Origin of the sequence: Streptomyces morookaense (assembly GCF_013030945.1) — a bacterium.
GTDB lineage: Bacteria > Actinomycetota > Actinomycetes > Streptomycetales > Streptomycetaceae > Streptomyces > Streptomyces morookaensis.
Genome location: NZ_JABBXF010000047.1, coordinates 1 through 55,573 on the forward strand (window position 1 = coordinate 1; position 55,573 = coordinate 55,573).

The following is a 55,573-nucleotide window of genomic DNA, read 5'->3' on the forward strand; positions in this document are numbered from 1 at the left end:
GCAGTGAGTGCAGCCAAGAGGCTTGAGGTGCCGCCCCGGCTTCCTCACGGACGCCGTGGCAACTCGGAGAACTCTACACGAGGTTCAGGGGTGCTTGCGCCGCCCCTTCCGCTTGCGGCGGTCATGGCGGGCACAGGCCTCCTCGTACTCCCTGCGGTGCAGTTGCTCCCCCGGTGCCTCGATCAGGCAGCGGACGGCGTAGGCGAGCAGCGTGCCCACGAAACCGATCAGCAGGAGGTTCTGCATCGACCGCTCGGCCCCTTCGTCCGCCGCGGGTTCCCGGCGGCGGACGAAGCCGTCCCAGGTGCGGCGGAAGGCGAGCGCGGTGCAGATCGCGAAGCCGGCCACGACCAGTACGTTGACCACGCTGCCGACCTTCGCGATCGTCAGCCCTTCGTAGCCGAAGCGCAGGACGAACGCGCCCGCCGCCGCTGCGAGCAGGGCTCCGAGGCCCACGCCCGCGCGCCGCAGTGCGTAGCCGCCGTCGTGGTGCAGCCAGGTCGTGCCGAAGAACCGGATCGGCTCGGGACGGGGGCCGTCCGCTGCCGTGTGCTCGCCGCTCATGGCTCGATTATTACGGTCCGTCCCGTTCCCGACCCGGTCTCAGCCCGAGCAGCGGTCCGCCACGAAGCCGCTGCTGCCCGTCTTCACATACGCGTCGGCGACGTACTGGCCGGGGCCGATGTTGTCCCAGATGTTCGAGGTGCCGCAGGGGCCGGAGACGGTCTCGCCGTAGGTCTGGCAGCGGATCGGGATCCGGGAGTCCTGCGGGAGGACCTTCACGAGTTCGCTGTCGGTGCTCGGACCGCGACGGACGTTGACCTGGTAGCCGGGTGCGATCGGGTAGGTGTCGGACATCGCGGCTCTCCCCCGTGACGAGTGCCCGGCGCTCCGGTGACGCACAGGATGCTCCCGGGACGCCTGAGGCACGTGAGACGTATGTAGACGTATGTAAATGCAACCGCAGGCTACAACCCGCCGCACGCGCTCCCGGGTCTGACGGGTGTCATCGATTAGGCTCGCGCCGCCGTATACGGCCGAACAACACGGGGGTGGGGACCATGCGCCCGGAAGCGGACGATCCCGAGTACGCGGGTCGGTACCGCCTGGAGAGCCGGCTCGGCTCAGGGGGCATGGGAGTGGTGCACCTGGCCCGTTCCGCTTCGGGGCGACGCCTCGCGGTGAAGGTGGTGCATGCCGAGTACGCGGTGGACCCCGAGTTCAGGGCGCGGTTCCGGCAGGAGGTCGCGGCGGCGCGGCGGGTGAGCGGTGCGTTCACGGCGTCGGTGGTGGATGCGGATCCGGACAGCGAGCGGCCCTGGATGGCCACGGTTTTCATCCCCGGTCCCACGCTGGCTCACCAGGTGAAGCGGAACGGTCCGCTCGAACCCGGCGAACTGCGGCGCCTGGCGGCCGGTCTGGCGGAGGCGCTGCGGGACATTCACCGTGCGGGGGTGGTCCACCGCGATCTGAAGCCGAGCAATGTGCTGCTCGCGGACGACGGGCCGAAGGTCATCGACTTCGGCATTTCCCGTCCGTACGACAGCGAACTGCGCACGGAGACGGGGAAGCTGATCGGTACGCCGCCCTTCATGGCGCCCGAGCAGTTCCAGCGGCCTCGCGAAGTCGGGCCTGCGGCGGATGTGTTCGCGCTGGCGTCGCTGCTGGTGTTCGCGGCGACGGGGCGGGGGCCTTTCGAGTCGGACAGTCCGTACATCGTCGCGTACCAGGTCGTGCACGACGATCCCGATCTGACCGGTGTGCCCGACGATCTCGTACCGCTGATCCGCGACTGTCTGGCCAAGGAGCCGGCGGAGCGGCCGACGCCGGACGTTCTGATGGCCCGGCTGTCCCGTCCGGTGCCGGCCGGGGAAGCAGCAACTACGCCTGCTCCTGCGCCTGTGCGTGTTCCGATGACGGCGCAGCCCGTGCCCGAGCCGTCCTCGACGTCCCGCCGGGGGCTTCGCAAACAGTGGATCGCAGCCGCTGTCGTGGCCATCGTCGCGCTCACTGCCAGCGGCACGTGGCTGCTGAGCGAAGAGATAGACAAATTTGACGAGTCCGACCGTTCACAGCAGTCGCAGCCGCATGCGGCCGGCTCGTCGTGGCAGCCCTGGGAGACGGTCGTCCCGGACGGCGGCGCTGCGCAGGCCGGTGAGGTGCGTGCGGGGTTCTGCACGTATGGGGACGGTGCGCTGTACTGCGCGGCGCGCGGTGTGCATGCCGCGCGGGTGGAGGTCACGGGCGGCAAGGTGGCATGGCGGCGGGCGGCCGTCACTTCGTTGCCGGGCCGGGGTGCGCCGAGTGCGCCGCATGTGTCCGGCGGGCTGGTGCATGCGCTGTCGCCGGACAAGCGCGAGCTGTCCGCGCTGGATCCGCGGACCGGTGAGCCGCGGTGGACGCGTGACGTGTCGGCGTACGGGGGCCGGATCTTCTACGCGGGCGACACGGTGCTGCTGGTCGGGGCGGGCGGTACGGTCACGGCTGTCGACGGTGCGACGAACAAGGAGCGGTGGAGCCACGGGCTGCCGGACGGCATCAAGCCGGTCTTCTCCTTCTACGGGAACGGGCCCGCGTATGCGGTGGCTCCGGCACCGGACGGGCGGCGCACGCGGGTCGTGGCCGTCGACCCGGTGACCGGCCGGACGCTGTGGGACTGGTCGGGCATGGGCAATCTGTCGACCGTGGGCACGGGTCCGGAGGACGCGGTGTTCTTCACCGAGTACGACGCCGAGCAGCGCGCCACGTCCGTCGTGCGCTACGAGCCGGGCGGTGCGCGGGAGGTGCGGGTGCCGCTGCCGACGCGGCTGCAGGTGACGAGTTCCGTGTCACAGGGCGATCAGGTGTATCTGCTGTCGGCTGACGGCGGGTTGACGGCCGTGGGGACGGAGCAGGGCGGCGGGAGCAGGCAGTGGGGCCGGCTGTGGCGGCTGGAGACGTCCGTCTCCAATGCGTCGCAGTTGGTGGCTGCGGACAACAACCGGCTGTATTTCTCGGCCGCGGACGGGCGGCTGCTGGCCGTGGACAGCGGTGAGGGCTCGCTGCTGGGTCAGACGGGGCCGCGCCCGGGGCGGGCGGCCGGAGGTCTGGTGGACATGGTGCCGTCGCCGGTGGTGGCGGAGGGGAAGGTGTTCGGGACGGCGCCGGACGGGACCGTGTTCGCGGTGGACGGGCTCGATCCGGCGGGCTGGCGGTGACTGAGCCCGTCACCGCCGGCCCGTTCGCCGGTTTCAGCCGCCGAGCAGTGTGATGTCCCGGACCGCGCCCTTGTCTGCGCTGGTGGCCATCGCCGCGTAGGCGCGCAGGGCCTGCGAGACCTTGCGGTCGCGGGCCTTCGGCGCGTACCGGCCGCCGAGTGCTTCCCGGCGGGCCGCCAGTTCCTCGTCGCTCACGAGGAGTTCGATCGAGCGGGCGGGGATGTCGATGCGGATCCGGTCGCCGTCCTCGACGAGGGCGATCGTGCCGCCGGAGGCCGCCTCGGGCGAGGCGTGGCCGATCGAGAGGCCCGATGTGCCGCCGGAGAAGCGGCCGTCGGTGATCAGGGCGCACTTGGCGCCCAGGCCGCGGCCCTTGAGGAAGGAGGTGGGGTAGAGCATCTCCTGCATGCCGGGGCCGCCCTTGGGGCCCTCGTAGCGGACGACGACCACGTCGCCTTCCTTGACGCGCTTGGTGAGGATGGCGTCGACCGCCTCCTCCTGGGACTCGACGACGACGGCCGGGCCCTCGAACGTCCAGATCGACTCGTCGACACCGGCCGTCTTCACCACGCAGCCGTCGGCGGCGAGGTTGCCGTACAGGACGGCCAGGCCGCCGTCGGCGGAGTAGGCATGGGCGGTGTCGCGGATGCAGCCGCCGGCGGCGTCGAGGTCGAGGGACTGCCAGCGCTCGGACTGGGAGAAGGCCTCGGAAGAGCGGACGCAGCCGGGTGCGGCGTGGAAGAGCTCGACGGCCTCCGCGCTCGGGGAACCGCCGCGCACGTCCCAGCGCTTGAGCCACTCGGCGAGCGAATCGGCGTGGACGCTGTGGACCTCCTCGTGGAGGTGTCCGGCGCGCTGGAGTTCGCCGAGAATCGCGGGGATGCCGCCGGCCCGGTGGACGTCCTCCATGTGGTACGAGCCGTTGGGCGCGACCTTGCAGACGCAGGGGACGCGGCGCGAGACGGCGTCGATGTGCTGCATGCCGAAGTCGAGCCCGGCCTCCTGGGCGGCGGCCAGCAGGTGCAGGACGGTGTTGGTGGAGCCGCCCATGGCCACGTCGAGGGCCATGGCGTTCTCGAAGGCGGCCCGGGAGGCGACGGAGCGCGGGAGGACGGTGGCATCGTCCTGCTCGTACCAGCGCTTGGTGATCTCGACGACGGTGCGGCCGGCGGCCTCGTAGAGGTCCTTGCGGGCGGTGTGGGTGGCGAGCGTCGAGCCGTTGCCCGGCAGGGCCAGGCCGAGGGCCTCGACGAGACAGTTCATGGAGTTGGCGGTGAACATGCCGGAACAGGAGCCGCAGGTCGGGCAGGCGGCCTCCTCGATACGGGCCAGGTCCTCGTCGGAGACGCTCTCGGAGACGGCCTCGGACATGGCGCTGATCAGGTCGAGGTTGGTGCGGACGGTGCCGTCGACCAGGGTCGTCTTGCCGGCCTCCATGGGTCCGCCGGAGACGAAGACGGTGGGGATGTTCAGCCGCAGGGCGGCCATCAGCATGCCGGGCGTGATCTTGTCGCAGTTGGAGATGCAGATCAGCGCGTCGGCGCAGTGGGCCTCGGCCATGTACTCGACGGAGTCGGCGATGAGGTCGCGGGAGGGCAGCGAGTAGAGCATGCCGCCGTGGCCCATGGCGATGCCGTCGTCGACGGCGATGGTGTTGAACTCGCGGGGCACGCCGCCCGCCGCCTTGATCGCGTCGGAGACGATCCGGCCGACGGGCTGGAGGTGGGTGTGGCCGGGGACGAACTCGGTGAAGCTGTTCGCCACCGCGACGATCGGCTTGCCGAAGTCCTCGCGCGCTACGCCCGCTGCCCGCAGAAGGGCTCGGGCGCCCGCCATGTTGCGGCCGTGGGTGACGGTTCGGGACCTCAGCTCGGGCATAGTGCCTGCTCCACTCGTCGTCGCAGTCCTGCTCTCCCGAGCCTACGCCCGCGATCCGGGATCCGGACAGGATCGCCGGAATGTGAGACGGACGGGTGGACCGGCGGGCGCGCTCACTCTCCCGTGAGGTGCCGCTGCACGGCCGGCGCGAGCATGGCGACGACCTGTTCGACGTCCGCCGAGGCCAGCGGTTCGATCCTGATGACGTAGCGCAGCAGCGCCGCCCCGACCAGCTGGGACGCGGCCAGTTCCGCCCGCAGCCGGGCGTCCGGGATGTCCAGGCCGTCCGCGATCCGGGCCATCAGCCGGGTGCTGAGCAGATCGCGGAAGATGGCGGCGGCGGTCTCGTTGGCGATGGCCGAGCGGACGACGGCGAGCAGCGGTGCGCGGCTGACGGGGTTGTCCCACACGCCGAGGAAGAAGCGCGTCAGCCGCTCCCCGACCTCGTCCCGGCCGCCCGCCAGGACGATGTCCGGGGCTTCGAGCACGGGCGCGGCGACCACTTCCACGGCGGCCGCGAAGACCTGTTCCTTGGGGCCGAAGTAGTGGTGGACGAGGGCGGGGTCGACGCCCGCGCCGCGGGCGATGCCGCGGATGGACGCCTTGTCGTAGCCGTGTTCGGCGAACTCGGCGCGGGCCGCGGCCACGATGCGCTCGCGGGCGCCGGGACCGCCGTCCGCGGCCGCGCGGGCGGGACGGCCGCGTCTGCGCGGGGCCGGGGTGCCGGGGGTCTCGGTCACGGCCGGGGCACGCCCGTCGGGGAGGCGAGGTGGAGGCGGGTGTAGGCGAGGGCCTCGGCGAGGTCGGCCTCGCGCTCGGCCGCGGACATGGCGCGGCGGGTGTTGACCTCGATGACGATGTGGCCGTCGAAGCCGCTGACGGCCAGCCGCTCCAGGAGTTCGGCGCAGGGCTGCTTGCCGCGGCCGGGGACGAGGTGCTCGTCCTTGGCGGAGCCGTTGCCGTCGGCGAGGTGGATGTGGGCCAGGCGGTCGCCCATGCGGTCGATCATCTGGAGGGCGTCGGTCCGGGCGGTCGAGGTGTGGGAGAGGTCGACGGTGAAGTGCCGGTAGTCGTCCTTGGTGACGTCCCAGTCGGGCGCGTAGGCGAGCATCTCGCGGTCGCGGTAGCGCCAGGGGTACATGTTCTCCACGGCGAACCGGACGTCGGTCTCGTCCGCCATGCGCCAGATGCCGCGCACGAAGTCGCGTGCGTAGGACCGCTGCCAGCGGAACGGCGGGTGGACGACGACCGTGCTGGCGCCCAGCTTCTCGGCGGCCGTGCGGGCGCGCTGCAGCTTGACCCACGGGTCGGTCGACCACACGCGCTGGGTGATCAGCAGGCAGGGGGCGTGCACGGCCAGGATGGGCACCTGGTGGTAGTCCGACAGCCGGCGCAGGGCGTCGATGTCCTGGCTGACGGGGTCGGTCCACACCATGACCTCGACGCCGTCGTAGCCGAGGCGGGCGGCGATCTCGAAGGCCGTCGCCGTCGACTCCGGGTAGACCGAAGCCGTGGACAGCGCGACCTTCGCATCCGGAATGCGCACCACTGGCTCTGTCACGAGGGACAGCGTATGCCCGCCCCTCCCGCCGGGGGCAGGTGGTCCGGACGTGCGGCACGTCACCCGGCGGGCAGGGGACGGGACGGGGTCATCCGGTGGGCAGGTGGTCCAGACGGCGCAGGATGACGCCCTCGCGCAGGGCCCAGGGGCAGATGTCCAGTTCGTCCACGCCGTAGAGGTCCATGGCGGCTTCCGCGACGAGGGCCCCGGCGAGCAGCTGGGACGCCCGGCCCTCGGAGACGCCGGGCAGGGCGGCGCGTTGGGCGGCGGTCATCTCGGCGAGCCGGGGCACCCAGTCCTCCAGGGCTTTCCGGCTGAGGGTGCGCTGGGTGTAGAGGCCCTCGGCGGAGCGGGCGGCGCCGGCGATGCGGGCGAGCTGTTTGAAGGTCTTGGACGTGGCGACGGTGCGGTCCGGTTCGCCGTGCCGGGCGAAGTCGCCGACGGTGCGGGCGATCTCGGTACGGACGTGCCGGCGCAGCGCCCGGACGTCCGCGGGGTCGGAGGGGTCGCCGGGGAGCCAGGCGGCGGTGAGCCGGCCTGCGCCGAGCGGGACGGACGAGGCGACGACCGGGTCCTCGTCCATGCCGTAGGCGACTTCCAGGGAGCCGCCGCCGATGTCAAGGACAAGGAGCTTTCCGGACGACCAGCCGAACCAGCGGCGGGCGGCCAGGAAGGTGAGCCGGGCCTCCTCGTCGCCGGTGAGGACGGGGAGGGTGACGCCGGTCTCCTGCCGGACGCGGGCCAGCACGTCGTCGGCGTTGGGGGCCTCGCGGACGGCGGAGGTGGCGAAGGGGAGGACCTCCTCGACGCCCTTGTCCTCGGCCGCCTCCAGCGCGTCCTTGATCACGGCGACGAGCCGTTCGACCCCGGCATCGCTTATGGCGCCCTCGTCGTCGATCAGCTCCGCCAGGCGCAGTTCGGCCTTGTGGGAGTGGGCGGGCAGGGGGCGCGCACCCGGGTGCGCGTCCACCACCAGCAGGTGGACGGTATTGGAACCCACGTCGAGGACACCGAGTCTCATGGCCTGAACGCTACTGCGGGGCCGCGGGCCGCATAGGCTTGAGGGGTGGCAAAGACGAAGAAGGCCGACCCGGACAAAGCGCGGGCCAAGGCCGCCAAGAAGCAGGCGAAGCTCGCCGAGAAGGCCGCCGGCGAGGCGCTGAGGGCCTCGGACGAGGTCGGGCTCGACTTTGCCCGGGCCTGGGTGGAATTCCCCGATCCGGCCGATGAGGAACAGCTCTTCCGCTGCGACCTGACGTGGCTCACGTCGCGCTGGACGTGCATCTTCGGCAGCGGCTGCCACGGCATCAAGGCCGGGCGCGCCGACGACGGCTGCTGCACGCTGGGCGCGCACTTCTCGGACGAGGACGACGAGGCGCGCGTCGCCGGGCACGTGGCCCGGCTGACGCCGGACATCTGGCAGTTCCACGAGGTGGGCACCGACTCCGGCTGGACGCAGACGGACGACGACGGCGAGCGGCAGACGCGGCGCTGGAAGGGCTCGTGCATCTTCCAGAACCGTCCCGGCTTCGCCGGCGGCGCGGGCTGCTCCCTGCACATCCTGGCTCTGAAGGAGGGCCGCGAGCCGCTGGAGACCAAGCCGGACGTGTGCTGGCAGCTGCCGGTGCGTCGGACGTTCGACTGGATCGACCGGCCGGACGACACGCAGGTGCTCCGCATCTCCATCGGCGAGTACGACCGACGCGGCTGGGGCCCCGGCGGCCACGATCTGCACTGGTGGTGCACGTCGGCGAAGTCCGCGCACGGTGCGGGGGAGCCGGTGTATGTGACGTACCGGGCGGAGCTTGTGGAGTTGATGGGCAAGGAGGGGTACGGGCGGCTGGTGGAGCTGTGCGAGGAGCGGATGGCATCGGCGCTGCCGATGGCTCCGCATCCGGCGGATCCGGTGTCCTAGAGCGCCCCTTACGAGGCACCGCCCCCCTCGATCGTCACCGTCGACCTTCCCGGGGCGATGGCCACCCTCGCCCGCCAATGCCCGGAGGGCTCCCTCGTGTGGTCCACCGTCACCGTGACCGTGATCGACTGTCCCGGGCGGAGGACGCCGCCGGGCTGGCTCAGGCGGAGCCAGGGGGCGCTCGCCGACATGGACCAGCTCACCGGTTCGCCGCCGCTCGCGGTGAGGGTGATGAGCGTGGCCCCGCCGCTCGGCTGTGCCTCGACGGTCAGCCGGCCGGGGCCGCGGGCGGTCGTGCGGCTGTCCGGCCCGCTCACCGCGACCGAGAGGTCGGAGATCCGGTGGCCGACCGTGTCCCGTGAGGACGCGTCCTCGTACGGCTCCTGCTCCTGTTCGTAGGGGTGTCCGCCCAGGCTGTCGGTCTCGGTGGCCGACACGGAGGCCGTGCCCTGCTCCTCGCCCCGGCACGCGGCCCACAGGGCCAGCACGGGGGCGGCGACGACGGTCGCGACGACGGTCGTCGTGACCGCCCCGCTCCGCAGCCGGCTGCGCCGCGCGGCGCGGTCCTTGGGGGCGAGGGGGAAGCCGCCGCGGTCGAAGCGCGGTGTGACCCGCTGGCGCTGCAGGCGCGGGCCGAGGGCGTGCAGCATCGCGTCGTGCGCCGCCGTACGCGGCGCCTCCAGCACGGGCAGCGTGGCCGAGGAGGCCGCGGTGCCGGGCCACGGTTCCCCGGCGGTGGCGCGCTCGGCGGTGCGGCGGCAGTCGGCGCATTCGTCGACGTGGCGCACGAGTTCGCGCCGCAGGGGCGCGCCGAGCAGGACCTGGGCGCTCTCGGCGAAGCGGGACACGACCGGGCAGCGGCCGGATTCGACGACGGCGAGCGCGGTGCGGGTGCGCTCGACCTCGCAGGCGGCGGTGGAGAGCAGGGTCCGGGCGGCGTCGGGGTCCAGCCGCAGCACGACGGCGACCTCGTGCGGGGAGAGCCGGTGGCGGACGGCGAGTTCGAGCGCCTCGCGCTGTTCGGCCGTGGTGCCGGCGGCCTCCGGCCAGGCGAGCAGGGCGAGTTCGGCCCGGCGCCGGGGGTCGGCGGTGCCGTCGGGGCCGCGGCCCGGGCCCGGCCCGGCGAGCCGGCGCAGGCACTCCCAGCGGGCCAGGGCGTAGAGCCAGGCGCGCTGCAGCTCCTCGTCGGCGGGGGCGCGGTCGGCGCGGCGCTCGGCGAGCGCGAGGACCTCTCCGAGGGCGGCGGTGGCGGCGTCGTGGTCGCACAGGACGGACAGGCAGTAGGTGAACAGGCCGTCCAGGTACGGCTCGTGGCGCGCCGGCGGTTCCCCGGGGGCGGTCCGCCGGCCGTCGCCGGGCAGTGACCGGCGGGGCAGGCCGTCCGGCTCGGCGGCACGGTCCGGGGCGGCGACGACCGTGGGCTGGGCCGCGCGCGGCGCACGGCGGGAGGCGCGGAGCGCGCCGGTGGCATGCGTGGGGGGCTCGGGCCTGCTCGTCATCCCGGCGACGGTAGGGCGGCCCCGCGGCCTCGTCCGCCTGGCTCACTGAGGATTACGCCGTTCAGGTGAATCGCTCCCTCGAAAGGGGACAGGAACTGTTCATTCCGTCCCGAGTTGCGTAGGTGGCGCACTCGGCGGGAGGACTCCGGCGCGCGGGGCGCGAACCACGGCACAGGCACCGCCGCGTGCCCGGCCGGCACACTCCGCGCCCGCTTCCCGGGCGCCCGCGGCACCGCGTTGTCGGTGGCCCCCGCTACGGTGGCTCGCATGGCTGCCCGTACCTCCCGCTCGTCCGCCAAGGACCGGCCCTCCTACCGCTGCACCGAGTGCGGCTGGACCACCGCCAAGTGGCTCGGCCGCTGCCCGGAGTGCCAGGCGTGGGGCACGGTCGAGGAGACCGGCGTGTCCGCCGTGCGCACGACGGCGCCCGGCCGGGTCACCTCGGCGGCGCTCCCCATCGCCCAGGTCGACGGCAGGCAGGCCACCGCCCGCGGCACGGGTGTGCCCGAGCTGGACCGGGTGCTGGGCGGCGGGCTCGTCCCCGGTGCCGTGGTGCTGCTCGCGGGCGAGCCCGGCGTCGGCAAGTCGACGCTCCTGCTGGACGTGGCCGCCCGGGCGGCCTCCGAGGAGCACCGCACGCTCTATGTGACGGGCGAGGAGTCGGCGAGCCAGGTGCGGCTGCGCGCCGACCGCATCGGCGCCCTCTCGGACCACCTGTACCTGGCGGCCGAGACGGACCTGTCGGCGGTCCTCGGGCACCTCGACTCGGTCAAGCCCTCGCTGCTGGTCCTGGACTCGGTGCAGACGGTCGCCTCCCCGGAGATCGACGGCGCCCCGGGCGGCATGGCCCAGGTGCGCGAGGTGGCGGGCGCCCTGATCCGGGCCTCCAAGGAGCGCGGCATGGCGACGCTCCTGGTCGGCCACGTCACCAAGGACGGCGCCATCGCGGGCCCCCGCCTGCTGGAGCACCTGGTCGACGTCGTCCTGCACTTCGAGGGCGACCGGCACGCCCGCCTCCGCCTGGTGCGCGGCGTGAAGAACCGCTACGGGGCGACGGACGAGGTCGGCTGCTTCGAGCTGCACGACGAGGGCATCACGGGCCTGGCCGACCCCTCGGGCCTGTTCCTCACCCGGCGCGCCGAGCCCGTCCCCGGCACCTGCCTCACGGTCACCCTGGAAGGCCGCCGTCCGCTGGTGGCCGAGGTCCAGGCGCTGACGGTGGATTCGCAGATCCCCTCCCCGCGGCGCACCACCTCGGGCCTGGAGACGTCCCGCGTCTCGATGATGCTCGCGGTCCTGGAGCAGCGCGGCCGGATCAGCGCGCTGGGCAAGCGCGACATCTACAGCGCGACGGTCGGCGGCGTGAAGCTCTCCGAGCCCGCGGCCGACCTGGCCGTCGCGCTCGCGCTGGCCAGTGCGGCGAGCGACACCCCGCTGCCGAAGAACCTGGTGGCCATCGGCGAGGTGGGCCTGGCGGGCGAGGTCCGCCGGGTCACGGGCGTCCAGCGGCGGCTGGCGGAGGCGGCCCGGCTGGGATTCACGCACGCCCTGGTGCCGAGCGATCCCGGCAAGATCCCGCCGGGGATGCGGGTGCTGGAGGTGGCGGACATAGGCGATGCGCTCCGGGTGCTGCCGGGGCGCCCGCGCCGGGAGAGCCGCCGGGCGGAGAAGGCGGAGGCGGGGGCGCAGGCCCGACCGGACGAGAGCCCCCTTTAATAGGCTGGGCGCCAGTAGACTTTGCCCTGGTCCCGCCCGTACGTACACGGCATCGTTCCGACAGCGGTCCCGTCACGTACGCGACAGCAGGGCGGCCTGCGGCACCGTTGACCTTGCGACCGGAGGAGTGCAGTGGCAGCCAACGACCGGGCATCGGGCCCCGGCAGGGCCGGGGGTGGCTCCGGTTCCGACGGTCTGATGCGCGCCTCGCTGAGCGCCGTCGCGCCCGGCACGGCCTTGCGCGACGGCCTGGAGCGCGTCCTTCGCGGCAACACCGGCGGGCTCATCGTCCTCGGCATGGACAAGACCGTCGAGTCGATGTGCACCGGCGGATTCGTCCTCGATGTGGAGTTCACCGCCACCCGCCTGCGCGAGCTGTGCAAGCTGGACGGTGCGCTGATCATCGACAAGGACGTCACCAAGATCGTGCGGGCCGGCGTCCAGCTCTACCCGGACGCCTCGATCCCCACCGAGGAGACCGGCACCCGGCACCGCACCGCGCAGCGGGTGTCCATCCAGTCCGGTTTCCCGGTGGTCTCGGTGAGCCAGTCGATGCGGCTGATCGCGCTGTACGTGGGCGGTGAGCGGCGCGTGCTGGAGGAGTCCGGCGCCATCCTCTCCCGCGCCAACCAGGCGCTGGCGACCCTGGAGCGGTACAAGCTCCGCCTCGACGAGGTCGCGGGCACCCTCTCCGCCCTGGAGATCGAGGACCTGGTGACCGTCCGCGACGTCACCGCCGTCTCGCAGCGCCTGGAGATGGTGCGCCGCATCGCCACCGAGATCGCGGAGTACGTGGTCGAGCTGGGCACCGACGGCCGGCTGCTGTCGCTCCAGTTGGACGAGCTGATCGCCGGCGTCGAGCCGGAGCGCGAGCTGGTCGTGCGGGACTATGTGCCGGAGCCGACGGCGAAGCGCACCCGCACGGTCCCCGAGGCGCTCTCCGAGCTGGACTCCCTCACCCACGCCGAGCTGCTCGAACTGCCCATCGTGGCCCGGGCCCTGGGCTACAGCGGCTCGCCCGAGACGCTCGACTCCGCCGTCTCCCCGCGGGGTTACCGGCTGCTGGCGAAGGTTCCGCGGCTGCCCGGGGCCATCATCGAGCGGCTGGTGGACCATTTCGGCGGGCTGCAGAAGCTGCTGGCCGCGAGTGTGGACGACCTGCAGACGGTCGACGGCGTCGGCGAGGCCCGTGCCCGCTCGGTCCGCGAGGGTCTCTCACGCCTGGCGGAGTCCTCGATCCTGGAGCGCTACGTGTAACGCACAGGCAGCGGCCGTACGTAGAGGGCATACGCAGATACGCGTACGTGAAAGGGGCGCCGTCCGGCGCCCCTTTCGTCATTGCTCCAGCTTGAATTCCACCTTCTCGGTGACACCCGCAACCTTGACCTCCACCCGGTAGGTGCCGGGCCCGGCGGTCTGGCTGCCGGAGGGGGTCGCGCACTGCGGGGCGCTGCGCTTGCGGTCCCACTCCAGCGTGCGCTTGGTCTCGCCCGAGCCCGGGAGCTCGACGAACAGGGAGGAGGTGCCGCGCGGGCAGTCGTCGGAGGCCCAGATGTGGTCGTCGCCACCGGTGCTGGTGATCTTCAGCTGGGCGGCAGCCGCCCCGAAGTCCACCTTGCAGGCGCTGCCGCCGGTGTTCTGCACCACGACCTCGAACTTCGGCTTCTCGCCCGGCCCGTAGGAGTCCTTGACGCTGCGCACGACCAGCTTGACCGAACCGGAGGCGCAGTCCGGCAGTTTCGAGGCGGACTGCACAGCCCTGCCGTCCCCGGTCACCGCCACGCCCGGACCGCCGCCGAAGCCAGTCGCAATGCCACCGCCACCGCCGCCGCCGCGGCCCGCGGCACCGCCGCTGCCGCCCCCGGTGGCACCGCCGTCGCCGGAGTCACCGCGCCCGCCCGGCCGTTCGCTGAAGTGCGGCCCCGACGGGGTGGGCCCGGGGGTGATGGTGGTCTCGGCGGGTCCGCCCTTGCCGTCGGAGGAACCATCGGCGGAGTCCTTGGACCCCCCGCCGCCCCCGAGGGACATCAGCCAGAACACCAGCAGGACGATGAGGGCGAGCACGCCCAGCGCAGCTGCCCTCCGCCGCCAGTAGATGGAGGAGGGAAGCGGCCCGATCGGATTGCGCAGTGATCCCACGCGAAAACTCTACGAGAGATCGGGCCGGGCACCAGCCAGTACCCGCCGTAGGAGTGCCTGCTTTTCTCATCATCTGCCCGGTAACAGAGGGCTGTTGACCATGACCGTCAGTGATGAACCGTCATATTCCACTCGGTCTTGTGGCCGAAGCGCTTCCCGTTGTCGATCAATCGCAGCCAGTCCGGCCGCAGTTCCCAGAGATCGGTGCGCTCCATCGCCTGCCGCAGCCGCTCCGTCTGCTCGACATAGGGATAGCGGGCGCGGTACGCGTCCCACGCGGCGGTGCGCTGCTCGCCCGCCAGGCGGCGGCAGCCGCCCCGCCCCTGAAGGCCGGTCAGGGCGGACCACTCCTGTCCGTCGCGCTGGGCGGTGAAGGCCACACGGCCGTCCCCGCCGAGCAGGGCACGGCCGTGCCGGGTGGTGACGGAGGTGACGAAGACGAGGGCCGGGCCGGCGGGGCCGTCCGCGACGGCGTAGAGGACGGCGCAGGCCTGGGGCCCGTCCTCGTCGGCGTACGCCAGGGTCATGGTCGTGTGCGCGTCCAGGGCGGCCCGGATGTCGGGCGGCAGCGGCGGACCGGAGGGATGCGGCGTCATGATCCCATTCCATCACCACGGCCTCCCGCGGTCCGGCCGCGTCCGGATCGGCTGCGGTGACATCGGCTGGGTGACATCAGCTGCGGTGGCAGAGGAACTTCCGGGCGCCTCCGGCCGATCCGGCCTCCACGATCGAGCTCGGGCAGCCCTCGGGGCAGACGGGCGGTGCGGCCGCGGAGTTCAGGAACCGCTCCGGCGGATGCCGGCACGTCGAGCAGTACCAGCCCGGGGCGAGCCCGGGGACGGGTGTGACGTCCCACCACAGCGGGTTCGCGCACACCCTGCAGCAGACCACGGGCGGGGCGTCACGGCCGGTTTCCATGCCGTCATCGTCGCGGAACACACTTTCCGCGCGCACGGGTTGACGAGCACGGTCACCCGAACGGGAAGGCCCGCCGCACCCGCGCGTTTCGCCCCCGCACCCGCCCGTGCCAGGATCGGGAGCGTCATGACTGCCATGCCCGAAACCCCCGCCGCCGTCCCGTCCCTGCTGCACGCGCCCGTCATCGACTGGTTCGACGAGCACGCCCGCGATCTGCCGTGGCGCCGCCCGGAAGCCGGTGCGTGGGGCGTGATGGTCAGCGAGTTCATGCTCCAGCAGACGCCGGTGAACCGGGTGCTGCCGGTCTACGAGGAGTGGCTGGCCCGCTGGCCGCGGCCCGCGGCGCTGGCCGCCGAGCCGCCCGGCGAGGCGGTGCGCGCCTGGGGCCGCCTCGGTTATCCGCGGCGTGCGCTGCGGCTGCACGCCGCCGCCTCGGCCATAGCGGAGCAGCACGGCGGCGAGGTCCCGAGCGACCACGCGCAGCTGCTGGCACTGCCGGGCGTCGGCGAGTACACGGCCGCGGCGGTGGCCTCGTTCGCGTACGGGCAGCGGCACGCGGTGCTGGACACCAACGTCCGCCGGGTCTTCGCGCGGGCCGTGAGCGGCGCCCAGTACCCGCCGAACGCCACGACGGCCGCCGAGCGCAGGCTGGCCCGGGCCCTGCTGCCGGACGAGGAGCCGGTGGCCGCCCGCTGGGCCGCGGCGACCATGGAACTGGGCGCCCTGGTGTGCACGGCGCGCACGCCCGCGTGCGGGCGCTGCCCGATCGCGGACCGCTGCGTGTGGCGGGCGGCCGGCTCCCCGGCCCACGACGGTCCGCCGCGCCGTGGCCAGACGTACGCCGGTACGGACCGGCAGGTGCGCGGCAAGCTCCTGGCCGTGCTGCGGGAGGCGGTCGCGCCCGTGCCGCAGCAGGCGCTGGACGCGGTGTGGGACGAGCCGGTGCAGCGCGCCCGGGCGCTGGACGGGCTGGTGTCCGACGGCCTGGTGGAGCCGCTTCCGGACGGCACGTACCGGCTGCCGCTGACCTGACGGGAATCCCGCGGGCGGTACGCCGGGACCGTTACGGAAGGCCGCCCGGGAACACAGCACGGAACCGGACAGAGCCGCTGTTTCCGCGTTCTTTCCCACCCCACGGGTCCCGCTGTTACACAACCTATGGATAGCTGTGCTCCAGCCGACGGGCTCTCGCACATCACGCCGCAACAGCGTCTCCGTAGCGTCCTTCCCGTGCTGGAGGACCACCAGCGAGGCACGGGGACGCAAGCGGAATGGAGGCTGCGAGTATGGCCAGCAGCGGCAAGGTTCTGGACTTCGAAGAGTACGTGCGCAACCGTCAGGACGCTCTCCTGCGCAGCGCCCGCCGCCTCGTCCCGGACCCCATCGACGCGCAGGACCTCCTCCAGACCGCTCTCGTGCGCACCTACGGCCGCTGGGAAGGCATAGCGGACAAGTCGCTGGCCGACGCCTATCTGCGCCGTGTCATGATCAACACTCGGACGGAGTGGTGGCGCGCCCGCAAGATCGACGAGGTGCCCACCGAGCAGCTCCCCGACGCCAGCGTCGAGGACGGCACCGAGCAGCACGCCGACCGCGCCCTGCTGATGGACGTTCTCGGAGTCCTGGCGCCCAAGCAGCGCAGCGTGGTCGTGCTGCGACACTGGGAGCAGATGAGCACCGAGGAGACGGCGGAGGCGCTCGGCATGTCGACCGGCACGGTCAAGAGCACGCTGCACCGGGCCCTGGCCCGGCTGCGCCAGGAGCTGGAGGCCCGGGACCTCGACTTCCACGCCCTGGAGCGCAACGAGCGGGGGCAGGAACGGTGCGCGGCCTGAAAAAGGCGGCTGAGAACAAGTCGGCACTGATCACCGGTGGCGCGGTCGCAGCAATGGCCGCGGCCGCCGGTCTTCTGCTGGCCGGGTGCAGCGGCAGCAGCGAGGGTGTGCGCAAGGAGGGCCCCGCGCAGACCCAGTCCGCCGCCAAGGCGACGCGGATCCCCTCGGCGTCGGCCACTCCTGTCCAGGAGAAGGTCGACGCCGTCAAGCTGATCAAGAACGACCCCAAGGTCAGCGATCAGATCAAGAAGAACCTCAAGCCGTGCACGAAGGACCAGTACCCGGTCGACGTGATCTACGGCAATCTCACCGGCGGCCCCCGGCCCGATGTCGTCGTCAACATCCTGACCTGCGGTGATTCGTTCGGCGTGGGGTCGTATGTGTACCGTGCGAAGGACGAGTCCGGCGACGCCTACGAGAACGTCTTCGCCGCCGAGCAGTCACCCGTCTATGCCGACATAGACCGCAAGGACCTTCAGATCACCAGGCAGGTCTACGCGCCGGGCGACGCGGTGTGCTGTCCTTCGGGGCAGGATGTTCTGACGTACCAGTGGGCGAACGACGACTTCAAGGAAACGGGCCGGACGCACACCGACTACAGCAAGGTGGGCAACACCGGCAAGGTGCCGAGTACGGGAACGGAGGGCTGAGAGCGGCGTGGCCGATACGCATGTGCTCTTCGTCGAGGACGACGACGTCATCCGCGAGGCGACGCAGCTCGCGCTGGAGCGCGACGGCTTCATGGTCACCGCGGTGCCGGACGGGCTGACGGGCCTGGAGCGCTTCCGCGCCCAGCGGCCCGACATCGCCCTGCTCGACGTGATGGTGCCGGGCCTGGACGGGGTCAGCCTGTGCCGCCGGATCCGCGACGAGTCCACCGTGCCCGTGATCATGCTGTCGGCGCGGGCCGACTCCATCGACGTCGTCCTCGGCCTGGAGGCCGGCGCCGACGACTACGTGACCAAGCCCTTCGACGGCGCCGTGCTCGTCGCCCGCATCCGCGCCGTGCTGCGCCGCTTCGGCCATGCCAGCGGCAACGGCAACGGCTCGGGCGCCGCGGACGGCGACTCCGAGGCCGTCGACGGCGGCGTGCTGCGCTTCGGCGACCTCGAGGTCGACACCGACGGCATGGAGGTCCGCAAGGCCGGCGACCCGGTCGCCCTCACCCCCACCGAGATGCGGCTGCTGCTGGAGTTCTCGACCGCCCCCGGCACCGTCCTCTCCCGGGACCGGCTGCTGGAGCGCGTGTGGGACTACGGCTGGGGCGGTGACACCCGGGTGGTGGACGTCCACGTCCAGCGGCTGCGCGGCAAGATCGGCCAGGACCGGATCGAGACGGTCCGCGGCTTCGGTTACAAGCTCAGAGGCTGAGCGTCCGGTGGTCCCGTCGTGAAGCTCGCCCTCCGCAGCGGCCTGCGCTGGAAAGTCAGCCTGGCCATCGCAGCTGTGGGCGCGCTCGTCGCCGTCGCGCTGAGCCTCGTGGTGCACAACGCGGCGCGCGTCTCCATGCTCAACAGCGCGCGCGACGTCATGGACTCCCGGGTGCAGATCGCGCAGCGCTTCTACGAGTCCTCGGGCGGCAAGCTGATGCTCCGCGCCAAGCTGGACGACCCGGCCCTGCCCAAGCCCCTGCGGGAGGCCGCCGACCTGGGCCAGCGCGCCACATACCTGCAGGACAGCGGCAGCGGCGCCCCCGAGGTGTGGGCCTCGGTGCCGCTGCGCAACGGCAAGATCCTCTCCATCCACAACCGCTTCGACGACCGCTTCGACATCCTCGACGACCTCGACCGGGCCCTGATCATCGGCTCGGTCTCCGTCGTGCTCGGCGGCACCGCGCTCGGCATCCTCATCGGCGGCCAGCTCTCGCGCCGGCTCCGCAAGGCCTCCGTCGCCGCCCGCAGGCTCGCCGAGGGCGACCCCGACGTGCGGGTCCGCGACGCCATCGGCGGCCGGGTGCGCGACGAGACGGACGACCTGGCCCGGGCCGTCGACGGCATGGCCGAGGCCCTGCGCAGCCGGCTGGAGGCCGAGCGGCGGGTCACCGCCGACATCGCCCACGAGCTGCGCACCCCGGTCACCGGCCTGCTCACGGCCGCCGAACTGCTGCCGCCGGGCCGTCCCACCGAGCTCGTCCGGGACCGGGCGCAGGCCATGCGCACCCTCGTCGAGGACGTCCTGGAGGTCGCCCGGCTGGACGGCTTCGCCGAGCGGGCCGAGATGCAGGACATCGAGCTGGGCGAGTTCGTGCTGCGCCGGGTGCGGGCGTTCCTGCCGGAGGCCCGGGTGCGGGTGCTGCGCGAGGCGTACGTCTCCACGGACCCGCGCCGGCTGGAGCGGATCCTCGGCAATCTGCTGGCCAATGCCGCCAAATACGGCAAGGCCCCCGTGGAGGTCACGGTCGAGGGCCGGGTCGTCCGGGTCCGCGACCACGGCCCCGGCTTCCCCGAGGAACTGCTGCGGGAGGGCCCGAGCCGCTTCCGCACCGGCAGCGAGGACCGCGCCGGCCAGGGCCACGGCCTGGGCCTCACCATCGCCGCCGGTCAGGCCCGCGTCCTGGGCGCCCGCCTGACCTTCCGCAACGCGGACCCGGCAGGACCGGGCGGCGGCGGCGCGATCGCGGTGCTCTGGCTCCCGGAGTCGTCCCCCACGGACACGGGAACGTTCCCGATCATCCAGGTCCCGGACTGAGTGCCCCGTAAGGGGCGCGGGGAACTGCACGCTCAGCCGAAACGGACCCGCAGCCGACCGACTGCCTAAAGCTCTGTCCCGTGATCCCGCAGAAAGCGATCCGGCTCGACCGCGGAGCCGTAATCCGCAGTCGTACGGATCTCGAAGTGCAGATGCGGCCCGGTCGAGTTCCCGGTGGAACCGGAGAGACCGATCTCCTGACCGGTCCCCACGGTCTGCCCCACGGTCACCGTCACCGTCGACAGGTGCGCGTACTGCGAGTACGTGCCGTCACCGTGCTTGACGACGATGGCGTTGCCGTATGCGGGCCCGTCGCCGCCACCGTTCGGGCCGGCCTTGACGACCGTGCCGCCATGCACCGCCTTGACCGGGGTGCCGGTGGGGACGACGAGATCCTGGCCGCTGTGCTTGTTGGCCCAGTGGCTGCCGTCGATGCCGAAGGGCTGGCCGATCTCGTACCCGTCGACCGGGGCGACCCACGCCTCGATCCGACGGCGCTCCTCCGCGGCACGGCCGGCCCGCTCCGCCTCGGCGGCCCGCTTGGCCTTCTCCGCGGCCTGCAGCTGCGTGGCGGCCTGCGCATGCAGGGCGTCGCCGACGGCGGCCGCGGCCTCGTACGCCGGAATCTCCTGCGGCTGCGGCTCCGGCTTCGGCTCCACCGCCAGCGCGGCGCCCGCCCCGCAGGCCAGCGACGCCCCCAGCCCGGCGGCCACCACGGCGGCGACGCGGGTGCGGACGGACGTGCTGACGTTGCAGAAAACGGTGCGCTTCGGCATACGGACAGAGCCTCCAAGGTTCGCGGACATGAACGAGCCCCGGGCACGGGCCGGGGGCTCTCTCCTTGGTAGCGCGTTTCCGCATACCGGGCCAAGGCGGGCACCTCCTAAGGAGGGCCGTAGCAGCCGGGCCGGGAATTCGGCGTACGCAGCGGCCGTGCGGGGATCCGACCCTGCTATCCGGCCTAGTACGGGGGGAGGGGGCTGTGCGACTTGTCACGAGCCGGAGACGGGGCGCGGACAGCAAATCGGCCCCGGAACCGCTTTTCGCGGTTCCGGGGCCGATCAACCGGTACAGCAGGCGCCTACGGCGCCGTTACGCGTCCTTGGACAGGTTGGGCCCGGCGCCGCCACCCGTCGCCGACTCCACCGGCGGGGTGTCGGGAAGCGCGGACTTCTCCTCGCCACGGAAGGTGAACTTCTTCTCCTCGCCTTCACCCTCGGTGCCGACGACGACGATGTGGCCCGGACGCAGCTCCCCGAAGAGGATCTTCTCGGAGAGGATGTCCTCGATCTCGCGCTGGATGGTGCGGCGCAGCGGCCGGGCACCCAGGATCGGGTCGTAGCCCTTCTTCGCGAGCAGCGTCTTCGCGTCCGCGCTGAGCTCGATGCCCATGTCGCGGTCCTTCAGACGCTCGTCCACCTTGGCGATCATCAGGTCGACGATCTGGATGATGTCTTCCTGGCTGAGCTGGTGGAAGACCACCGTGTCGTCGACACGGTTGAGGAACTCCGGCCGGAAGTGCTGCTTGAGCTCCTCGTTGACCTTCGCCTTCATCCGCTCGTACCCGGTCTTGACGTCGCCCTGGGCGGCGAAGCCCAGATTGAAGCCCTTGGAGATGTCCCGGGTTCCGAGGTTGGTGGTCATGATGATGACCGTGTTCTTGAAATCGACCACGCGGCCCTGGGAGTCGGTCAGACGACCGTCCTCCAGGATCTGCAGCAGCGAATTGAAGATGTCCGGGTGGGCCTTCTCGACCTCGTCGAAGAGGACGACGGAGAACGGCTTGCGGCGCACCTTCTCGGTGAGCTGGCCGCCCTCTTCGTAACCCACGTATCCGGGCGGGGAACCGAAGAGCCGCGAGACGGTGTGCTTCTCGCTGAACTCCGACATGTCGAGGGAGATCAGGGCGTCCTCGTCGCCGAAGAGGAATTCGGCAAGCGTCTTGGACAGCTCCGTCTTACCGACACCCGAGGGGCCGGCGAAGATGAACGATCCGCCGGGACGCTTCGGGTCCTTGAGGCCTGCACGCGTGCGCCGGATGGCCTGGGAGAGCGCCTTGATGGCGTCCTTCTGGCCGATGACGCGCTTGTGCAGCTCGTCCTCCATGCGCAGCAGGCGGGAGGACTCCTCCTCGGTGAGCTTGAAGACCGGGATGCCCGTGGCGGTGGCCAGGACCTCGGCGATCAGCTCGCCGTCGACCTCGGCGACGACGTCCATGTCGCCGGCCTTCCACTCCTTCTCCCGCTTGGCCTTGGCGGCCAGCAGCTGCTTCTCCTTGTCGCGGAGGGAAGCGGCCTTCTCGAAGTCCTGCGAGTCGATCGCGGACTCCTTCTCGCGGCGCACGTCGGCGATCTTCTCGTCGAACTCGCGGAGGTCCGGCGGAGCGGTCATCCGGCGGATGCGCATCCGGGAGCCGGCCTCGTCGATCAGGTCGATCGCCTTGTCCGGCAGGAAGCGGTCCGAGATGTAGCGGTCGGCCAGGGTGGCGGCCTGGACCAGGGCCTCGTCCGTGATGGAGACCCGGTGGTGGGCCTCGTAGCGGTCGCGCAGACCCTTGAGGATCTCGATCGTGTGCGGCAGCGACGGCTCGGCGACCTGGATGGGCTGGAAGCGGCGCTCGAGGGCGGCGTCCTTCTCCAGGTGCTTGCGGTACTCGTCGAGCGTGGTGGCGCCGATGGTCTGCAGCTCGCCCCGCGCCAGCATCGGCTTGAGGATCGAGGCCGCGTCGATCGCGCCCTCGGCGGCGCCCGCACCCACCAGGGTGTGGAGCTCGTCGATGAACAGGATGATGTCGCCGCGGGTGCGGATCTCCTTGAGGACCTTCTTCAGGCGCTCCTCGAAGTCACCGCGGTAGCGGGAGCCCGCGACGAGGGCACCGAGGTCGAGGGTGTAGAGGTGCTTGTCCTTGAGGGTCTCGGGCACCTCGCCCTTGACGATGGCCTGGGCCAGCCCCTCGACGACGGCGGTCTTGCCGACGCCGGGCTCGCCGATGAGGACCGGGTTGTTCTTGGTACGGCGGGACAGCACCTGCATGACCCGCTCGATCTCCTTCTCGCGCCCGATGACCGGGTCGAGCTTGGATTCGCGGGCGGCCTGCGTCAGGTTGCGGCCGAACTGGTCCAGGACGAGCGAGGTCGAGGGCGTGCCCTCGGCCGGGCCGCCGGCCGTGGCGGCCTCCTTGCCCTGGTAACCGGAGAGCAGCTGGATGACCTGCTGCCGCACCCGGTTGAGATCGGCGCCCAGCTTGACCAGGACCTGGGCGGCGACGCCCTCGCCCTCGCGGATCAGGCCGAGCAGGATGTGCTCCGTGCCGATGTAGTTGTGGCCGAGCTGGAGGGCCTCGCGGAGCGACAGCTCCAGGACCTTCTTGGCACGGGGGGTGAAGGGAATGTGGCCGGACGGGGCCTGCTGGCCCTGGCCGATGATCTCCTCCACCTGCTGGCGGACCGCCTCGAGCGAAATCCCGAGGCTCTCCAGGGCCTTAGCGGCGACACCCTCACCCTCGTGGATCAGGCCCAGGAGGATGTGCTCGGTGCCGATGTAGTTGTGGTTGAGCATCCGGGCTTCTTCCTGAGCCAGGACGACAACCCGCCGCGCGCGGTCGGTGAACCTCTCGAACATCGTTAATCGCTCCTCAGAGCGGTCAGGCAGTTAGGGGTCGGTCCCCTCCCTGTCCTTCCGCATGCTAGTCCCGCTGGGCGGGACAGCTCATTCCAACTGCCGACACCCGTCCTTGGCCTCCTGCCCCGAACAGCCGACATCTGCTCCAACCCGATGTTGGGAGACGATGTTCCCGCAGGCCAGGCATATACGCCCACCACCACTACGCCCATGGCGAACGCCCGCTTGGCCCGACACGCCCGCCCCGGGCCCGCACACCGCCCCGGTGATGCGCCGAGCACGCTGCTATACCGCCTCTCCCCACGGGGAATGTCCTACCCGCAGGCGCCGACACTCCATGCGGCGCGGGCACCGTCCCTCCGCTACGGGCGAACACCCCCACGCCACCGGAGGCGCCTGTGCGCCCCGCATTCCTTACACAGAGCGTGCCCAACTCCCCACTCTGCGTAACCTCTTGGGCCTTTCGCAGTTGCACCGTCCATGACGGCGGCCCCTTCGCACCTCCATGGTCCCGCGCCGGTTTCCCGGCGCCGGTGGTACGAGCAGGCTCTCGGCTGGCCGGTTGCGGACGGGCCGCCCGTGCAGCTGCTCACCGGGGTGCGGTTCGACGCCCTGGGGCTGCCCGTGGACGCCGGGCTCGCGGTGGTGCAGCGGCTGCCGCCGGCCGGTCCCGTCGCCTTCGATCCGCAGGCCCGGAGGATCTGGTTCCTGACCGCGGCGGGCAGTGCCGAGGAACTGCCTGGGCTGATCGAATGGCTGGAATGGGGCGGGGTCGCCCTGGATCTGACCGCACAGGGGTTGGACGGCCGGATCACCGCCCCCTCACCGGTGGGCGGGGTTCCCGGGCAGCACGGTCCGGGAGACGGCCCCGGAGCCGCACAGGAGGCCGTCTGGCTGCGGCCTCCCCGGACGGGATGCGAGGTCGAGCCGACGCTGCCGGCGGCCGGCCTCGGGGGCGAAGGTGCCGCCCCCGGTCTCGTACGGCTCGTGAGCGCGGCGGCCACGGAGTGCCACCGGGCCCGGCTGCTGCGCGCCGGCGCGGCACGCAGGCGTCAGCCGTCGGGAGATCGGCCGGATCAGCCGTTGGCCTTCTCGTACGCCTCGCGGATGTCGGCCGGGACGCGGCCGCGGTCGTTGACGTTGTAGCCGTTCTCCTTGGCCCACGCGCGGATCTTCGCGGTGTCCGGGCTGCCGACGGACGCGGCGCGGACCTTCCCGCGAGCACCCGCGGAGCGGCCACCGGTGCGGCGGCCGGCCTTCACGAAGTCCTCGAGTGCACCGCGCAGCTTGTCCGCGTTGGCGGTGTTGAGGTCGATCTCGTAGGTCTTGCCGTCCAGGGCGAACGTCACGGTCTCGTCCGCCTCGCCGCCGTCGAGGTCATCGACAAGAAGGACCTGAACCTTCTGCGCCACGGGGATTCCTTTCATCAGCGGAAAAGGGATTACGGAGGAATAGCAAACCGCCTTTCCCGGAAAAACACAAACCCCCGGGGAAGGTTCAGCCCGCCTTCCCGGTGGGAACGATGCCTTCCGGGCCCGCACGATAGGGGCGCGATTCGGACATAGGGACCGCGCTTCACAGATGCAGAAGCATCCGGCTGTTGCCAAGGGTGTTCGGCTTCACTCGTTCGAGACCCAGGAACTCGGCAACGCCCTCGTCATAGGAACGCAGCAGCTCGCTGTAGACATCACCGTCCACCGGGGTCTCACCGATCTCGACGAAGCCGTGCTTCGCGAAGAAGTCGACTTCGAAGGTGAGGCAGAAAATGCGCCGCACGCCGAGCCAGCGGGCCGTCCGCAACAGCTTGTCCAGTACCTGGTGCCCGACTCCCGCACCCCGCACGCCCGGGTCGACGGCGAGAGTGCGGACCTCGGCGAGGTCTTCCCACATCACATGCAGTGCACCGCACCCGATGACAGTACCGTCCTCGTCGCGCTCGGCGACCCAGAACTCCTGGATGTCCTCGTAAAGCGTCACCGTGGCTTTGTCGAGGAGGATGCGGTCGCGGGCGTAGGTGTTGATGAGCTCGCGCACCGCGGGCACATCGCTGGTCCGGGCCCGACGGACGGTGACGGCATTTGATAGAGCAGCCTTGACAGATGCAGTGGACACAGCCGGACGCTATCGTCCCGGCGTGCCGGGGGGCTCGCCGGGCCCGTCGAGTTGGACGACCCGGATGGCATCGCGCAGGGCCTCGCGTTGTTCGGCCGACATCATGCCGAAGAAGGCGACGAGAGCGGCTGCCGGGTTGTCGCTGACCGACCAGGCTTCGTTCATCAGTGCGGCCGAGTAGGCCGCCCGGTTCGAGACCGCCTCATATCGATAGGCCCGGCCTTCGGCTTCCCGCCGCAGCCAGCCCTTCTGATACAGGTTGTCCATTACGGTCATCACGGTCGTGTAGGCGATGGTCCGTTCCTGCTGAAGGTCCTCGAGGACTTCCCGAACAGTGACCGGCCGGTTCCACTCCCACACGCGCGTCATCACGGCGTCTTCCAGTTCACCCAGGCGTCGAACCACACGCGAATAATAGTGGGAGATGTCTCGAATGCCGGTTTATCAGGGCAGCAAAAAGGGCGCACGATCCGGAAATTCCGTCCCGGACCGTACGCCCTGCGTGAAGCGGCGGCCTGTGCTCGGCCGGAACCCTCAGGCCCCGGAGCCCTCGGCCGGCTGCCGTGCGGCCTCGGCGCGGGCGAACGCGGCGTCGACGGCGGCGTCCTCCTTGGCCTTGTTCGCACCGCCCTGGCTCCTGACGATCGTCACGATCAGCGCGATGAAAGCCACCGCCATCACCACGGGCGGGACCAGCGCGGCGACATAGTCCATGGCCGTCGGCTCCTTCTGGATGGGTCGGAATGCTGCATTGCTGAGCGACCCGTCCAGATTACGCGCCCCGGCGTGACGGTCGCCGCTAGGGCCCGTCGACAGGCCCTGGGTCCCTCAGGCGGGCCGGGCCCTCAGGCCCGTCGGCGGCGGAGCGGGCTTGCGCCGCGGCGGGAAGACCTCGCCGGGTGTCGGAATCGGGCGGTCGGGGCGCGGTGCGGCAGGCGGTGGCGTCGGCTTCTCCACGGGCCTCTCCGGCGCTGCGGGCCGCGGGCCGGGCTTGGGTGCGTCCGCCTCCTGCGGCGCCGTCCGTCCGCCCGGCAGGGCCAGCAGCCGGGTGCGCCGCGCCACCGGGGCGCCGTCCGTGCGCGAGGCCGGCACGGCCGCCTGCGTCAGGCATTCGCAGCGCTGCAGCAGCGCCGCGCGGCGGCCGGCCTCGGCCCTGCCGGATGCGGCCGTGCAGAGCGTGCGCAGCGCGGCGATGTCCTCGGCGCCGGGCCGGCAGCCCGCCGCCAGGGCGTCCTGGAGGCGCTCCAGATAGCCGGAGGCGGCCCCGGGCAGGGCGGAGCGGTGGCGGGCGAGGTCGGCGAGGAGGAAGGCGCGCAGCCTGCCGCCTTCGAGGACCGCCTCGTCCACGGCTTCGGCGAGCCGGAGGCAGTCCCGCACCTCCTCGGCCCGCGCGGGGCCGGGGTGCCGGAGGACGGAGTGGGGCCGGAGTGCGATGGCGAGGGCACGACGCAGTACGCGCAGCTCGTCCGCGCTGAACGCCATGCCGCCGCGGGATCCATATGGCGTGGGCATACGCCGACTTTAAGTGCTAAACGGACAATTTTGGCCTATTCCGCCATTTCGGCGTGGCATGCGCCGGAACCCGGCCGGAGCCGGGTTCCCCGCAAATGCCTCTGCCGCGAATGCCGCCGAATACCCTCGAATGCCGACGCGGCTCCGGGAACCTTCCCGGAGCGTCCCCGGAGCATCACCGGAAGCGCCCTCGGGAGCATCCCCGGAGCGGATTACGTGCGCGAGACGTTGCGCTCGTAGACCAGCCGCAGGCCGATCAGCGTGAGCCACGGCTCGTGCTCGTCGATCACCGACGCCTCGCCCAGCACCATCGGCGCGAGTCCGCCCGTCGCGATGACCGTCACGTCGTCCGGGTCGTCGGCCAGCTCCCGCGCCATCCGGTTCACGACCCCGTCCACCTGGCCCGTGAAGCCGTAGAGGATGCCCGACTGCATCGCCTCGACGGTGTTCTTGCCGATGACGCTGCGCGGCCGGGCCAGCTCGATCTTGCGCAGCTGGGCGCCCCGGACGCCCAGTGCCTCCACCGAGATCTCGATACCCGGGGCGATCACGCCGCCGACGTACTCCCCGCGCGCACTCACCGCGTCGAACGTGGTGGCCGTGCCGAAGTCGACGACCACGCACGGCCCGCCGTACAGCTCGACGGCGGCGACCGCGTTGATGATGCGGTCGGCGCCGACCTCCTTGGGGTTGTCCATCAGGATCGGCACCCCCGTCTTCACGCCCGGCTCGACGAGGATCGCCGGCACGTCGCCGTAGTAGCGGCGGGTCACCTCGCGCAGCTCGTGCAGGACGGACGGCACGGTCGAGCAGATGGCGATGCCCTCGATGCCCTCGCCCAGCTCGTCACCGAGCAGCGGGTGCCTGCCCATCAACCCCTGGATGAGGACGGCCAGTTCGTCGGCCGTGCGGCGGGCGTCGGTGGAGATGCGCCAGTGCTCCACGATGTCCTCGCCGTCGAACAGGCCGAGGACCGTGTGGGTGTTGCCGACATCGATGGTGAGCAGCATCAGACGGCTTCTTCCCGGAGGTCCAGCCCGATGTCGAGGATCGGGGAGGAGTGGGTGAGCGCCCCGACGGCGAGGAAGTCGACGCCCGCCTCGGCGTACGCGCGGGCGTTGGCGAGCGTGAGGCGCCCGGAGGACTCCAGCAGGGCGCGCCCCGCGACGAGTTCGACGGCCTCGCGCGTCTGCTCCACCGTGAAGTTGTCCAGCAGGATCAGGTCCGCGCCCTCGGCGAGGATCGGCGGGATCTGGTCGATCCGGTCCACCTCGACCTCGATCGCGACGTCCGGGAACTGCTCCCGCACGGCCTTGAACGCCTCGGCGACGCCACCCGCGGCGACGACGTGGTTGTCCTTGATGAGCGCGGCGTCCGACAGCGACATGCGGTGGTTGACACCACCGCCGCACCGCACCGCGTACTTCTCCAGAGCACGCAGGCCGACCGTCGTCTTGCGGGTGTCGCGGACGGCCGCCTTGGTGCCCTGCAGGACGTCCGCCCACGCGCGCGTGGCGGTGGCGATGCCCGACAGACGGCACAGGATGTTGAGCGCGCTGCGCTCACCGGTCAGCAGGTCGCGGGTGTGCGTCCGGACGGTCAGAAGCTTCTGGCCGGCCTCCACCTGGTCGCCGTCCTCGACGTGCCGCTCGACCTCGAACTCCTCGGTGCACACGACGGACAGGATCGCCTCGGCGATGCGCAGCCCGGCGACGGTGCCCGCCTCCCGGGCGGTGAAGTCGGCGGTGGCGACGGCGTCGTGGGGGATGGTGGCGAAGGTGGTGATGTCCTTGCCGCCGTCCAGGTCCTCGTCGATGGCGAGGTGGGCGATGTCCTCGATCTGCAGCGGGTCCAGTCCTGCTGCGACCAGGAGCGCGGAGAGGTCGGGGTCGAGGCCGCACTCCATGGCCTCGGCGTCCGTCTCGCCGCAGGCGCAGCCGGCGCCGCAGCCGGACGCCTCCTCGCCGATCTGGTGCAGCGGAAGTTCCTCGGGGGTGCCGGACATGGTGCTCACGTGCTTCTCCTCGGTGGCAGCGGAGGTTACGGGCGGAAAGGCGGCCGTCCCGGTGGTGGAGACCGCGAGAGTGCGGTCGGGGCCGAGCGTCACCAGCAGGTGGCGGCGCCAGGCGGTGTCGTCGCGGTCGGGCCGGTCCTCGCGCCAGTGGCAGCCGCGGGTCTCCTCGCGGCGGAGCGCGGCGGCGACCAGGACGCGGGCCACGAGCAGGAGGTTGGTGGCTTCCCAGCTCTCGGTGCCGGCGGCTTCCGGCGGGGCGGCGCAGTCGGTGTGGAGGGCTTCCAGCTGCTCCGCCGCCACCCGCAGGCTCTCTGCGGAGCGCAGGACGCCCGCGCCGGCGGTCATGATGCGCTGGACGGCCTGACGCGCCTCGGGGGCGACGAGGCACGACGCCCGGGCCGTCTCGTCCGCCGGCTCCCGGCCCGCCGCCGCGTCGGCGGACGTGCCGATGTCGGAGGCGATCCGCTCGGCGAACACCAGGCCTTCCAGCAGGGAGTTGGACGCCAGCCGGTTCGCGCCGTGCACGCCGGTGCACGCCACCTCGCCGCACGCGTACAGCCCGGGAACCGTCGTCCGGCCGTGCAGATCCGTCCGTACGCCGCCGGAGGCGTAGTGCGCGGCCGGTGCGACCGGAATGGGCTCGGTGACCGGGTCGATGCCGTGCGCCCGGCAGGCCGCCAGGATGGTGGGGAAGCGGTGTTCCCACATCTGCGCGCCGAAGTGCCGGGCGTCGAGGAACATGTGCTCCGCGCCGGTCTCCTGCATGCGCCGCATGATGCCCTTGGCGACGATGTCGCGCGGTGCCAGCTCGGCGAGTTCGTGCTGCCCGACCATGAAGCGGTGGCCGTCGGCGTCGACCAGGTGGGCGCCTTCGCCGCGCACCGCCTCGGAGACGAGCGGCTGCTGTCCCTCGGAGCCGGGACCGAGCCACAGGACGGTCGGATGGAACTGGACGAACTCCAGGTCCGAGATCTCCGCACCGGCGCGCAGGGCGAGCGCCACACCGTCGCCCGTGGAGACGGCCGGGTTGGTGGTCGCGGAGAACACCTGACCCATGCCGCCGGTCGCCAGGACGACCGCTCCGGCCCGTACGGCGCCGACGCCGTCGCGCTGCCCCTCGCCCATCACGTGCAGGGAGACGCCCGCGGCGCGGCCGTCCGCGTCCTTGAGGAGGTCGAGGACCAGTGCGTGCTCGATGGTCTCGATGCCCGCGGCCCGCACGGCCTCGACGAGCGCCCGGGAGATCTCCGCACCGGTGGCGTCGCCGCCGGCGTGGGCGATGCGGCGGCGGTGGTGACCGCCCTCGCGGGTCAGCAGGATCTCGCCGGTGACGTCGTCGGTGTCGAACTGCGCACCGGTGGCGATGAGTCTGCGGACCGCGTCCGGGCCTTCGGTGACGAGCGCGCGCACGGCGTCCTCGTCGCACAGGCCCGCACCGGCGACGAGGGTGTCGTCCAGGTGCTGCCCGGGGGTGTCGCCGTCGCCGAGGGCGGCAGCGATGCCGCCCTGCGCCCAGCGCGTCGAACCGTCGTCCAGGAGGGCCTTGGTGACGACCGTGACCTTCCGCCCGGCCGCTGCGCAGCGCAGCGCGACGGTGAGTCCGGCGACGCCGGAGCCCACCACGACGACGTCGGCGTCGACCGACCAGCCGGGGCGGGAGGCGTGCAGGCGTATACCGCTCATCGGTCCTCTCCGAACGCCCCGAAGACAAGAGGCATGTTGTCGATCAGGCGGGTGGTGCCCACCTTGGCGGCGACGGCGAGAACGGCCTCGCCGGTGAAGTCGTCGGGGACCTCGGTGAAGTCCGCCGGGTCGACGAGTGCGAGGTAGTCGAGGTCGACCGGCGGCGTCAGCTGCGCGGCCGCGTGCAGGACGACGTGTGCGGCGTGCCGGACGGCGCCCGGGCCGAGTTCGACGACGTTGTGGGCGGCGAGCAGGGCGCGCGACAGCTCCAGTGCGGAGGCCCGGTCGGCGTCGGAGAGGTAGCGGTTGCGGCTGGAGAGCGCCAGCCCGTCGTCCTCGCGGACCGTGGGGACGGCCACGATCTCGACGGGGAAGTTCAGATCGCGCACCATGCGGCGGATCAGGGCGAGTTGCTGCGCGTCCTTCTGACCGAACAGGGCGACGTCCGGGAGCGTCAGGTGCAGCAGCTTGGCGACGACGGTGAGCACGCCGTCGAAGTGGCCGGGACGGAAGGCGCCTTCGAGCCGCTCGCCCATCGGGCCCGCCGTGATACGGACCTGGGGCTCGCCGCCGGGGTAGACCTCGTCGGCCGCGGGGGCGAACACGACGTCCGCGCCTGCCTTTTCGGCGACGGCGAGGTCGGCGTCGAGGGTGCGCGGGTAGCGCTCGAGGTCCTCGCCGGCGCCGAACTGCAGCGGGTTGACGAAGACCGTGACGACCACCTGGCCGTCCGCGCCGACCAGTTCGCGGGCGGTGCGGATCAGGGTCGCGTGCCCCTCGTGCAGGGCGCCCATGGTCATCACGACGGCGCGGCGGCCGTTGCGCGGCGGCCCGTGGAGCTCCGCTGCCGTGCGGGCGAGTCGGGGGGTGGTCACTTGTTGCCTCCGTCCGCGAGGACGCCGAGCAGGTCCTCCGCCAGTTCCGGCTTGAGCAGGCCGTGCGCGAGGGCGCGGTCCGCGGTGGTGCGGGCCATCGCCAGGTATCCGGCGACGGCCTGGGGCGCGTGGGCGCGCAGCTCCGCGATGTGGGCGGCCACCGTGCCCGCGTCGCCGCGGGCGACGGGCCCGGTGAGGGCGGCGTCGCCGCTGCGCAGGGCGTTGTCGAGGGCGGCGCCGAGGAGCGGGCCGAGCATCCGGTCGGGGTGCTCCACGCCGGCCGTGCGCAGCAGCTCCATGGCCTGGGCGACGAGGGTGACGAGGTGGTTGGCGCCGAGGGCGAGGGCCGCGTGGTAGAGCGGGCGCGCCGTCTCCTCGATCCACTCGGGCTCGCCGCCCATCTCGATGACCAGCGCCTCGGCGGCCAGCCGCAGTTCCTCGGGTGCCGTGACACCGAAGGAGCATCCGGCCAGCCGCTGGACGTCGACCGGGGTGCCGGTGAAGGTCATCGCGGGGTGCAGGGCCAGCGGCAGGGCGCCGGCCCGCCGGGCGGGGTCGAGGACGGCGGTGCCGTGCCGCCCCGAGGTGTGCACGAGGAGCTGCCCCGGACGGACCGCGCCGGTCTCGGCGAGGCCTGCGACGAGGCCGGGCAGGGCGTCGTCGGGGACGGTGAGCAGCACGAGCTCGGCGTGCGCCAGCACCTCGGCGGGCTCCATCACGGGGACGCCGGGGAGCATGGTCTCCGCGCGTCGCCGGGAGGCGTCGGAGACACCGGACACGGCGACCGGGCGGTGGCCGGCGAGCCGGAGCGAGGCGGCCAGTGCGGGGCCGACCCGTCCTGCGCCGACGACGCCGACGGTGAGCCGGGCGGGGCGGTCCTGGGGGCTGGGGTGCTCCGAGGAGAGATGTGCGTTCACGCGGCAGGATGCCTTCCGTTCCAGTCCGCGGGGGTACCGGACGATTCCTTTGTCATGCTACGCGAGCCCCTCCGCACCCCTCCGGTCCGACCGTACGACTGTCCGATGAATGGGGCTGCCCTGTGGACAACTCCGGCCGGGCCCCGGGCCGGTGCGCGATGATCGGCCCATGACGGACAACGGGGAACACACAGGGGTGGACCGCGCCCGCAGGCTGGCGGCGCTGCACGGCGCGGAGCGGATGCTCTCGGCGAGCCCGTTCAAGGAGCGGCTCGGCGAGCGCCTCACGCGGCTGGCGGCGGAGGCGGCGGACGCCTACGACCTGGCCCGATGGCCGGACGTCTACGGGGACGGGGTGGTCGCCGAGCTGGAGCGGCGGGTCGCGGAGCTGCTGGGCGCGGAAGCGGCCGCGTTCTTCCCCACGGGGACGATGGCCCAGCAGGTGGCCCTGCGCTGCTGGGCGGGGCGCACGGGCGGCAATGCGGTGGCCATGCATCCCCTGTCCCATCTGGAGATGCATGAGCGGAGAGCGTATGCGCAGCTCAGCGGGTTGCGCGCGGTGCACACGACGCAGGAGCCCCGGCCGCCCACGGCGGCGGAGGTGCGCGAGCTGGAGGAGCCCTTCGGGACGCTCGCGCTGGAGCTGCCGCTGCGCGATCCCGGTTTTCTGCTGCCGACGTGGGAGGAGCTCTGCGAGGTCGTGGAGGCGGCCCGCGAGCGGGACGCGGTGGTCCACTTCGACGGGGCGCGACTGTGGGAGTGCACGGAGCACTTCGGGGTCGGGCTGCCGGAGCTGGCGGGCCTGGCCGACTCGGTGTATGTGTCCTTCTACAAGTCGCTCGGAGGCATATCGGGGGCCGCGCTCGCGGGTCCGGCGTCGCTGATCGAGGAAGCCGCCGCCTGGCGGCACCGGTACGGCGGGCAGCTGTTCCAGCAGTGGCCCGCGGCGCTCGCCGCGCTGGCCGGACTGGACCGCGAGCTGCCGCGGCTGCCGTCGTACGTGGCGCATGCGAAGGTCGTGGCCCGGGCCCTGGAGGAGGCCTTCCGCGCCGCCGGGGTGCCCTGGTTCCGGGTGCATCCGGAGGTGCCGCACACCCACCAGTTCCAGGTGTGGCTGCCGTATCCGGCCGGGTTGCTGGAGGAGGCCGGGGTGCGGTTCGCGGAGGAGACCGGCACCTGGGTGTTCAACCGCTGGTCCGCGGCACCGGTGCCCGGCATGTCGTTCACCGAGGTCACGGTCGGTGCGTCAGCACTGGGCTGGACGCCCGCAGACGTCCGGGACGCGGTCGGAGCCGTGCTGGAGCGGGCGGCTGGCCTGCGCGGCTGACGGGCGGCCGACGGGAGCGGTGGCAGTGTCGGAGCGCCGGCCCGGCCGCAGCAGACCGAGGAGGGCGGACCACCGCGCGCTGCGGGCGGCGGCGCGCTCGTCGACGACGGCCCGGAAGCGCCACCAGGTGCGGATCTCGCGGAGGGCCTGCGCCTCGCCGGTGCCGGGGGCGGGCGGGGCGGGCTGCTGGTGGCGGGCGGCGCGGTGGAGGTCGAGCATGTGCTGCTGGATCGCGTTCATGCACTCCACCGTGCGGTGCCCGGGAATCTGCCGCACCTGGATTGACAAGGACCGTCAATCGACGGCCCGACCTGCGGAAAGAGAGGCACGATGAGCGCATGAGCGTGACGATCGACATCGCCGGGCTGCCGCCCGAGCGCTTGGTGTTCAGCCCGTCGCCGCTGGCCGAGCTGTGCACCGCGCTGCATGCCCTGGCCGAGCCCGGGCACCACCCCGGGCTGCACGGCTGGACGACCGCGACGAACGCCTCCCTCAAGCCGGACCTCGCGGACCGGTTGTGCGAGGCGGAGTTCCTGTGGAACTCGACCTTCTCGGACATCTCCATGCCGTTCGCAGCGCTTCCCGGCACGCACGGCAGGCCGGGCGCCACCCTCGCCGAGGACCTGGACATCCTGGACCGGCTCGACGACGACGTGTACGTCAACGCCGCCCTGGAGATCTCCTGCTCCCACCGGTACGCCCAGGGCGGCCCGTCGCCGCTCTCCGACGCAGGGGCCCGCGCAGAAGCCCTGGAGCGGGCCACGGCGCGGGGCCCCCGGCAACTCGCGTTCGCCCAACGGCTGCTGGAGGACCCGCCCACGGTACGAGCCTGGATCCGCCGCCTGTTCGAGGACTGCGCGGAGGCGTTCTTCGACGCCGTCTGGCAGCGGGTGCGGGTCCAACTGGCCGCCGACGCCCGGCACAAGGCGGAGGTGCTGCGTCACAGGGGCCTGGCCGAGGCACTGGCCGAGGTCTCGGCAGCGGCGACTCTGGACGCCGACGGGAGCCGGATAAGCGTCGACAAGATCAGCACCGGCCGCACCACGGCACTCGACCCGGCCGTCGGCCCGGGCGTCACGTTCGTCCCGTCCTCCTTCGGCTGGCCCCACCTGTGGGTGCTGCACGCGCCCGGCTGGCGCCCGGTGATCCACTATCCGGTGGCCGCACCCGAGCTGCCCGGCCCCGCCGCACTGGACCTGCTCAAACTGCGCCTGGAGGCCCTGGCGAACCCGATGCGGATGCGGATGTGCCGCTACCTGGCCCGTGGCGCCTACACCACGAGCGAGCTGGCGGCCGCGAACGGCATCACCGCGCCGGAGGTCTCGCGGCACGTGGCCGTGCTGAAGAAGGCCGGGCTGATCACCACCCGGCGCCGCGGCCGCTATGTGCTGCACCAGCTGGACCTGACCGTGGTGGCCCGGCTGGGCAGCGACTTCCTGGAGGGGGTGCTGCGCTGACCGCTACTGCAGCCCGCCGCCCCCGGCCCGTACGAGACCGCTCTCGTAGGCCATCACCACGACCTGTACCCGGTCCCGCAGCCCCAGCTTGGTGAGGATGCGGCCCACGTGGGTCTTCACGGTGGCCTCGGACAGCACCAGCCGCGCCGCGATCTCGCCGTTGGAGAGCCCCTGGGCCACCAGCAGCATCACCTCGCGCTCGCGGTCGGTCAGCCGGCCGAACTCGGCACTGGTCGGCTCGTTGGCGGTGCTCGGCAGCATGGGCGTGAAGCGGTCCAGCAGCCGGCGGGTGGTGCTCGGGGCGACCACGGCGTCGCCGCTGTGCACGGATCGGATGGCGCCCAGCAGTTCGCCCGGCGGCACGTCCTTGAGCATGAAGCCGCTCGCGCCGGCCTTGAGGGCGGAGAAGGCGTATTCGTCGAGATCGAAGGTGGTGAGGATGAGCACCTTGGGCGGGTTCTCCTGGGCGCAGATGCGGCGGGTCGCCTCGACCCCGTCCAGCCGCGGCATCCGGACGTCCATCAGGACGACGTCCACGGCCGTGCCGGCCAGCGCCTCGAGCGCCTCCACGCCGTCCCCGGCCTCGGCGACGACCTCCATGTCGGGCTGGGCCGCCAGCACCATGCGGAAGCCGGTGCGCAGCAGCACCTGGTCGTCGACGAGCATCACGCGGATCGACATGCGGGATTCCTTTTCTCTGCCGTTCGGTTCGGTTGCCGTTCGGTTCGGTTGGGTTCACATCGGCGGGGCCGCGGGGGCCTCAGCGGCCGCCGGGTTTGATCGGCAGCAGGACGCTGATCCGGAAGCCGCCGCCGGGCCGCGGCCCCGCGTCCAGGGTGCCGCCGACCATGCCGACCCGCTCGCGCATGCCGATCAGGCCGTGCCCCATGCCGTCCGCGCCCCCGGATTCGTAGAGCTCGTGCTGTGCGCCCCGGCCGTCGTCCTCGACGAGCAGGCCCAGCCCGTCGTCGAAGTAGGTCAGCTGCACGCTGGCCCCGACGTCCGGTCCGCCGTGCTTGCGGGTGTTGGTGAGTGCTTCCTGCACGATCCGGTAGGCCGTCAGTTCCACGCCGCTGGGCAGCGGACGCGGCGCGCCCTCGACCTTGAACTCCACCGGCAGCCCGGCGCCCCGCACCTGTTCGACCAGGTCGCCGATCTGCTCGACATCGGGCTGCGGAACGTACTCGCCGCCCTCCCCCGAGCCCTCCTCGGTGCGCAGCACGCCCAGCAGCCGGCGCATCTCCGTCAGCGCCTGGCGTCCGGTACCGGAGATCGTCTCCAGCGCCTGCTTGGCCTGTTCGGGCGAGGAGTCCAGGACGTAGGCGGCGCCGTCCGCCTGCACCACCATCACGGACACGTTGTGCGCGACGACGTCGTGCAGTTCGCGGGCGATGCGGGCGCGCTCGGCGGTCACGGCCATCCGCGACTGCTGCTCGCGCTCCTTCTCCAGCCGCTCGGCACGTTCCTCCAGCTGGGCCCAGTAGGCGCGCCGGGTCCGCATGGAGTCGCCCAGCACCCAGGCCAGCAGGAAGGGCACGGTGACGAAGACCGTCCCTATCACCTGGGCGGGCACCGACTGGTGCGGCTCCGGCCAGCGCAGGGTGGCGATCGAGGGCGCCAGCAGGCCCGCGATCAGGGCGAACCGGGAAGCCCAGCGGGTGCCGCCGGACGCCACGGTGTAGACGATCACGAGCATCGCGAAGTCGGCGACGTCCGCCGAGGCGCCCGTGACCACCTGGCCCACGCCGACCGCGGCTGCCAGCAGCAGCATCTTCTCCGGCGCCCGCCGCCGCAGGGCGATCACCGTGCACAGCGCGAACGCCGCGACGATCTTGGCGGCAGTCGGCCCCTTGCTGCTCCCGTCCGCGATGGACAGGGCGCTCAGCATCAGCAGCAGGAGAGCCCAGAAGCTGTCCACTCCCGTGGGGTGTCTGCGGAGGAAGTCGTAGAGGCGCTGCACGTCACCCAGCGTAGGCACGTCGCGTACGTGCCGGGGTCAACCGGACGATCGATCCGTCGACTCCTCCTCTACTCCCCAAGGTGGAGGCACCGGGACCGCCGTGCGCGCATACGGTGTGCCTATGGGAAGCGAGAGGACCAGGCCGGACCCGTCGTGGCGGCCATGGCGGGAGGCGGCGGAGGCCGCGCTGTACGGCCCCGGCGGCTTCTACCGCCGCCCCGAGGGACCGGCCGGTCACTTCCGCACCTCGGTGCACGCCTCCCCGCTCTTCACGGGAGCGGTCGTGGAGCTGCTGCGCCGCGTCGACGCCGCGCTCGGGCACCCGGCGGAGCTGGCGTTCACCGACATGGGCGCCGGGCGCGGGGAACTCGTCTCGGGCGTGCTCGACCGGTGCCCGCCCGAACTGGCCGCCCGGCTGCGCCCGTACGCCGTGGAGCTCGCGGACCGGCCCCCCGGCATCGACGCGCGCATCACCTGGTTGGACGAGCCCCCGCAGGGAACGGAGGGCCTGCTGTTCGCCAACGAGTGGCTCGACAACGTGCCGCTCGACGTCGCCGAGGCGGACGGCGAGGGCACGGCCCGTCGGGTCCTGGTCCGGCCCGACGGCGAGGAGCTGCTGGGCGACCCGGTCTCCGGGGAGGACGCCGCCTGGCTGGAGCGCTGGTGGCCGCTGGAGGGCGCACCGCCCGGCAGCCGGGCCGAGATCGGCCGCCCCCGCGACGCCGCCTGGGCCCGGGCCGTGGGCGGGCTGCGGGCAGGGCTGGCCGTCGCCGTGGACTACGCCCACGAGCGCGCCGCCCGGCCGCCGTTCGGCACCTTGGCCGGCTTCCGCGAGGGCCGCGAGGTGCGGCCGGTGCCCGACGGCTCGTGCGACATCACCGCGCACGTCGCACTGGACGCCTGCGCGGGCCCGGGTGCTTCGGTGCTCAGTCAGCGCGAGGCCCTGCGGCTGCTCGGCGTCGACGGCAGCCGTCCGCCGCTCACGCTCGCCTCCTCCGACCCGGCCGCCTACGTGCGGGCGCTCGGCGCGGCCGGCGAGGCGACGGAGCTGACCTCCCCCGGCGGCCTCGGCAGCTTCGGCTGGCTGCTCCAGCCGGTGGGCCCGGCCTGCGCGGACGTGCTGGACGCGGGTGCCGGGGACAGCTGAGAAACTGTCCCCATGACGGAGACGACAGTCGGCATCGGCGGCGCGGCGGAGAGCACCGACATGGTGCTCAACATCGGCCCTCAGCACCCGTCCACCCACGGCGTGCTGCGGCTGCGCCTCGTCCTCGACGGGGAGCGGGTCCGCAGCGCGGAGCCGGTCATCGGCTATATGCACCGGGGTGCGGAGAAGCTGTTCGAGGCCCGCGACTACCGGCAGATCATCATGCTCGCCAACCGCCACGACTGGCTGTCGGCCTTCTCCAACGAGCTCGGCGTGGTGCTGGCCGTGGAGCGGATGCTGGGCATGGAGGTGCCCGAGCGCGCCGTGTGGCTGCGCACGCTGCTGGCCGAGCTCAACCGGGTGCTCAACCACCTGATGTTCCTGGGCTCGTATCCGCTGGAGCTCGGCGGCATCACCCCCGTCTTCCACGCCTTCCGCGAGCGCGAGGAGCTCCAGACGGTGATGGAGGAGGTCTCCGGCGGCCGGATGCACTACATGTTCAACCGCGTCGGCGGCCTCAAGGAGGACCTGCCCGCGGGCTGGCTCGGCCGGGCCCGGCACGCGGTGGCCGAGGTCCGCTCCCGGATGGACGTCTACGACCGGCTGGTCCTCGGCAACGAGATCTTCCGCGGCCGGACGCGCGGCGTGGGCGTCCTCGCGCCGGAGGCGGTGCACGCCTACGGGGTCAGCGGGCCCATCGCCCGTGCCTCCGGCGTCGACTTCGACCTGCGCCGCGACGAGCCGTATCTGGCCTATGCCGAACTGGCGGATGTGCTGAAGGTCGTCACCCGGGAGGAGGGCGACTGCCTGGCCCGCTTCGAGTGCCTGCTGGAGCAGACGCACAACTCCCTGGAGCTGGCCGAGGCCTGCCTGGAGCGGCTGGCGGAGCTGCCGCCCGGTCCGGTCAACCAGCGGCTGCCCAAGGTGCTCAAGGCGCCCGAGGGCGCGACCTACGCCTGGACGGAGAACCCGCTCGGCCTGAACGGCTACTACCTGGTCTCCAAGGGTGAGAAGACCCCGTACCGGCTGAAGCTCCGCTCGGCGTCGTTCAACAACATCCAGGCGCTGATCGAGCTGCTTCCGGGGACCCTGGTCGCGGACATGGTCGCGATCCTGGGCTCGATGTTCTTCGTCGTGGGCGACATCGACAAGTAGGGCCCCGGTCCGGGGCCCTGAGCCCTCCGCCCGGACTGCTACGAGATCGCGCTGCGCAGCTCGGCGACGTCGATCTGCTCGGTCTCGTCGTGCGCGGTCAGGTCGATGACCTTGCCGTCCACGTCGGCCCCGGCCCCGGCCTCCGCCTCGGCGAGCGCCTCCTCGCCGACGACGTCCGCCAGATCCTGTTCCTCCACGGGCTTCGAGGAGCCGGCCGGGCCGACGCGGCCGGTGCCGAAGAAGTCGAAGCCGCCCCGGGCGCGGGAGGCGGGCCGCTGCGCGGGGGCCTGCGGGACGAGCGCCGCAGAGGGCGCGGCCACCGGCTTCGCACCGCCCTGGGACAGGGCCTTGGTCCCGGCCTCGGGCTCGGGCTTCGCCTCGGCCTCGGGCTTGGCCTCAGGCTCGGCCTCGGCCTCGGACGCCGCGTCGGCCTTCGGCATCGCCTCGGGCTTCCGCGCCTCGGACTTCGGCGCGGGCCCGGACTCGGGCCCCGGCTCGGTCCCCGGCTCCGTGCCGCGGGCAGCGGCCTCCCGCTGGCGTGCCGCGTTGCGCTCCAGGTCGCGGAGGGCGTCGGCGGCCTTGCGGAAGGCCTCCGCGCCGGGCTGCGGCTCCCCGTCCGCCGGGCGGTCCGCGGCCGCGGACTCCAGTTCCTTCGCCGTCTTCGTCTGGGCGAGCAGGCGCCGCCCCTCCAGGGCGCTCGCCCGCCCGGTCTCGGCGGTGGCGTAGCGGCGCAGCAGGTCGGCGTGCTCGGTACGGAGCCGGGCGAGCTCGGCACGCTTGGCGCGGAGCTTGGCCTCGACGCGGGCCTTGGCCAGGCCCGCTTCCTCCAGGTCCGTCTCCAGCTCGGCGATGCGCTCGTCGGTCTTCCACTCGTCGCGCGCCCGGGCGGCGGTGAGCTGGGCGACGCGCTTGCCCGCGGAACGGTCCCAACGGCGCATCAGCACGGCGCCGACGACCGCCGCGGCGGACGCCGCGACGGCCAGGCTGCGGATGAGGAGCGTCTCCTCCACCAACCAGGCACCGGCGGCGCAGGCGACCGATGTCGCGGCGACCGTCGATGCGGGAAGAAGCCGGTGCAGGGGTGCGGAATGGCGGTGGCGTCCTCGTGGCATGGCCTGAAACTTACCGTGCGTCGCCACAGGAGTGTGACCCGACCACCAAACTCTTCCCTTGATCTTACTTCTCCCCTACTCCGTCACTTGGCCACCAGGCCCTTGTCCTTGAGGTACTTCGCAGCGACTTCCGCGGGCTTGAGCCGCTCGGCGTCGACCTTCTTGTCGAGTTCGGTCAGATCGGCCGTGGTCAGCACCCTGGTGAGCTTGGTCAGCGCTTCCTCGATCTTCTGCGAACCCGCCTTCCGGTTATTCACCACCGGCAGGACGTTGTCGGAGTTCTGGAGCTTCTTGTCGTCCGCGAGCAGCACCAGGCCGAACTGTTCGAGCGTGGCGTCCGTGGTCGTGGTCAGCAGCAGCTGGTCCTTGCCGTCCCTGACCGCCTGCTTGGCCTGGGTGCTGCCGACCTCCAGCGGGTCGATGCCGGTGACCTTGATCCCATAGGTCTTCTCCAGGCCCGGCCGGCAGAAGGGCCGCTGGGAGCATTCGTCACCGGCCGCGATGTGTACCGCCTCCCCCGACTTTCCAAGATCGGAAAGCGTCTTGAGGTGGTGCTTTTCCGCGAACTCGGCCGTGACGGCGAAGGCGTTCTGATCGACCGCCCGGCCCGGGTCGAGCACCTTGAGACCGCGCGGTTCGGCAAGTTTCCGCAGGGCCTTCACCGTCGCATCGGCATCGGGGGAGGCGACCGCGGGGGCGTCCTTGCCGTTCTGCTTCTTGTTCAGGAATTCCGTGAGCGTCGCCGCATACTCCGGGACCACATCGATCTGCCCCTTCTCCAGCGCCGGTTCATACAGCTCACGCGCATCGACGGTCTTGATCGAAGTCGAATATCCGGCGTCCTTCAGCAGCCCCGCGTATATCTCCGCGAGCACCTTGGACTCGGTGAACGACGCCGATCCGATCACCAGCGAGCCCGCACCCCCGCCGGAGCCGCCGCCCTCGCCGGACTTCTCCAGGCTGTTGCCGCCGCACGCGGCGAGCCCGGCCGTCAGGGCCACGGCGCATATCGCCGCCGGCAGGGCGCGGGCGGTCCGCGCCCTGCGCGGGGTCCTGGTCATGCGTACTCCATTCCGTCGGGGCGGCCGCGGCGCCGGCGCAGCGGGTCCAGCCCTCGCTGCGCGAGGACGAAGGCGCCCTCGACCAGCAGGGCCAGCACGGCCACGAGCAGGGCGCCCGCCACCACCTGTGCAGTGTCTGTGAGCCGGAAACCGGCGGTGATGATGCGCCCGAGGCCGCCGCCCCCGGGCAGCGCGGCCAGTGTCGTCGTGGCCACGACCTGGACGGCTGCGGAACGGATGCCGGTGACGATGAACGGGAAGGCCAGCGGCAGTTCGACCCGGGCCACTATCTGACGCCCCGTCATACCCATGCCGCGGGCGGCCTCCACCACGCCGCGGTCGACTTCGCGCATGCCCACATAGGCGTTGGTGAGCAACGGCGGTATCGCGAAGAGGACCAGCGCGATGACGGTGGGCCAGGACCCGTGCGTACCCAGCGGGCTGAGCAGCAACAGCACCAGCACCGCGAACGTCGGCACCGCGCGCCCCGCGTTGGAGATGTTCACCGCCAACGCCCCGCCGCGGCCGAGGTGGCCGAGCAGCACGGCCACCGGCAGCGCGACCGCACACGAGATCAACAGGCAGGCGACGGTGAGGAAGAGGTGCTGGCCGAGCCGGTGCCACACGCCCTCCGCGCCCGTCCAGTGGGAGCCGGTGGACAGCCAGGTCCAGGTCCGGGAGACGACGTCCATCAGGCCGCCACCGCCTCGGTGCCGGCGGGCCGTCCTGCACGGCGGCCCGCACTCCTGCGCGTGCGCGTCCACGGCGTCAACAGCCGCTGTATCAGGAGCAACAGGACATCCGCCCCGACGGCGAGTACCACGCACAGCACCGAGGCCGTGAGCACCTGTGCCTTGAAATAGCTGCGCATGCCTTCGTAGATGAGATTCCCCAGGCCGCCGTAACCGATGATCGCGCCCACCGTGGTGAGCGAGACGGTGGAGACCGTGGCGATCCGCAGACCGGCCATCAACGCGGGCAGGGCCAGCGGGAGTTCGACGCCGAACAGCAGCCGGACCGGCCCGTAGCCCATGCCGCGCGCCGCCTCGCGGGCCTCCTCCGGGACGGCGGCGAGGCCGGCCAGGATGTTGCGCACGAGGATCGTCAGCGAATACAGCACCAGGCCCGTCACCACGACGGCCGCCGACAGCCCGAACACCGGCACCAGCAGCGAGAACATCGCCAGCGACGGCACCGTGTAGAGCACCGTGGTCAGCCCGAGGACCGGGCCCGCCACACTGCGCCATCTGCGCGCCAGCAGGGCCAGCGGAAGGGCGACCAGCAGCCCCAGCACGACCGATGCCACCGTGATGCCGATGTGCTGCAGCACGGCATCCGTGAGCTCCTGCCCCCGCGTCCGCACGTACTCACCGCAGATCCAGTCGTTGCTGATCAAGCAGTTCCCGTTCGCCGCCATGCGTGCGCCCACCTCCCCCTCGGCATTCACCGTCGGTCACTGGCGACCCTAACCCCAGGCACCGACAATCGCCTCCGGCGAGGCCTCCTGCCATCCGGCAGCAACATTGTTCGACCACAATGGGGTGTCATGATCCGCTTCGAGCACGTGACCAAACGCTTCGCCGACGGCACGACCGCCGTGGACGACTTGTCCTTCGAGGTGGCGGAGGGCGAGCTCGTCACGCTCGTCGGGCCGTCGGGGTGCGGCAAGACCACCACGATGAAGATGGTCAACCGGCTGATCGAGCCCACCAGCGGCCGCATCCTGGTGAACGGCGAGGACATCGCGGCCGTCGACCCCGTCGAGCTGCGCCGCCGCATCGGCTACGTCATCCAGCAGGTGGGCCTCTTCCCGCACAAGACGGTGCTGGAGAACACGGCCACCGTGCCGCATCTGCTGGGCTGGCAGCGCAGGAAGGCCCGCGACCGCGCGGCGGAGCTGCTCGACCTGGTCGGCCTCGACCCGGCCGTCTACGGCGACCGCTATCCCGACCAGCTCTCCGGCGGCCAGCGCCAGCGCGTCGGAGTGGCCCGGGCCCTGGCGGCGGACCCGCCCGTCCTCCTGATGGACGAGCCCTTCGGCGCCGTCGACCCCGTGGTGCGCGAACGGCTGCAGAACGAATTCCTGCGGCTGCAGTCGCAGGTGCGCAAGACGGTGCTCTTCGTCACCCACGACATCGAGGAGGCCGTCCGGCTGGGCGACCGCATCGCGGTGTACGGGAACGGGCGCATCGAACAGTTCGACGCACCGGCCGCGGTGCTGGGCACGCCGGCCACGCCGTACGTGGCCGACTTCGTCGGCGCGGACCGCGGGCTCAAGCGGCTCTCCGTCACCGTGATCGAGCCGGGCGACCTGGAGCAGCCGCCCGTGGTGCACCTGGACGACCGGCTCCCCGAGGCCGCGGAACGGCTCGCGCGCGAGGGCGCGCGGTGGGCGGTGGTCCTGGACGACGCGGACCACCTGCACGGATGGGTGGACGCGGCGGCGCTGCGCGCCGGGAGCGCCGGGGGCGGGGCGGTGCGGGACCATGCGCGGCGCATGGACGCGTGGCTGCCGGTGGGGGCCTCGCTCAAGCAGGCGTTCAGCACGATGCTGCAGCACGACGCCGGGTGGATCGCCGTGCTGGGCGGGGACGCCGACGATCACTTCCTGGGGGTGCTCACGCCGGCCGGGCTGCACGAGGCGCTGCGGCGGTCGATCGGGGCCGATGCGGTGGGCGCTGCGCGCAGCGAGGTGGAGGTTGCCACCGTTTCGGGGTCGTAGGTTCGTCGGCCGGGTGCGGGCCGGCTGTGGCTGATCGCGCAGTTCCCCGCGCCCCTTTCAGGGGCGCGCTACGCCTGGGTCGCGCCCCCGTTGCCGCCTTCGTCCTCGTCCTCCGGGAGTTTGCAGACACGTTCCATGAAGAACGCCGCCGCTATCACGCACGCGCCCGCCAGGACCGAGGCTCCGGCGTAGATCGCCTGGTCGCGGCGGGCCGGGGCCTGGACGCCGTCGATGAGGAGGAAGGCGCCCACACCGCCGTACATGCCGGCCACCAGGGCCGCGACCAGGGCGCTCGCCTGGCCGAAGACGACCGCGCGGGCGGCCACCAGCGGGTCGACGCCCTTGGCGCCGGGGCGCCGCTCGCGCTGCGCCCGCAACCGGGCGCGCAGCGAGAGGGCCGTCGCCGCGAGGGTCACGGCGATGACCGCGAGGACGATCGGGGCCGCCACCGGCACGCTCGGCAGCGTGCCGAAGGCGTCCCACAGCCGGGCGCCGCCCCAGGAGACCACCCCGGCCACGACGAACAGGCCGGCCAGCACCCCGATCCGCAGCTGCTTCACCTGTTCGTCGCCCCTCGTCGTCCTTCGTTCTCATGCATGGGATGAACCACCCCGCCCAACGGTCAGTCGGGCAGTCGGAGTTCCAGGTCGGCCCGCGGCTCGACGCCCTCGCGGCCGAGCGCGTCCAGCAGTTCGGCCACCCGGCCACGGCCCGGGACAACAGCTTCCGGATCCACGTCGTACCACGGCGCCAGCACGAAGGCACGTTCGTGCGCGCGCGGATGGGGCAGTGTCAGCCGGGGGTCGTCGGAGACGACGTCCTGGTAGGTGACGATGTCGACGTCGATCGTGCGCGGGCCCCAGCGCTCGTCGCGCACGCGCTCGAAGGCCTCCTCGATGGCGTGGCCGCGCTCCAGCAGGGAATCCGGCGGGAGCGTCGTCTTCACCAGGACGACCGCGTTGTAGTAGGACGGCTGCGAGCCCGGGGTCACGCCCCAGGGCTCCGTCTCGTAGACCGGGGACACCGCCTTCACCCGCAGGCCCGGGGTGTCCTCCAGGGCGTCCACCGCGCCCTGCAGGGTCTCCAGGCGGTTGCCCAGATTGCTGCCGAGGGAGATCACGGCCCACTTGGGGTTGCTCAACGTGACATCGGCGGCGTCCACCTGCTCCACCACGGAGGCGGGCACCGGCTGCACGGTCGGGTCGCTGCTGCTCATACTCGGCTCCGGGTGATCGTGACCGTCACATCGTCGAAGGGCACGGTGATCGGGGCATCGGGCTTGTGCACGACGACCTCCACCTCCCGCACCGGTTCGTGCTTGAGGCACTGCTGGGCGATCCGCTCGGCGAGCGTCTCGATGAGGTCGACCGGCTCTCCCTCGACGATCGCGGCGACCTCCTCCGCCACGATGCCGTAGTGGACCGTCTTCGTGAGGTCGTCGGAGGCCGCGGCGGGCCGGGTGTCCAGGCTCAGCACCAGGTCCACGATGAAGGTCTGGCCCTCCTCGCGTTCACGGGGGAAGACCCCGTGGTGGCCGCGAGCCTTCAAGCCGCGCAGCGCGACACGATCCACACGAATCACTCCTGCTGGTCGTCGGGACGGGGTGCGTCCCATCCCCTCGGGCCGGGTCGCCCACTTCGAATCTACCTGCGAGCACCGACAGCGCTCGCCCACGGGGGCTATGGACAAGGAGTGCGCGCGGTGCTAGCCGACTCCCGCCGCGCTTACCCGGAGGCCCCGTGATCCACCCTTACCCGGCCCCCATACAGCTCGAACGAGTGATCACATATCCCTCACACTGACGCCCCGAACATGCCTCGAACATGCCCCGGACGCCCCCCGGGCCGTTCCGCGTCAGGCTGCCGACGGCCCCGGGCCCTCGCCCTCCTCCGGCTCCTCCTCGTCCTCGCTCGCCAGGACCGGCGAGCCGTGGTGGGACCAGATCCGCCACCCGTCGCCGCTGCGCCGGAACACATTGGTCGCCACGACCAGCTGGCCCACCAACGGCCCCAGCTCGCCCTCCGACTCGGCCGGGCCGCCGCTGAGGATGTTCTCGGTGCACGTCACCAGCGCCGTGTCGCCGGCCACCGCCACCTCGACATCCGTCAGGAAGAACTGGATGTACTCGGTGCTCGCCATGATCAGCGCGAAAGACCGGAGCACCTCGCTTCGTCCGCGCAGCACCGGCCAGCCCGGGTGCACGCACGACACCTCGACATCCGGGTCGTCCAGCCACATCCGGTCCATGGCCGTCGTGTCGCCGCGCTCCACCGCCTCGTAGAGCGCGGTGTTGGCCCGCTCGACCTGCTCGCTGTCCGTCGGGACCGAGGTCACGCGGCTCCCTCCACGGCCCGTACCACCCGCACGGCGTCCGCGCTGGCCCCGGCCTCGTGCACCCGGACCGCCCAGGCGCCCTCGCGGGCCGCGAGGGCCGAGACCGCGGCGGTCGCGGCGTCCCGCTCCCGGGCGGGCGGCGGATCGCCCGTCTCCCCGGCCAGCACCCGGCCCAGGAAGCGCTTGCGGGACGCGGCCACCAGCATCGGCAGGCCCAGCTCCGCGCGGAGCCGGCCCAGGTGGGCGACGAGCGCCAGGTCGTGCTCGGCGTTCTTGGCGAAGCCCAGCCCGGGGTCCACCACGATCCGGTCCGGCTCGATGCCGCCCGCGACCACCGCGTCCACCCGCTGCCGCAGCTCGGCGAGCACCTCGCCGACCACGTCCCCGTAGACCGCCCGGCAGTTCATGTCCTCGCTGAAGCCCCGCCAGTGCATCACCACGAAGGGCACCCCGGCCGTCGCCACCACCGGCACCATCGCCGGGTCGGCGAGCCCGCCGCTCACGTCGTTGACCAGCACCGCACCGGCCTCGACCGCCGCCTCCGCGACGCTCGCGCGCATGGTGTCCACCGACACCACCACGCCCTCCCCGGCCAGCTCGCGGACCACCGGGACCACCCGGCGCAGCTCCTCCGCCTCGTCGACCCGCACCGCGCCCGGCCGGGTCGACTCGCCGCCCACGTCCACCAGATCGGCGCCGCCCGCCACCAGGTCGAAGCCGCGCTTGACGGCCGCCGCCGGGTCGAACCAGCGCCCGCCGTCCGAGAACGAGTCGGGCGTGACGTTGACCACGCCCATCACCGCACAACGGTCCCACTCGGGCAGTCCGACCGGCCTGCTGCGGCCGTGCAACGTACTCATGCACCCAGCCTAGGGCGTGCCCGGCGGGTCGGTACGGGCCCGGGCCGGACATGCGGAGAGGGCGCCTCCCCCGCTGCCGGGGAAGGCGCCCTCGTCCTGCGTCGTGCGCACGGCCGTCACGCCGCGCGGGTGACCTCCGCCGGGTCGCCGACGTGCGTCTCCAGACCGGACGGCTTCGGCGCGGCCGGGCGGCGGCGCAGCAGCCTCGGCAGCTCCAGGAAGCCCTCGGCCTGCATCATCGCGAAGCCGATGCGGGGCAGGTCGCGGCTGTTGGGGAAGACGATGAAGCGCGGCTCCCAGCGGGGGCGGAACTTCTCGTTGAACTTGTACAGCGACTCGATCTGGAACCAGCGCGAGAGGAACAGCAGCACCGCGCGCTGGATGCGCACGACCGGGCCGGCGCCCAGCTTGCCGCCGCGCTCCAGAGCGGAGCGGAAGAACGCGAAGTTCAGCGACATGCGCTTGATGCCCAGCTCGGGCGCGGCCTGCAGGAACGCCACGATCAGCAGCTCGTTCATGCCCGGGTCCGCGCTGCGGTCACGGCGCATGAGCTCCAGCGAGGAGCCGTCCTTGCCCCACGGCACGTAGTGCTGCATGGCCTTGAGGTCGCCGAAGGGGGCCTCCTCGCCCTCCTCCGGGTCCCGGTGGGCGGTGGCGATGATGGCGTCCAGGTCCTTCGGGTCACCGATCCGGCCCAGCGCCATGGAGAAGCCGCGCTCCTCCTCGGTGTCGCGCCAGGCGTTGGCGGCCTTCTGGACGGTCTCCAGCTCCTCGGCGGAGAGATCGCCGACGCGGCGCACCTTGGTGGTGTAGCCGTTGCGCTCGATGCGCTTGACCATCTGGCGGACGTTGCGCATGGAGCGGCCGCTCAGGCTGAAGTCGGCCACGTCGACGATGGCCTCGTCGCCCATCTCCAGGGCGTCCAGGCCGGTCTCGCGGGTCCAGACCTCGCCGCCGGTCTCGCTGCAGCCGTTGACGGCCGGGGTCCAGGAGTGCTTCTTGGCCAGCTCCATGAACTGCTCGATCGCGCCGGGCCAGGCCTCGACGTCGCCGATGGGGTCGCCGCTGGCGAGCATCACACCGGAGACGACGCGGTAGGAGACGGCGGCCTTGCCGCTCGGGGAGAAGACGACGCTCTTGTCACGGCGCAGCGCGAAGTGGCCGAGCGAGTCGCGGGCGCCGTGCTTGTCCAGCAGCTCGCGCAGCTTGTCCTCGTCGGCGTCGGTCAGCACGGCCGCCGGGTACTCGGGACGGAAGGCCAGGTAGGCGGTGGTGGCGACGGTCACCAGGCCGAGGGCGCCGAGGGAGTAGCCGACGGTGTAGTCGACGTGGTCGGTGTAGCGGATCGAGCCCTCGAAGCCGAAGAGACCCCAGACGACGTGCTCGATCTGCTCCAGAACCGAGGGGTCGCCGACCATCTGGTCCGGGTGCGCGCCGACGATGATCCAGCCGAGGACGAAGCTGACGCCGCCCATGAGGATCAGGTTGGCCACCCACTTCCAGCGGCTGCGCGGGTCCGGCAGCGCTGCGAAGGACTTCTTGTGGCGCAGCAGGTAGATGAACAGCAGAATGGAGAGGACGGCGCCCGGACGGTTGTGGCGGTAGATCAGCTGTGCGGCCGCACCCAGCGGCAGCAGCAGTACGGCCGCCTGCCAGGCACGCTTCTTGGCGCGCTTGAGGCCGTGGGCGAGCATCAACAGCAGAATGCCCACGATGATCGAGCCGGCCGCGGCCAGCTGGGTCACCGTGCCGGGCAGCACCTCGGCAAAGGTGTGCGCCCTGCTCAGACGGAAACGCGGGACGACGCCGGACGCGATGTTCAGCAGGCCGACGAGTGCCGCGACGGTGCCCACGACGGCGGGCACCTTCTCCGGCCTAGGCCCCTTGGCGATACGCGCAAGCCCCGACAGCCACTTGGGTCCCTGAGGAACCTCGTCGGACTTTTTGCCATCTACCCTGACAGACATCTCTTCCCGTCGTCCATGTCGAGTGGGCCTGCGCCATGTGGAGGCTGTGCCCGGACAATGTGCGCCCTGTAGGACGACGGTTTCGGGGCTGAGGTTCCGCCGGGGGCCAAGCCCGGAAAGAAGTAACCATTCCGCGACCCGGGACCGGGTCGCTCGGCAGAAAACGGCAGAAAGCACCTCATGGGTCTCACCAGCATGGCGGTTCTGCTGCTCGCCATCGTGGCAGCAGTACTGCTCTTCGCTCTGACCATCTGGCTCTGGCCCCGCCTGGGCCGGAAGAGCGTCGGAGGCGTCCTGGGCCGGGTCGGCATGTTGCTCGCCACCCAGCTGACCATGTTCGCCGCCATCGGGCTGTGGGCGAACCAGTCGTTCGGCTTCTTCGCCTCCTGGGCCGACCTCTTCGGCCTGGAGAAGGGCGAGGGCGTGGTCGTGGACCACAGCGCCGGCCATACGCCGGTCCAGGTCGTCGGCGTCGCGCAGATCAAGGGCCACGGCACCGTGCCGCGCATCGCGGGCAAGGTCGAGAAGGTCAACATCCGCGGCACCGAGTCCAAGATCAGCAGCCCGGCCTATGTCTACCTGCCGCCGGAGTACTTCCAGCCCCAGTACGCGCACCGGACCTTTCCCGCCTCGGTCGTGCTGACCGGCTTCCCGGGCACCGCGGAGGCGCTCTACAAGGGCCTGCACTACCCGCAGACCGCGCAGAAGCTGGCCAAAGAGAAGAAGATGCAGCCCACCATCCTGGTGATGATGCGGCCGACCGTCGCCCCGCCCCGGGACACGGAGTGCATCGACATACCCAACGGCCCCCAGACCGAGACCTTCTTCACCAAGGACCTGCGCAAGGCGCTGGCCCAGCAGTACCGGATCGGCGACAAGGCCGCCAACTGGGGCATGATCGGCGACTCGACCGGCGGCTACTGCGCGCTGAAGTTCGCCATGCGCCACCCCGACTCCTACGGTGCCGCGGCCGCGCTGTCCGGCTACTACAAGGCCCTCCAGGACCCGACCACCGGTGACCTCTTCGGCGGCAGCAAGAAGCTGGAGAAGGAGAACGACCTGTTCTGGCGGCTGAAGAACGAGCCGCTGCCGCCCGTCTCGCTGCTGGTGACCAGCAGCAAGCAGGGCGAGCACAACTACGAGGACACGATGAAGTTCATCAGCCTGGCGGCCAAGAAGCCGACCCGGGTCTCCTCGATGATCCTTCCCAGCGGCGGCCACAACTTCAACACGTGGCGCCGGGAAATTCCCGGGACGCTGCAGTGGATGGGCAGCCGGCTTTCCGCCTAGCGGCGACCGCAGGTGCGGCGCCCCTCACGGGGCGCCCCCTCAGCGGGCCGGCGACATGATGAGGCTCATCGCCTCGGCGCGCGTCGCGGGGTCGCGCAGCTGGCCCCGGACCGCCGACGTGAGCGTCTTGGCCCCGGGCTTCCGGATGCCCCGCATCGACATGCACATGTGCTCGCACTCGACCACGACGACGACACCGCGCGGTTCGAGGATCTCCATCAGCGAGTCGGCGATCTGCGTCGTCAGCCGCTCCTGCACCTGGGGCCGGCGGGCGTAGACGTCCACCAGCCTGGCCAGCTTCGACAGGCCCGTGATCTTGCCGCTCGACGCCGGGATGTACCCGACGTGCGCCACTCCGTGGAACGGCACCAGGTGGTGCTCGCAGGTGCTGTAGACCTCGATGTCGCGGACCAGCACCAGCTCGTCGTGGCCCAGGTCGAAGGTCGTGGTCAGCACGTCCTGCGGCTCCTGCCACAGCCCGGCGAATATCTCCTTGTACGCGCGTGCCACCCGGGCCGGGGTCTCGCGCAGCCCCTCGCGGTCCGGATCCTCCCCGACCGCGATCAGCAGTTCTCGGACGGCGTTCTCGGCCCGCTTCTCGTCGAATCCGCCGACGGAGTGCTCGGCGTCCAGCGTCACCGGGTCGGTCATGGAGTTGCCTCGTTCTCTCGGTTCTCTACTGCGCGACGACGTGTGCACGCGTGCGGATCGGGAGAAAAGCGCGATGCCGCGCCCCCAAGGCTAAAACCTGGGTGACGCGGCATCCATTCCGGGCCCCGGGGGGGGCCGGGCGGATCAGCCCTCGGTGCCGGGGCCGTCCTGCGGGAGCTCGACCTTCTCCATGGTCACTCCGCCGTTGCTCGGCGCGAGCTCCTTCGGGGAGAGCACCGGCGGGCGGGTGGACGGGGTCCGGCGGGAGGAGCCGGTCCAGGCCGGGCGGGCCGGGCGCTTGACCACGTGCTTGAAGATCTCGGCGATCTCCTCCTTGTTCAGCGTCTCCTTCTCCAGGAGGGCCAGAACCAGGTTGTCGAGCACGTCGCGGTTCTCGACGAGGATCTCCCAGGCCTCGTTGTGCGCGGTCTCGATCAGCTTCTTGACCTCTTCGTCGACCAGCGCCGCGACCTCTTCCGAGTAGTCGCGCTGGTGCGACATCTCACGGCCCAGGAAGGGCTCGGAGTTGTCGGAGCCGAACTTGATCGCGCCGAGGCGCTCGGTCATGCCGTACTGGGTGACCATCGCGCGGGCCGTGGCCGTGGCCTTCTCGATGTCGTTGGCCGCACCCGTGGTCGGGTCGTGGAAGACCAGTTCCTCGGCCGCGCGGCCGCCCAGCATGTAGGCCAGCTGGTCGAGCATCTCGTTGCGCGTGGTCGAGTACTTGTCCTCGTCCGGCAGGACCATGGTGTAGCCCAGCGCACGGCCGCGGGACAGGATGGTGATCTTGTGCACCGGGTCGGAGTTCGGGGAGGCCGCCGCGACCAGGGCGTGACCGCCCTCGTGGTACGCGGTGATCTTCTTCTCCTTGTCCGACATGATCCGGGTCCGCTTCTGCGGGCCGGCCACGACGCGGTCGATCGCCTCGTCCAGCATGTGGTTGTCGATCAGCTTCCGGTCGCTGCGGGCCGTCAGCAGGGCGGCCTCGTTCAGCACGTTCGACAGATCGGCACCGGTGAAGCCGGGGGTACGGCGGGCGACGGCCGCGAGGTCGACGTCCGGGGCGACCGGCTTGCCCTTCTGGTGGACCTTGAGGATCTCCAGACGGCCCTGCATGTCCGGGCGGTCGACGGCGATCTGCCGGTCGAAGCGGCCCGGGCGCAGCAGCGCCGGGTCGAGGATGTCGGGCCGGTTGGTGGCCGCGATCAGGATGACGCCGCCCTTGACGTCGAAGCCGTCCATCTCGACGAGCAGCTGGTTCAGCGTCTGCTCGCGCTCGTCGTGACCGCCGCCGAGGCCCGCGCCGCGGTGCCGGCCGACGGCGTCGATCTCGTCGACGAAGACGATGGCCGGGGCGTTGGCCTTGGCCTGCTCGAACAGGTCACGGACCCGGGAGGCACCCACACCGACGAACATCTCGACGAAGTCGGAGCCGGAGATCGAGTAGAACGGCACGCCCGCCTCGCCGGCGACGGCGCGCGCGAGCAGCGTCTTGCCCGTACCGGGCGGGCCGTAGAGCAGCACACCCTTGGGGATCTTGGCGCCGACGGCCTGGAACTTCGCAGGCTCCTGCAGGAACTCCTTGATCTCGTGGAGCTCCTCGACGGCCTCGTCCGCACCCGCCACGTCGGCGAAGGTGGTCTTCGGGGTGTCCTTGGTGATCAGCTTGGCCTTGGACTTCCCGAAGTTCATCACCCGGGAGCCGCCGCCCTGCATCTGATTCATCAGGAACAGGAACACCACGACGATCAGGACGAAGGGCAGCAGCGAGAGCAGCACACCGATGAACGGGTTCTGCTTCGACGTCGAGACGTTGTACCCGTCGGGCAGCGTCTTCGGGTCGTCGTCATCGGCCTTGGCCTGCAGATCCTTGGAGATCTCGACGCCCTGGTCGCCGATGTAGTTCGCCTGGATCTTGCCGGAGCCCTTGACCTTCACACCGTCTTTGAGCTCGACCTTGATCTTGTTCTCGTCGCCCGTCGTCAGCTCGGCCGACTTCACCTGGTTCTTGTCGATCGCATGGATGACTTGACTGGTGTCCACCGACTTGTAGCCGCCGGACGAGCCGACGACCTGCATCAACACGACCACGGCGAGGACGGCCAGCACGATCCACATGACCGGCCCACGGAAGTAGCGCTTCACGTCCATCCATACGGGGCGCGTGCGCCCCGTCCCTCCTGCCACAGTGAGGCACGGTCATCCCGGTGCGGGATGCCAGTGCGTGCGGTGTCCTGTCGACCTTGAAAGCTTGAAAAGAAAAGACTTACCTTCGGACGGTACCCCAGCATTGTCACCCGATGCCGCCGCAGACGGTCAACAAAGCCGTCCTGCCCTGCTCCAACGGCGGGAACCCGGCAAGGGTTCCCGCAGGCCGTAGGGCCCGGTGCCGCCGGGGCCGTCCGCGTTCAGCCGCCGTAGACGTGCGGCGCGAGCGTGCCCACGAAGGGCAGGTTGCGGTACTTCTCCGCGAAGTCGAGACCATAACCGACGACGAACTCGTTCGGAATGTCGAAGCCGACCCACTTGACGTCGATGGCCACCTTGGCGGCCTCCGGCTTGCGCAGCAGGGTGACGACGTTGAGCGAGGCGGGCTCGCGGGAACCCAGGTTCGACAGCAGCCACGACAGGGTCAGGCCGGAGTCGATGATGTCCTCGACGATCAGGACGTGCTTGCCCTTGATGTCGGTGTCGAGGTCCTTGAGGATGCGCACCACACCGGAGGACTGGGTGCCCGCGCCATAGGAGGACACGGCCATCCAGTCCATGGTGACGGGGTTGGACAGGGCACGCGCCAGGTCCGCCATCACCATCACGGCGCCCTTGAGGACACCGACGATGAGCAGGTCCTTGCCCGCGTACTCCACGTCGATCTTCGCGGCCAGCTCGGCCAGCTTCGCGTCGATCTCTTCCTTGGTGATGAGCACCGACTTCAGGTCGGTGCCCATGTCCTTTTCGTCCACCCGCGCCACTCTCGCTTGGTTAAGGCTCATCTGGCTTCCGGAAGGCCGGCTCCGAGACTCGCTCGGCACCGTTCGGATCAGCCCTGCCGAAGCACCAGTCTGCCACCCTGCCTGCGAACCGCGACGCGCCCGGGCAAGTTGATCGCTCCCTGGCCGCGCCAGCCGGTGATCAGCCGGTCGACTTCCTCGATGTGCCGGGCGAAGAGCGAACCGGCCGGGGAGCCCGCCTCGATGACCGCGCGGCGGATGACCCGGCGGCGGACGGCGGGGGGCAGGGCGAAGAGCTTGGCGACCTCCAGGCCGCCGGAGTCGTCCCGCACGGAGGGCTCCACGGCGGCGGCCCAGGAGTCGAGGGCGTCGGCGTCGTCCCGGGAGAGCTGGGCGGTACGGGCGAGGGCCTCGACGACGCCCTTGCCCAGGGCCTTCTCCAGGACGGGCAGGGCCTCGTGGCGGACCCGGGAGCGGGTGTAGGCGGGGTCGGCGTTGTGCGGGTCGTCCCAGACGGGCAGCGACTGGACCAGGCACGCCTTGCGGGCCGTCTGACGGTCCAGGCCGAGGAAGGGCCGGCGGTAGCGGCCGCCGACGCCGGAGGCGGTGGCCATGCCGGACAGGGAGCGGATGCCGGATCCGCGGGCCAGCCCCAGCAGCACCGTCTCCGCCTGGTCGTCGCGGGTGTGGCCGAGGAGGACGGCGGCGGCGCCGAGGCGGTCGGCGACGGCGTCGAGGGCGGTGTAGCGCGCGTCACGGGCGGCGGCCTCGGGACCGCCGTCCCGGCCGACCGTCACCGCCACGGTCTCCACGGGGTCCAGGCCGAAGGCGGCGAGCCGGATCGCGACCTCCGAGGCCCGGAGGTCGGAACCCTCCTGCAGACCGTGGTCGACGGTCACGCCGCCGGCCCGGATGCCGAGCCGGGGGGCTTCGAAGGCGAGGGCGGAGGCGAGCGCCATGGAGTCGGCGCCGCCGGAGCAGGCGACCAGCACGAGCGGCGGCCGGTCACCGGCGGCGGAGGGGACGGCGGCGGGCGGCGCCAGGGTGAGCACGTCGTGGAGTACGCGGCGAACCGCCAGGCGTATCGCCGCGACCGCGGGGTGTGGACCCATGTCCGTGTGTCCAATCATTCCATTGGAGGGGGGGTGCGGGAGCCGCACGTCTGCAGTACTGGCCCCCGGTTCCGTCACGCTGTGTGCGTCGATGGTGACAGAGATGAGCCTTTACCCGAGCATCGCACGCCCACCCTTGGCACACGGTCCCTCGGACGGGTGATTACGGGAGCGTTCATCCGTCACGGGGCGCGATCGGCTCATCCCTCGGGTTGCCGGTGCACCCGCGCGACCCAGTCCGCCGGTTTGGCGATCTCGGCCTTGGTGGGCAGCGTGTTCGGGGACGTCCACACCCGGTTGAAGCCGTCCATGCCGACCTCGTCCACGACGGCCCGGACGAAACGCTCACCATCACGGTACTGCCGCAGCTTGGCGTCCAGGCCCAGC

The 55,573-nt window shown here is 71.8% G+C and carries 55 protein-coding genes and 1 pseudogene (1 of these 56 cut by a window edge); 16 read left to right on the plus strand and 40 right to left on the minus strand.

Features of this window, described 5'->3' with window-relative positions; translation table 11 throughout:
• Positions 1-84: 84 nt before the first annotated feature.
• Both HG542_RS20840 and HG542_RS20845 read right to left on the minus strand, forming a co-directional pair.
• Positions 85-564, minus strand: coding sequence for a hypothetical protein (locus HG542_RS20840; RefSeq protein WP_171083652.1), 480 nt, complete (start codon positions 562-564; stop codon positions 85-87).
• Between the two features lie 39 nt (positions 565-603).
• Entirely contained in the window at positions 604-858 is a 255-nt protein-coding gene (locus tag HG542_RS20845; protein WP_176606790.1) for an SH3 domain-containing protein, read from the minus strand.
• A gap of 203 nt (positions 859-1,061) precedes the next feature.
• Here HG542_RS20845 and HG542_RS20850 point away from each other — a divergent pair, with 203 nt between their 5' ends.
• Complete coding sequence (locus HG542_RS20850) at positions 1,062-3,197, plus strand: serine/threonine-protein kinase (RefSeq protein ID WP_171083656.1); 2,136 nt, start codon at positions 1,062-1,064, stop codon at positions 3,195-3,197.
• 33 nt (positions 3,198-3,230) lie between these two features.
• Here the strand turns inward: HG542_RS20850 and ilvD are convergent, their stop codons facing one another.
• From ilvD to HG542_RS20870, 4 genes are all read right to left on the minus strand, one after another.
• Entirely contained in the window at positions 3,231-5,075 is a 1,845-nt protein-coding gene (ilvD, locus tag HG542_RS20855; protein ID WP_171083658.1) for a dihydroxy-acid dehydratase, read from the minus strand.
• Between the two features lie 113 nt (positions 5,076-5,188).
• Positions 5,189-5,815 (minus strand): TetR/AcrR family transcriptional regulator, encoded by a 627-nt coding sequence (locus tag HG542_RS20860; protein WP_171083660.1) that lies wholly within the window; start codon positions 5,813-5,815, stop codon positions 5,189-5,191.
• Positions 5,812-6,636 carry a sugar phosphate isomerase/epimerase family protein gene (locus HG542_RS20865; protein ID WP_171083662.1) on the minus strand — a complete coding sequence of 275 codons (825 nt, stop codon included), beginning with the start codon at positions 6,634-6,636 and terminating at the stop codon, positions 5,812-5,814. Before HG542_RS20865 ends, HG542_RS20860 begins: the two co-directional genes overlap by 4 nt.
• Positions 6,637-6,724: 88 nt before the next feature.
• Complete coding sequence (locus HG542_RS20870; protein WP_171083664.1) at positions 6,725-7,657, minus strand: Ppx/GppA family phosphatase; 933 nt, start codon at positions 7,655-7,657, stop codon at positions 6,725-6,727.
• Positions 7,658-7,702: 45 nt separating this feature from the next.
• Between HG542_RS20870 and HG542_RS20875 the strand changes: the two genes are divergently transcribed.
• Positions 7,703-8,551 carry a DUF3109 family protein gene (locus tag HG542_RS20875; protein WP_171083666.1) on the plus strand — a complete coding sequence of 283 codons (849 nt, stop codon included), beginning with the start codon at positions 7,703-7,705 and terminating at the stop codon, positions 8,549-8,551.
• An 8-nt stretch (positions 8,552-8,559) separates the two neighbouring features.
• Here HG542_RS20875 and HG542_RS20880 read toward each other — a convergent pair whose 3' ends face one another.
• Entirely contained in the window at positions 8,560-10,050 is a 1,491-nt protein-coding gene (locus HG542_RS20880; protein ID WP_171083668.1) for a BACON domain-containing protein, read from the minus strand.
• A gap of 267 nt (positions 10,051-10,317) precedes the next feature.
• Here HG542_RS20880 and radA point away from each other — a divergent pair, with 267 nt between their 5' ends.
• Both radA and disA read left to right on the plus strand, forming a co-directional pair.
• A complete protein-coding gene (gene radA / locus HG542_RS20885; RefSeq protein WP_171083670.1) occupies positions 10,318-11,766 on the plus strand; it encodes a DNA repair protein RadA in 1,449 nt (482 codons plus the stop codon).
• A gap of 132 nt (positions 11,767-11,898) precedes the next feature.
• Positions 11,899-13,023 (plus strand): DNA integrity scanning diadenylate cyclase DisA, encoded by a 1,125-nt coding sequence (disA, locus tag HG542_RS20890; RefSeq protein ID WP_171083672.1) that lies wholly within the window; start codon positions 11,899-11,901, stop codon positions 13,021-13,023.
• Between the two features lie 78 nt (positions 13,024-13,101).
• On the opposite strand, the gene HG542_RS20895 is transcribed toward disA, so the two are convergent.
• The 3 genes from HG542_RS20895 to HG542_RS20905 form a co-directional block, all read right to left on the minus strand.
• Positions 13,102-13,905: a hypothetical protein gene (locus HG542_RS20895; RefSeq protein ID WP_171083674.1), complete on the minus strand. Its 804-nt coding sequence runs from the start codon at positions 13,903-13,905 to the stop codon at positions 13,102-13,104.
• Between the two features lie 107 nt (positions 13,906-14,012).
• Positions 14,013-14,501 (minus strand): pyridoxamine 5'-phosphate oxidase family protein, encoded by a 489-nt coding sequence (locus HG542_RS20900; RefSeq protein ID WP_171083676.1) that lies wholly within the window; start codon positions 14,499-14,501, stop codon positions 14,013-14,015.
• Positions 14,502-14,577: 76 nt separating this feature from the next.
• Positions 14,578-14,823, minus strand: a complete 246-nt coding sequence (locus HG542_RS20905; protein ID WP_171083678.1) for a hypothetical protein — start codon at positions 14,821-14,823, stop codon at positions 14,578-14,580.
• A 126-nt stretch (positions 14,824-14,949) separates the two neighbouring features.
• Between HG542_RS20905 and HG542_RS20910 the strand changes: the two genes are divergently transcribed.
• The 5 genes from HG542_RS20910 (at position 14,950) to cseC (ending at position 19,346) form a co-directional block, all read left to right on the plus strand.
• The gene (locus HG542_RS20910) at positions 14,950-15,855 is read left to right on the plus strand and encodes an iron-sulfur binding domain-containing protein (protein WP_171083680.1); all 906 of its coding nucleotides are present in this window, start codon (positions 14,950-14,952) and stop codon (positions 15,853-15,855) included.
• A 254-nt stretch (positions 15,856-16,109) separates the two neighbouring features.
• Positions 16,110-16,658, plus strand: a complete 549-nt coding sequence (locus HG542_RS20915; protein WP_171083682.1) for a SigE family RNA polymerase sigma factor — start codon at positions 16,110-16,112, stop codon at positions 16,656-16,658.
• Positions 16,646-17,308, plus strand: a complete 663-nt coding sequence (locus HG542_RS20920; protein ID WP_176606791.1) for a hypothetical protein — start codon at positions 16,646-16,648, stop codon at positions 17,306-17,308. The genes HG542_RS20915 and HG542_RS20920 overlap by 13 nt, the downstream gene beginning before the upstream one ends.
• A 7-nt stretch (positions 17,309-17,315) precedes the next feature.
• Entirely contained in the window at positions 17,316-18,029 is a 714-nt protein-coding gene (gene cseB / locus HG542_RS20925; RefSeq protein ID WP_171083683.1) for a two-component system response regulator CseB, read from the plus strand.
• Positions 18,030-18,047: 18 nt separating this feature from the next.
• Positions 18,048-19,346 carry a two-component system sensor histidine kinase CseC gene (gene cseC, locus HG542_RS20930; RefSeq protein WP_171083685.1) on the plus strand — a complete coding sequence of 433 codons (1,299 nt, stop codon included), beginning with the start codon at positions 18,048-18,050 and terminating at the stop codon, positions 19,344-19,346.
• A gap of 65 nt (positions 19,347-19,411) precedes the next feature.
• On the opposite strand, the gene HG542_RS20935 is transcribed toward cseC, so the two are convergent.
• On the minus strand, positions 19,412-20,122 hold the full coding sequence (locus tag HG542_RS20935) for a M23 family metallopeptidase (protein ID WP_171083687.1): 711 nt from the start codon (positions 20,120-20,122) through the stop codon (positions 19,412-19,414).
• Positions 20,123-20,438: 316 nt separating this feature from the next.
• A complete protein-coding gene (locus tag HG542_RS20940) occupies positions 20,439-22,967 on the minus strand; it encodes an ATP-dependent Clp protease ATP-binding subunit (RefSeq protein ID WP_171083689.1) in 2,529 nt (842 codons plus the stop codon).
• A 480-nt stretch (positions 22,968-23,447) separates the two neighbouring features.
• Here HG542_RS20940 and HG542_RS20945 point away from each other — a divergent pair, with 480 nt between their 5' ends.
• Positions 23,448-24,113, plus strand: coding sequence for an SCO3374 family protein (locus tag HG542_RS20945; RefSeq protein WP_171083691.1), 666 nt, complete (start codon positions 23,448-23,450; stop codon positions 24,111-24,113).
• Here the strand turns inward: HG542_RS20945 and HG542_RS20950 are convergent.
• From HG542_RS20950 to HG542_RS20990, 10 genes and pseudogenes are all read right to left on the minus strand, one after another.
• The gene (locus HG542_RS20950) at positions 24,044-24,379 is read right to left on the minus strand and encodes a histone-like nucleoid-structuring protein Lsr2 (protein WP_171083693.1); all 336 of its coding nucleotides are present in this window, start codon (positions 24,377-24,379) and stop codon (positions 24,044-24,046) included. The genes HG542_RS20945 and HG542_RS20950 overlap by 70 nt on opposite strands.
• Positions 24,380-24,542: 163 nt before the next feature.
• A complete protein-coding gene (locus tag HG542_RS20955; protein WP_171083695.1) occupies positions 24,543-25,079 on the minus strand; it encodes an amino-acid N-acetyltransferase in 537 nt (178 codons plus the stop codon).
• 9 nt (positions 25,080-25,088) lie between these two features.
• Positions 25,089-25,484 carry a BlaI/MecI/CopY family transcriptional regulator gene (locus tag HG542_RS20960; RefSeq protein ID WP_171083697.1) on the minus strand — a complete coding sequence of 132 codons (396 nt, stop codon included), beginning with the start codon at positions 25,482-25,484 and terminating at the stop codon, positions 25,089-25,091.
• 129 nt (positions 25,485-25,613) lie between these two features.
• Positions 25,614-25,793: a hypothetical protein gene (locus HG542_RS20965; protein ID WP_171083699.1), complete on the minus strand. Its 180-nt coding sequence runs from the start codon at positions 25,791-25,793 to the stop codon at positions 25,614-25,616.
• 114 nt (positions 25,794-25,907) lie between these two features.
• Complete coding sequence (locus HG542_RS20970) at positions 25,908-26,591, minus strand: hypothetical protein (RefSeq protein ID WP_171083700.1); 684 nt, start codon at positions 26,589-26,591, stop codon at positions 25,908-25,910.
• Between the two features lie 212 nt (positions 26,592-26,803).
• The gene (locus HG542_RS20975) at positions 26,804-27,601 is read right to left on the minus strand and encodes a type III pantothenate kinase (protein WP_171083702.1); all 798 of its coding nucleotides are present in this window, start codon (positions 27,599-27,601) and stop codon (positions 26,804-26,806) included.
• A complete protein-coding gene (gene nadC, locus HG542_RS35285; RefSeq protein ID WP_306665327.1) occupies positions 27,601-28,596 on the minus strand; it encodes a carboxylating nicotinate-nucleotide diphosphorylase in 996 nt (331 codons plus the stop codon). The genes HG542_RS20975 and nadC overlap by 1 nt, the downstream gene beginning before the upstream one ends.
• Positions 28,597-28,614: 18 nt before the next feature.
• Positions 28,615-30,288, minus strand: a pseudogene (locus tag HG542_RS35290) (L-aspartate oxidase); the annotation flags it as partial.
• Entirely contained in the window at positions 30,285-31,163 is an 879-nt protein-coding gene (gene panC, locus HG542_RS20985) for a pantoate--beta-alanine ligase (protein ID WP_227723057.1), read from the minus strand. The gene panC and the pseudogene HG542_RS35290, both read right to left, overlap by 4 nt.
• On the minus strand, positions 31,160-32,080 hold the full coding sequence (locus HG542_RS20990) for a Rossmann-like and DUF2520 domain-containing protein (RefSeq protein WP_171083708.1): 921 nt from the start codon (positions 32,078-32,080) through the stop codon (positions 31,160-31,162). The genes panC and HG542_RS20990 overlap by 4 nt, the downstream gene beginning before the upstream one ends.
• 169 nt (positions 32,081-32,249) lie before the next feature.
• Here HG542_RS20990 and HG542_RS20995 point away from each other — a divergent pair, with 169 nt between their 5' ends.
• Positions 32,250-33,407 (plus strand): threonine aldolase family protein, encoded by a 1,158-nt coding sequence (locus HG542_RS20995; protein ID WP_171083710.1) that lies wholly within the window; start codon positions 32,250-32,252, stop codon positions 33,405-33,407.
• On the opposite strand, the gene HG542_RS21000 is transcribed toward HG542_RS20995, so the two are convergent.
• Positions 33,327-33,647: a hypothetical protein gene (locus tag HG542_RS21000; protein ID WP_171083712.1), complete on the minus strand. Its 321-nt coding sequence runs from the start codon at positions 33,645-33,647 to the stop codon at positions 33,327-33,329. The genes HG542_RS20995 and HG542_RS21000 overlap by 81 nt on opposite strands.
• A gap of 98 nt (positions 33,648-33,745) precedes the next feature.
• On the opposite strand from HG542_RS21000, the gene HG542_RS21005 reads away from it, so the two are divergent.
• Positions 33,746-34,864, plus strand: coding sequence for a DUF5937 family protein (locus HG542_RS21005; RefSeq protein WP_171083714.1), 1,119 nt, complete (start codon positions 33,746-33,748; stop codon positions 34,862-34,864).
• Positions 34,865-34,867: 3 nt separating this feature from the next.
• Here the strand turns inward: HG542_RS21005 and HG542_RS21010 are convergent, their stop codons facing one another.
• Both HG542_RS21010 and HG542_RS21015 read right to left on the minus strand, forming a co-directional pair.
• The gene (locus HG542_RS21010) at positions 34,868-35,545 is read right to left on the minus strand and encodes a response regulator transcription factor (protein WP_171083716.1); all 678 of its coding nucleotides are present in this window, start codon (positions 35,543-35,545) and stop codon (positions 34,868-34,870) included.
• Between the two features lie 79 nt (positions 35,546-35,624).
• On the minus strand, positions 35,625-36,824 hold the full coding sequence (locus HG542_RS21015; protein WP_171083874.1) for a sensor histidine kinase: 1,200 nt from the start codon (positions 36,822-36,824) through the stop codon (positions 35,625-35,627).
• 121 nt (positions 36,825-36,945) lie between these two features.
• Here HG542_RS21015 and HG542_RS21020 point away from each other — a divergent pair, with 121 nt between their 5' ends.
• Both HG542_RS21020 and HG542_RS21025 read left to right on the plus strand, forming a co-directional pair.
• Complete coding sequence (locus HG542_RS21020) at positions 36,946-37,971, plus strand: SAM-dependent methyltransferase (protein ID WP_171083718.1); 1,026 nt, start codon at positions 36,946-36,948, stop codon at positions 37,969-37,971.
• 12 nt (positions 37,972-37,983) lie between these two features.
• Positions 37,984-39,126 carry an NADH-quinone oxidoreductase subunit D gene (locus HG542_RS21025; RefSeq protein ID WP_171083724.1) on the plus strand — a complete coding sequence of 381 codons (1,143 nt, stop codon included), beginning with the start codon at positions 37,984-37,986 and terminating at the stop codon, positions 39,124-39,126.
• Positions 39,127-39,164: 38 nt separating this feature from the next.
• Here HG542_RS21025 and HG542_RS21030 read toward each other — a convergent pair whose 3' ends face one another.
• The 4 genes from HG542_RS21030 to HG542_RS21045 all read right to left on the minus strand — a co-directional run bounded on the left by HG542_RS21030 (position 39,165) and on the right by HG542_RS21045 (position 42,716).
• Positions 39,165-40,238 (minus strand): hypothetical protein, encoded by a 1,074-nt coding sequence (locus tag HG542_RS21030; RefSeq protein ID WP_171083726.1) that lies wholly within the window; start codon positions 40,236-40,238, stop codon positions 39,165-39,167.
• 83 nt (positions 40,239-40,321) lie between these two features.
• The gene (locus tag HG542_RS21035; RefSeq protein WP_171083727.1) at positions 40,322-41,299 is read right to left on the minus strand and encodes an ABC transporter substrate-binding protein; all 978 of its coding nucleotides are present in this window, start codon (positions 41,297-41,299) and stop codon (positions 40,322-40,324) included.
• Positions 41,296-41,991, minus strand: coding sequence for an ABC transporter permease (locus HG542_RS21040; RefSeq protein WP_171083729.1), 696 nt, complete (start codon positions 41,989-41,991; stop codon positions 41,296-41,298). The genes HG542_RS21035 and HG542_RS21040 overlap by 4 nt, the downstream gene beginning before the upstream one ends.
• Positions 41,991-42,716, minus strand: coding sequence for an ABC transporter permease (locus tag HG542_RS21045; protein WP_171083730.1), 726 nt, complete (start codon positions 42,714-42,716; stop codon positions 41,991-41,993). Before HG542_RS21045 ends, HG542_RS21040 begins: the two co-directional genes overlap by 1 nt.
• A gap of 129 nt (positions 42,717-42,845) precedes the next feature.
• Between HG542_RS21045 and HG542_RS21050 the strand changes: the two genes are divergently transcribed.
• Positions 42,846-44,021: an ABC transporter ATP-binding protein gene (locus HG542_RS21050; protein WP_171083731.1), complete on the plus strand. Its 1,176-nt coding sequence runs from the start codon at positions 42,846-42,848 to the stop codon at positions 44,019-44,021.
• 68 nt (positions 44,022-44,089) lie between these two features.
• Here HG542_RS21050 and HG542_RS21055 read toward each other — a convergent pair whose 3' ends face one another.
• From HG542_RS21055 to HG542_RS21080, 6 genes are all read right to left on the minus strand, one after another.
• Positions 44,090-44,581 (minus strand): DUF3180 domain-containing protein, encoded by a 492-nt coding sequence (locus HG542_RS21055; protein ID WP_171083732.1) that lies wholly within the window; start codon positions 44,579-44,581, stop codon positions 44,090-44,092.
• A 62-nt stretch (positions 44,582-44,643) separates the two neighbouring features.
• Positions 44,644-45,237 (minus strand): 2-amino-4-hydroxy-6-hydroxymethyldihydropteridine diphosphokinase, encoded by a 594-nt coding sequence (folK, locus tag HG542_RS21060; RefSeq protein WP_171083733.1) that lies wholly within the window; start codon positions 45,235-45,237, stop codon positions 44,644-44,646.
• Positions 45,234-45,593 (minus strand): dihydroneopterin aldolase, encoded by a 360-nt coding sequence (gene folB, locus HG542_RS21065; protein ID WP_227723075.1) that lies wholly within the window; start codon positions 45,591-45,593, stop codon positions 45,234-45,236. The genes folK and folB overlap by 4 nt, the downstream gene beginning before the upstream one ends.
• Before the next feature lie 282 nt (positions 45,594-45,875).
• A complete protein-coding gene (locus HG542_RS21070) occupies positions 45,876-46,355 on the minus strand; it encodes a nuclear transport factor 2 family protein (RefSeq protein WP_171083736.1) in 480 nt (159 codons plus the stop codon).
• Complete coding sequence (gene folP / locus HG542_RS21075; RefSeq protein ID WP_171083738.1) at positions 46,352-47,215, minus strand: dihydropteroate synthase; 864 nt, start codon at positions 47,213-47,215, stop codon at positions 46,352-46,354. The genes HG542_RS21070 and folP overlap by 4 nt, the downstream gene beginning before the upstream one ends.
• 116 nt (positions 47,216-47,331) lie before the next feature.
• A complete protein-coding gene (locus HG542_RS21080) occupies positions 47,332-49,182 on the minus strand; it encodes a phosphatidylglycerol lysyltransferase domain-containing protein (protein WP_171083740.1) in 1,851 nt (616 codons plus the stop codon).
• Positions 49,183-49,362: 180 nt separating this feature from the next.
• Here HG542_RS21080 and HG542_RS21085 point away from each other — a divergent pair, with 180 nt between their 5' ends.
• On the plus strand, positions 49,363-50,472 hold the full coding sequence (locus tag HG542_RS21085) for an alpha/beta hydrolase (protein WP_171083742.1): 1,110 nt from the start codon (positions 49,363-49,365) through the stop codon (positions 50,470-50,472).
• Positions 50,473-50,511: 39 nt separating this feature from the next.
• Here the strand turns inward: HG542_RS21085 and folE are convergent, their stop codons facing one another.
• The 5 genes from folE to HG542_RS21110 all read right to left on the minus strand — a co-directional run.
• The gene (gene folE, locus HG542_RS21090) at positions 50,512-51,123 is read right to left on the minus strand and encodes a GTP cyclohydrolase I FolE (protein WP_171083744.1); all 612 of its coding nucleotides are present in this window, start codon (positions 51,121-51,123) and stop codon (positions 50,512-50,514) included.
• Positions 51,124-51,267: 144 nt separating this feature from the next.
• Positions 51,268-53,274, minus strand: coding sequence for an ATP-dependent zinc metalloprotease FtsH (gene ftsH / locus HG542_RS21095; RefSeq protein ID WP_171083876.1), 2,007 nt, complete (start codon positions 53,272-53,274; stop codon positions 51,268-51,270).
• 257 nt (positions 53,275-53,531) lie between these two features.
• Positions 53,532-54,071 (minus strand): hypoxanthine phosphoribosyltransferase, encoded by a 540-nt coding sequence (hpt, locus tag HG542_RS21100; RefSeq protein ID WP_171083878.1) that lies wholly within the window; start codon positions 54,069-54,071, stop codon positions 53,532-53,534.
• Positions 54,072-54,163: 92 nt separating this feature from the next.
• Complete coding sequence (tilS, locus tag HG542_RS21105) at positions 54,164-55,186, minus strand: tRNA lysidine(34) synthetase TilS (RefSeq protein ID WP_171083749.1); 1,023 nt, start codon at positions 55,184-55,186, stop codon at positions 54,164-54,166.
• 200 nt (positions 55,187-55,386) lie between these two features.
• Positions 55,387-55,573 carry the end of a zinc-dependent metalloprotease gene (locus tag HG542_RS21110; RefSeq protein ID WP_171083751.1) on the minus strand. 947 nt of this gene lie beyond the right edge of the window, so 187 of the gene's 1,134 nt are visible here — the last part of the coding sequence; the start codon falls outside the window, past its right edge; the stop codon is at positions 55,387-55,389.

What these genes read in the sequence shown, in the direction of transcription:
- HG542_RS21030 (WP_171083726.1), bottom strand. Translation starts at nt 40,238, where the DNA reads ATGCCACGAGGACGCCACCGCCATTCCGCACCCCTGCACCGGCTTCTT.
- HG542_RS21085 (WP_171083742.1), top strand. Translation starts at nt 49,363, where the DNA reads ATGGGTCTCACCAGCATGGCGGTTCTGCTGCTCGCCATCGTGGCAGCA.
- HG542_RS21000 (WP_171083712.1), bottom strand. Translation starts at nt 33,647, where the DNA reads ATGAACGCGATCCAGCAGCACATGCTCGACCTCCACCGCGCCGCCCGC.
- HG542_RS20845 (WP_176606790.1), bottom strand. Translation starts at nt 858, where the DNA reads ATGTCCGACACCTACCCGATCGCACCCGGCTACCAGGTCAACGTCCGT.
- HG542_RS20840 (WP_171083652.1), bottom strand. Translation starts at nt 564, where the DNA reads ATGAGCGGCGAGCACACGGCAGCGGACGGCCCCCGTCCCGAGCCGATC.
- HG542_RS20975 (WP_171083702.1), bottom strand. Translation starts at nt 27,601, where the DNA reads ATGCTGCTCACCATCGATGTCGGCAACACCCACACGGTCCTCGGCCTG.
- HG542_RS21035 (WP_171083727.1), bottom strand. Translation starts at nt 41,299, where the DNA reads ATGACCAGGACCCCGCGCAGGGCGCGGACCGCCCGCGCCCTGCCGGCG.
- nadC (WP_306665327.1), bottom strand. Translation starts at nt 28,596, where the DNA reads ATGTCCGGCACCCCCGAGGAACTTCCGCTGCACCAGATCGGCGAGGAG.
- HG542_RS21045 (WP_171083730.1), bottom strand. Translation starts at nt 42,716, where the DNA reads ATGGCGGCGAACGGGAACTGCTTGATCAGCAACGACTGGATCTGCGGT.
- HG542_RS20940 (WP_171083689.1), bottom strand. Translation starts at nt 22,967, where the DNA reads ATGTTCGAGAGGTTCACCGACCGCGCGCGGCGGGTTGTCGTCCTGGCT.
- ilvD (WP_171083658.1), bottom strand. Translation starts at nt 5,075, where the DNA reads ATGCCCGAGCTGAGGTCCCGAACCGTCACCCACGGCCGCAACATGGCG.
- HG542_RS20915 (WP_171083682.1), top strand. Translation starts at nt 16,110, where the DNA reads ATGGCCAGCAGCGGCAAGGTTCTGGACTTCGAAGAGTACGTGCGCAAC.
- HG542_RS20910 (WP_171083680.1), top strand. Translation starts at nt 14,950, where the DNA reads ATGACTGCCATGCCCGAAACCCCCGCCGCCGTCCCGTCCCTGCTGCAC.
- HG542_RS21005 (WP_171083714.1), top strand. Translation starts at nt 33,746, where the DNA reads ATGAGCGTGACGATCGACATCGCCGGGCTGCCGCCCGAGCGCTTGGTG.
- folK (WP_171083733.1), bottom strand. Translation starts at nt 45,237, where the DNA reads ATGAGCAGCAGCGACCCGACCGTGCAGCCGGTGCCCGCCTCCGTGGTG.
- HG542_RS21040 (WP_171083729.1), bottom strand. Translation starts at nt 41,991, where the DNA reads ATGGACGTCGTCTCCCGGACCTGGACCTGGCTGTCCACCGGCTCCCAC.
- HG542_RS21025 (WP_171083724.1), top strand. Translation starts at nt 37,984, where the DNA reads ATGACGGAGACGACAGTCGGCATCGGCGGCGCGGCGGAGAGCACCGAC.
- folE (WP_171083744.1), bottom strand. Translation starts at nt 51,123, where the DNA reads ATGACCGACCCGGTGACGCTGGACGCCGAGCACTCCGTCGGCGGATTC.
- HG542_RS21010 (WP_171083716.1), bottom strand. Translation starts at nt 35,545, where the DNA reads ATGTCGATCCGCGTGATGCTCGTCGACGACCAGGTGCTGCTGCGCACC.
- HG542_RS20945 (WP_171083691.1), top strand. Translation starts at nt 23,448, where the DNA reads ATGACGGCGGCCCCTTCGCACCTCCATGGTCCCGCGCCGGTTTCCCGG.
- HG542_RS20900 (WP_171083676.1), bottom strand. Translation starts at nt 14,501, where the DNA reads ATGACGCCGCATCCCTCCGGTCCGCCGCTGCCGCCCGACATCCGGGCC.
- HG542_RS21080 (WP_171083740.1), bottom strand. Translation starts at nt 49,182, where the DNA reads ATGTCTGTCAGGGTAGATGGCAAAAAGTCCGACGAGGTTCCTCAGGGA.
- HG542_RS20880 (WP_171083668.1), bottom strand. Translation starts at nt 10,050, where the DNA reads ATGACGAGCAGGCCCGAGCCCCCCACGCATGCCACCGGCGCGCTCCGC.
- HG542_RS20995 (WP_171083710.1), top strand. Translation starts at nt 32,250, where the DNA reads ATGACGGACAACGGGGAACACACAGGGGTGGACCGCGCCCGCAGGCTG.
- folP (WP_171083738.1), bottom strand. Translation starts at nt 47,215, where the DNA reads ATGAGTACGTTGCACGGCCGCAGCAGGCCGGTCGGACTGCCCGAGTGG.
- HG542_RS20935 (WP_171083687.1), bottom strand. Translation starts at nt 20,122, where the DNA reads ATGCCGAAGCGCACCGTTTTCTGCAACGTCAGCACGTCCGTCCGCACC.
- HG542_RS20905 (WP_171083678.1), bottom strand. Translation starts at nt 14,823, where the DNA reads ATGGAAACCGGCCGTGACGCCCCGCCCGTGGTCTGCTGCAGGGTGTGC.
- ftsH (WP_171083876.1), bottom strand. Translation starts at nt 53,274, where the DNA reads ATGGACGTGAAGCGCTACTTCCGTGGGCCGGTCATGTGGATCGTGCTG.
- radA (WP_171083670.1), top strand. Translation starts at nt 10,318, where the DNA reads ATGGCTGCCCGTACCTCCCGCTCGTCCGCCAAGGACCGGCCCTCCTAC.
- HG542_RS20970 (WP_171083700.1), bottom strand. Translation starts at nt 26,591, where the DNA reads ATGCCCACGCCATATGGATCCCGCGGCGGCATGGCGTTCAGCGCGGAC.
- tilS (WP_171083749.1), bottom strand. Translation starts at nt 55,186, where the DNA reads ATGGGTCCACACCCCGCGGTCGCGGCGATACGCCTGGCGGTTCGCCGC.
- HG542_RS20850 (WP_171083656.1), top strand. Translation starts at nt 1,062, where the DNA reads ATGCGCCCGGAAGCGGACGATCCCGAGTACGCGGGTCGGTACCGCCTG.
- HG542_RS20870 (WP_171083664.1), bottom strand. Translation starts at nt 7,657, where the DNA reads ATGAGACTCGGTGTCCTCGACGTGGGTTCCAATACCGTCCACCTGCTG.
- HG542_RS20965 (WP_171083699.1), bottom strand. Translation starts at nt 25,793, where the DNA reads ATGGACTATGTCGCCGCGCTGGTCCCGCCCGTGGTGATGGCGGTGGCT.
- HG542_RS21050 (WP_171083731.1), top strand. Translation starts at nt 42,846, where the DNA reads ATGATCCGCTTCGAGCACGTGACCAAACGCTTCGCCGACGGCACGACC.
- HG542_RS21020 (WP_171083718.1), top strand. Translation starts at nt 36,946, where the DNA reads ATGGGAAGCGAGAGGACCAGGCCGGACCCGTCGTGGCGGCCATGGCGG.
- hpt (WP_171083878.1), bottom strand. Translation starts at nt 54,071, where the DNA reads ATGGGCACCGACCTGAAGTCGGTGCTCATCACCAAGGAAGAGATCGAC.